The organism is Scytonema millei VB511283 (genome assembly GCF_000817735.3).
Classification (GTDB): Bacteria; Cyanobacteriota; Cyanobacteriia; order Cyanobacteriales; family Chroococcidiopsidaceae; genus Chroococcidiopsis; species Chroococcidiopsis millei_B.
In genome coordinates, this window is record NZ_JTJC03000006.1 from 298,501 (window position 1) to 352,380 (window position 53,880).

Annotated in this window: 53 protein-coding genes (1 of these 53 only partly in view); 32 read left to right on the forward strand and 21 right to left on the reverse strand. The window is 45.1% G+C overall.

Going from position 1 to position 53,880, the window contains the following annotated elements:
• Together QH73_RS20980 and QH73_RS20985 are read right to left on the reverse strand one after the other, a co-directional pair.
• Window positions 1–206, reverse strand: the beginning of a protein-coding gene (locus QH73_RS20980) for an iron-sulfur binding domain-containing protein (protein ID WP_039713934.1). Its footprint begins 496 nt before the window's first position; the window shows 206 of its 702 coding nt (coding positions 1–206); its start codon is at window positions 204–206; its stop codon lies off the left edge, out of view.
• A 294-nt stretch (window positions 207–500) separates the two neighbouring features.
• On the reverse strand, window positions 501–1,448 hold the full coding sequence (locus QH73_RS20985) for a helix-turn-helix domain-containing protein (protein WP_039713933.1): 948 nt from the start codon (window positions 1,446–1,448) through the stop codon (window positions 501–503).
• Between the two features lie 359 nt (window positions 1,449–1,807).
• Here QH73_RS20985 and coaD point away from each other — a divergent pair, with 359 nt between their 5' ends.
• The 3 genes from coaD to QH73_RS21000 are packed head-to-tail and all read left to right on the forward strand — an operon-like array spanning window position 1,808 to window position 3,161.
• Window positions 1,808–2,296, forward strand: a complete 489-nt coding sequence (coaD, locus tag QH73_RS20990; RefSeq protein WP_039713932.1) for a pantetheine-phosphate adenylyltransferase — start codon at window positions 1,808–1,810, stop codon at window positions 2,294–2,296.
• A complete protein-coding gene (locus QH73_RS20995; RefSeq protein ID WP_039713931.1) occupies window positions 2,269–2,919 on the forward strand; it encodes an ATP synthase subunit B family protein in 651 nt (216 codons plus the stop codon). The genes coaD and QH73_RS20995 overlap by 28 nt, the downstream gene beginning before the upstream one ends.
• Complete coding sequence (locus QH73_RS21000) at window positions 2,916–3,161, forward strand: hypothetical protein (protein WP_132867437.1); 246 nt, start codon at window positions 2,916–2,918, stop codon at window positions 3,159–3,161. Before QH73_RS20995 ends, QH73_RS21000 begins: the two co-directional genes overlap by 4 nt.
• Here QH73_RS21000 and QH73_RS21005 read toward each other — a convergent pair.
• The 3 genes from QH73_RS21005 to QH73_RS21015 all read right to left on the reverse strand — a co-directional run bounded on the left by QH73_RS21005 (window position 3,129) and on the right by QH73_RS21015 (window position 6,415).
• Window positions 3,129–4,202, reverse strand: coding sequence for an AI-2E family transporter (locus tag QH73_RS21005; RefSeq protein WP_039713930.1), 1,074 nt, complete (start codon window positions 4,200–4,202; stop codon window positions 3,129–3,131). The two genes, QH73_RS21000 and QH73_RS21005, sit on opposite strands and share 33 nt — an antisense overlap.
• Window positions 4,187–5,725 (reverse strand): cysteine--tRNA ligase, encoded by a 1,539-nt coding sequence (gene cysS, locus QH73_RS21010; protein WP_039713929.1) that lies wholly within the window; start codon window positions 5,723–5,725, stop codon window positions 4,187–4,189. The genes QH73_RS21005 and cysS overlap by 16 nt, the downstream gene beginning before the upstream one ends.
• 117 nt (window positions 5,726–5,842) lie before the next feature.
• Window positions 5,843–6,415 carry a Uma2 family endonuclease gene (locus QH73_RS21015; protein WP_039714623.1) on the reverse strand — a complete coding sequence of 191 codons (573 nt, stop codon included), beginning with the start codon at window positions 6,413–6,415 and terminating at the stop codon, window positions 5,843–5,845.
• Between the two features lie 305 nt (window positions 6,416–6,720).
• Here QH73_RS21015 and QH73_RS21020 point away from each other — a divergent pair, with 305 nt between their 5' ends.
• Together QH73_RS21020 and QH73_RS21025 are read left to right on the forward strand one after the other, a co-directional pair.
• A complete protein-coding gene (locus tag QH73_RS21020; RefSeq protein ID WP_039713928.1) occupies window positions 6,721–6,993 on the forward strand; it encodes a type II toxin-antitoxin system TacA family antitoxin in 273 nt (90 codons plus the stop codon).
• Window positions 6,984–7,502: a GNAT family N-acetyltransferase gene (locus tag QH73_RS21025; protein WP_039713927.1), complete on the forward strand. Its 519-nt coding sequence runs from the start codon at window positions 6,984–6,986 to the stop codon at window positions 7,500–7,502. The genes QH73_RS21020 and QH73_RS21025 overlap by 10 nt, the downstream gene beginning before the upstream one ends.
• Before the next feature lie 10 nt (window positions 7,503–7,512).
• On the opposite strand, the gene QH73_RS21030 is transcribed toward QH73_RS21025, so the two are convergent.
• A complete protein-coding gene (locus QH73_RS21030) occupies window positions 7,513–8,895 on the reverse strand; it encodes a GTP-binding protein (RefSeq protein ID WP_039713926.1) in 1,383 nt (460 codons plus the stop codon).
• 321 nt (window positions 8,896–9,216) lie between these two features.
• Here QH73_RS21030 and QH73_RS21035 point away from each other — a divergent pair, with 321 nt between their 5' ends.
• The 9 genes from QH73_RS21035 to hypE all read left to right on the forward strand — a co-directional run bounded on the left by QH73_RS21035 (window position 9,217) and on the right by hypE (window position 21,814).
• The gene (locus tag QH73_RS21035; RefSeq protein WP_015156335.1) at window positions 9,217–9,438 is read left to right on the forward strand and encodes a DUF4327 family protein; all 222 of its coding nucleotides are present in this window, start codon (window positions 9,217–9,219) and stop codon (window positions 9,436–9,438) included.
• A 291-nt stretch (window positions 9,439–9,729) separates the two neighbouring features.
• A complete protein-coding gene (locus QH73_RS21040; RefSeq protein ID WP_039713924.1) occupies window positions 9,730–10,761 on the forward strand; it encodes an Acg family FMN-binding oxidoreductase in 1,032 nt (343 codons plus the stop codon).
• 6 nt (window positions 10,762–10,767) lie between these two features.
• The gene (gene hypF / locus QH73_RS21045) at window positions 10,768–13,239 is read left to right on the forward strand and encodes a carbamoyltransferase HypF (RefSeq protein ID WP_039713923.1); all 2,472 of its coding nucleotides are present in this window, start codon (window positions 10,768–10,770) and stop codon (window positions 13,237–13,239) included.
• 5 nt (window positions 13,240–13,244) lie between these two features.
• Window positions 13,245–13,475, forward strand: a complete 231-nt coding sequence (locus QH73_RS21050) for a HypC/HybG/HupF family hydrogenase formation chaperone (protein WP_039713922.1) — start codon at window positions 13,245–13,247, stop codon at window positions 13,473–13,475.
• 118 nt (window positions 13,476–13,593) lie between these two features.
• Entirely contained in the window at window positions 13,594–17,313 is a 3,720-nt protein-coding gene (gene nifJ, locus QH73_RS21055) for a pyruvate:ferredoxin (flavodoxin) oxidoreductase (protein ID WP_039713921.1), read from the forward strand.
• Window positions 17,314–17,358: 45 nt separating this feature from the next.
• Complete coding sequence (locus QH73_RS21060; RefSeq protein ID WP_039713920.1) at window positions 17,359–18,390, forward strand: dihydroorotate dehydrogenase-like protein; 1,032 nt, start codon at window positions 17,359–17,361, stop codon at window positions 18,388–18,390.
• Between the two features lie 118 nt (window positions 18,391–18,508).
• Window positions 18,509–19,579, forward strand: coding sequence for an ATP-dependent 6-phosphofructokinase (locus tag QH73_RS21065; protein WP_039713919.1), 1,071 nt, complete (start codon window positions 18,509–18,511; stop codon window positions 19,577–19,579).
• A 2-nt stretch (window positions 19,580–19,581) separates the two neighbouring features.
• The gene (gene hypD / locus QH73_RS21070; protein WP_039713918.1) at window positions 19,582–20,715 is read left to right on the forward strand and encodes a hydrogenase formation protein HypD; all 1,134 of its coding nucleotides are present in this window, start codon (window positions 19,582–19,584) and stop codon (window positions 20,713–20,715) included.
• Between the two features lie 43 nt (window positions 20,716–20,758).
• Window positions 20,759–21,814 carry a hydrogenase expression/formation protein HypE gene (gene hypE / locus QH73_RS21075; protein WP_039713917.1) on the forward strand — a complete coding sequence of 352 codons (1,056 nt, stop codon included), beginning with the start codon at window positions 20,759–20,761 and terminating at the stop codon, window positions 21,812–21,814.
• 11 nt (window positions 21,815–21,825) lie between these two features.
• Here the strand turns inward: hypE and QH73_RS21080 are convergent, their stop codons facing one another.
• From QH73_RS21080 to rpaB, 3 genes are all read right to left on the reverse strand, one after another.
• Window positions 21,826–22,341 (reverse strand): DUF456 domain-containing protein, encoded by a 516-nt coding sequence (locus tag QH73_RS21080; RefSeq protein WP_039713916.1) that lies wholly within the window; start codon window positions 22,339–22,341, stop codon window positions 21,826–21,828.
• A gap of 101 nt (window positions 22,342–22,442) precedes the next feature.
• Window positions 22,443–23,105, reverse strand: a complete 663-nt coding sequence (locus QH73_RS21085; protein WP_039713915.1) for a cofactor assembly of complex C subunit B — start codon at window positions 23,103–23,105, stop codon at window positions 22,443–22,445.
• 142 nt (window positions 23,106–23,247) lie between these two features.
• A complete protein-coding gene (gene rpaB / locus QH73_RS21090; protein WP_015156346.1) occupies window positions 23,248–23,976 on the reverse strand; it encodes a response regulator transcription factor RpaB in 729 nt (242 codons plus the stop codon).
• A gap of 187 nt (window positions 23,977–24,163) precedes the next feature.
• Between rpaB and radA the strand changes: the two genes are divergently transcribed.
• The 3 genes from radA to QH73_RS21100 all read left to right on the forward strand — a co-directional run bounded on the left by radA (window position 24,164) and on the right by QH73_RS21100 (window position 26,409).
• Complete coding sequence (radA, locus tag QH73_RS21095) at window positions 24,164–25,684, forward strand: DNA repair protein RadA (protein ID WP_039713914.1); 1,521 nt, start codon at window positions 24,164–24,166, stop codon at window positions 25,682–25,684.
• A gap of 178 nt (window positions 25,685–25,862) precedes the next feature.
• Window positions 25,863–26,042: a hypothetical protein gene (locus tag QH73_RS28400; RefSeq protein WP_132867438.1), complete on the forward strand. Its 180-nt coding sequence runs from the start codon at window positions 25,863–25,865 to the stop codon at window positions 26,040–26,042.
• Window positions 26,043–26,145: 103 nt separating this feature from the next.
• A complete protein-coding gene (locus tag QH73_RS21100) occupies window positions 26,146–26,409 on the forward strand; it encodes a DUF7219 family protein (RefSeq protein WP_039713913.1) in 264 nt (87 codons plus the stop codon).
• Window positions 26,410–26,447: 38 nt separating this feature from the next.
• On the opposite strand, the gene QH73_RS21105 is transcribed toward QH73_RS21100, so the two are convergent.
• The 3 genes from QH73_RS21105 to QH73_RS21115 form a co-directional block, all read right to left on the reverse strand.
• The gene (locus tag QH73_RS21105; RefSeq protein ID WP_039713912.1) at window positions 26,448–27,587 is read right to left on the reverse strand and encodes a glycosyltransferase family 4 protein; all 1,140 of its coding nucleotides are present in this window, start codon (window positions 27,585–27,587) and stop codon (window positions 26,448–26,450) included.
• A gap of 84 nt (window positions 27,588–27,671) precedes the next feature.
• Entirely contained in the window at window positions 27,672–27,863 is a 192-nt protein-coding gene (locus tag QH73_RS21110) for a DUF4291 family protein (RefSeq protein WP_039713911.1), read from the reverse strand.
• Window positions 27,864–27,954: 91 nt separating this feature from the next.
• On the reverse strand, window positions 27,955–29,106 hold the full coding sequence (locus tag QH73_RS21115; RefSeq protein WP_039713910.1) for a UDP-sulfoquinovose synthase: 1,152 nt from the start codon (window positions 29,104–29,106) through the stop codon (window positions 27,955–27,957).
• A 264-nt stretch (window positions 29,107–29,370) separates the two neighbouring features.
• Between QH73_RS21115 and QH73_RS21120 the strand changes: the two genes are divergently transcribed.
• From QH73_RS21120 to QH73_RS21155, 8 genes are all read left to right on the forward strand, one after another.
• Window positions 29,371–29,706: a slr0373 family blue light stress response protein gene (locus tag QH73_RS21120; RefSeq protein ID WP_039713909.1), complete on the forward strand. Its 336-nt coding sequence runs from the start codon at window positions 29,371–29,373 to the stop codon at window positions 29,704–29,706.
• A gap of 81 nt (window positions 29,707–29,787) precedes the next feature.
• Window positions 29,788–31,296: a stress-responsive protein Ycf46 gene (gene ycf46 / locus QH73_RS21125; RefSeq protein ID WP_015156353.1), complete on the forward strand. Its 1,509-nt coding sequence runs from the start codon at window positions 29,788–29,790 to the stop codon at window positions 31,294–31,296.
• Between the two features lie 149 nt (window positions 31,297–31,445).
• On the forward strand, window positions 31,446–31,799 hold the full coding sequence (locus QH73_RS21130) for a DUF1257 domain-containing protein (RefSeq protein ID WP_015156354.1): 354 nt from the start codon (window positions 31,446–31,448) through the stop codon (window positions 31,797–31,799).
• Window positions 31,800–32,619: 820 nt separating this feature from the next.
• Window positions 32,620–33,513, forward strand: coding sequence for a coiled-coil domain-containing protein (locus tag QH73_RS21135; protein ID WP_039713908.1), 894 nt, complete (start codon window positions 32,620–32,622; stop codon window positions 33,511–33,513).
• Window positions 33,514–33,559: 46 nt separating this feature from the next.
• The gene (locus QH73_RS21140) at window positions 33,560–34,555 is read left to right on the forward strand and encodes a CorA family divalent cation transporter (protein WP_015156356.1); all 996 of its coding nucleotides are present in this window, start codon (window positions 33,560–33,562) and stop codon (window positions 34,553–34,555) included.
• A gap of 58 nt (window positions 34,556–34,613) precedes the next feature.
• Complete coding sequence (locus QH73_RS21145) at window positions 34,614–35,552, forward strand: coiled-coil domain-containing protein (protein WP_039713907.1); 939 nt, start codon at window positions 34,614–34,616, stop codon at window positions 35,550–35,552.
• Window positions 35,553–35,675: 123 nt separating this feature from the next.
• A complete protein-coding gene (locus tag QH73_RS21150) occupies window positions 35,676–36,581 on the forward strand; it encodes a coiled-coil domain-containing protein (protein WP_052289822.1) in 906 nt (301 codons plus the stop codon).
• A 213-nt stretch (window positions 36,582–36,794) separates the two neighbouring features.
• Window positions 36,795–37,970, forward strand: coding sequence for a HetZ-related protein 2 (locus QH73_RS21155; RefSeq protein ID WP_039713905.1), 1,176 nt, complete (start codon window positions 36,795–36,797; stop codon window positions 37,968–37,970).
• Window positions 37,971–38,330: 360 nt separating this feature from the next.
• Here the strand turns inward: QH73_RS21155 and QH73_RS21160 are convergent, their stop codons facing one another.
• The 3 genes from QH73_RS21160 to QH73_RS21170 all read right to left on the reverse strand — a co-directional run bounded on the left by QH73_RS21160 (window position 38,331) and on the right by QH73_RS21170 (window position 40,343).
• Window positions 38,331–39,611: an aspartate aminotransferase family protein gene (locus tag QH73_RS21160; protein ID WP_039713904.1), complete on the reverse strand. Its 1,281-nt coding sequence runs from the start codon at window positions 39,609–39,611 to the stop codon at window positions 38,331–38,333.
• 65 nt (window positions 39,612–39,676) lie between these two features.
• Complete coding sequence (locus QH73_RS21165; protein WP_039713903.1) at window positions 39,677–40,096, reverse strand: hypothetical protein; 420 nt, start codon at window positions 40,094–40,096, stop codon at window positions 39,677–39,679.
• 73 nt (window positions 40,097–40,169) lie between these two features.
• Window positions 40,170–40,343, reverse strand: coding sequence for a hypothetical protein (locus QH73_RS21170; RefSeq protein WP_165587754.1), 174 nt, complete (start codon window positions 40,341–40,343; stop codon window positions 40,170–40,172).
• Window positions 40,344–40,389: 46 nt separating this feature from the next.
• Between QH73_RS21170 and QH73_RS21175 the strand changes: the two genes are divergently transcribed.
• Window positions 40,390–41,187 (forward strand): class I SAM-dependent methyltransferase, encoded by a 798-nt coding sequence (locus tag QH73_RS21175; protein WP_039713902.1) that lies wholly within the window; start codon window positions 40,390–40,392, stop codon window positions 41,185–41,187.
• A gap of 127 nt (window positions 41,188–41,314) precedes the next feature.
• On the opposite strand, the gene QH73_RS21180 is transcribed toward QH73_RS21175, so the two are convergent.
• Both QH73_RS21180 and QH73_RS21185 read right to left on the reverse strand, forming a co-directional pair.
• Entirely contained in the window at window positions 41,315–41,650 is a 336-nt protein-coding gene (locus QH73_RS21180) for an antibiotic biosynthesis monooxygenase family protein (protein ID WP_015156365.1), read from the reverse strand.
• Between the two features lie 354 nt (window positions 41,651–42,004).
• The gene (locus QH73_RS21185; protein WP_039713901.1) at window positions 42,005–42,601 is read right to left on the reverse strand and encodes a hypothetical protein; all 597 of its coding nucleotides are present in this window, start codon (window positions 42,599–42,601) and stop codon (window positions 42,005–42,007) included.
• Between the two features lie 560 nt (window positions 42,602–43,161).
• On the opposite strand from QH73_RS21185, the gene QH73_RS21190 reads away from it, so the two are divergent.
• Window positions 43,162–44,340: a serine/threonine-protein kinase gene (locus tag QH73_RS21190; RefSeq protein ID WP_052289821.1), complete on the forward strand. Its 1,179-nt coding sequence runs from the start codon at window positions 43,162–43,164 to the stop codon at window positions 44,338–44,340.
• 184 nt (window positions 44,341–44,524) lie between these two features.
• Here QH73_RS21190 and QH73_RS21195 read toward each other — a convergent pair whose 3' ends face one another.
• Entirely contained in the window at window positions 44,525–44,863 is a 339-nt protein-coding gene (locus QH73_RS21195) for a cupin domain-containing protein (protein ID WP_039713900.1), read from the reverse strand.
• Between the two features lie 61 nt (window positions 44,864–44,924).
• Window positions 44,925–45,701: an SAM-dependent methyltransferase gene (locus QH73_RS21200; protein WP_039713899.1), complete on the reverse strand. Its 777-nt coding sequence runs from the start codon at window positions 45,699–45,701 to the stop codon at window positions 44,925–44,927.
• A gap of 480 nt (window positions 45,702–46,181) precedes the next feature.
• Between QH73_RS21200 and QH73_RS21205 the strand changes: the two genes are divergently transcribed.
• Window positions 46,182–46,325, forward strand: a complete 144-nt coding sequence (locus QH73_RS21205) for a hypothetical protein (protein WP_158265984.1) — start codon at window positions 46,182–46,184, stop codon at window positions 46,323–46,325.
• 162 nt (window positions 46,326–46,487) lie between these two features.
• Window positions 46,488–46,943: a nitrate reductase associated protein gene (locus tag QH73_RS21210; protein WP_039713898.1), complete on the forward strand. Its 456-nt coding sequence runs from the start codon at window positions 46,488–46,490 to the stop codon at window positions 46,941–46,943.
• 82 nt (window positions 46,944–47,025) lie between these two features.
• On the opposite strand, the gene QH73_RS21215 is transcribed toward QH73_RS21210, so the two are convergent.
• The gene (locus QH73_RS21215) at window positions 47,026–47,250 is read right to left on the reverse strand and encodes a hypothetical protein (protein ID WP_132867439.1); all 225 of its coding nucleotides are present in this window, start codon (window positions 47,248–47,250) and stop codon (window positions 47,026–47,028) included.
• A gap of 254 nt (window positions 47,251–47,504) precedes the next feature.
• A complete protein-coding gene (locus QH73_RS21220; protein ID WP_132867441.1) occupies window positions 47,505–48,617 on the reverse strand; it encodes a CobW family GTP-binding protein in 1,113 nt (370 codons plus the stop codon).
• Between the two features lie 379 nt (window positions 48,618–48,996).
• On the opposite strand from QH73_RS21220, the gene QH73_RS21225 reads away from it, so the two are divergent.
• From QH73_RS21225 to QH73_RS21235, 3 genes are all read left to right on the forward strand, one after another.
• Window positions 48,997–49,746 carry an SDR family oxidoreductase gene (locus QH73_RS21225; protein WP_039713895.1) on the forward strand — a complete coding sequence of 250 codons (750 nt, stop codon included), beginning with the start codon at window positions 48,997–48,999 and terminating at the stop codon, window positions 49,744–49,746.
• Between the two features lie 231 nt (window positions 49,747–49,977).
• A complete protein-coding gene (locus QH73_RS21230) occupies window positions 49,978–51,426 on the forward strand; it encodes a WD40 domain-containing protein (RefSeq protein WP_052289820.1) in 1,449 nt (482 codons plus the stop codon).
• Between the two features lie 275 nt (window positions 51,427–51,701).
• Complete coding sequence (locus QH73_RS21235; RefSeq protein ID WP_052289819.1) at window positions 51,702–53,771, forward strand: protein kinase domain-containing protein; 2,070 nt, start codon at window positions 51,702–51,704, stop codon at window positions 53,769–53,771.
• Window positions 53,772–53,880: the final 109 nt, after the last annotated feature.

Sequence of the window (53,880 nt, forward strand, 5' to 3'; positions counted from 1 at the left end):
TAAATTGGAGCAACTGTATTAGCACCAGTTTTTTGCAGCAAAAACTCAGCGATGAAAATAGCATAAGGATTTGTCGTACTGCGCCAAGGAAATTCTCGCAGATTGAGAGTAGCCCAACTAGTTAACTGACGACGAAACCACTTAATTTTGTTTGCAGCCAGAAGCGATGTAAAATTTTCCTGAGATTGAGCGATCGCGCTTGTCACAACACCAGATTCCTCTCTTTCAAAAAATACTTAAACTTTGTGCCATCATTCCAATTGAGAAACAATCTTGCGCAACAAGCAGCTTACCAAAAATTAAACTAGGGTGCGAAAATCCAAAACTACACTTTGCGTCTTTGCACGCCAGTTGCTACAACGGAGGGAACCTCACGCCAGTCGCCTCAACGGGGGAAACCCCCGCACGGCGCTGGCTCCGCAACGCACTGGCTCGCCTTTGCGTGACACAATAAGCAACTCTGTAAATAGAGACACGACATAGAGCGCCTCTACAAACATCTAATTAGACGACAAAGAATAGACTCGTCCATCAAATAGCAAACGTGTGATACCTTTAGACTGAAGTTGAGAACGAGTTTTTTGCAACATCCGACTATCGGGAACTTTAATCACGCGATCGCGTTTGCTAGAAAATCGCCGCGCTACCCGATGGTTATCAAATATCGGTAGAGTTTTTTGTTGGACTTCTTGCACGGGAATTTGTCCCAAATCGCCAAAATCCCTCAACGGTCGCGTAATTAATTCTGCCATGCGATCGATCACGATATAACATGTTCTCGGCAGCATTGCTTCTGACAACGGTAACACCCTGACGAAGCTTTCGACGGGCAATCGCCTTCTAATAACTGGTGTTGTCTCTTCCTCGAAATCGTCGTCTTCGTCTAGATCTTCTAAATCTTCTAAGTCTTCTAGATCGTCATCCTCATCATCTTCGTCTTCATCTTCATCGAGCAATTCTTCTCCTACCATAATTGCTGCAATCTGGCTAGCCTCTGCGCTTACCTCCTCGCGCACTTCTTCTTCTACAGGTAGGGAAGGGTTACTAAGTAATTCTAATTGTTCCGCTAGCGGCTCGATTTCTGCTCCAGTCTTCGCTGTCGAACGCCGTTTTTTCACAGGTTTGGGGGTAGGGGCTTCAACAACTGGTTCGGGTTCAGATATTGTTTTTAGTATGGGTGCTTCTAGGGTGGGTGAGGGTACTTCTACCACAGGGGAAGCGATCGCTGTTACCTCTTCTCTCTCTGCTCCCCCAGGAGTCCGAGCCGCCCGTTTGGCTGCAATAAGCGTTTCATACTCATCTTCTGGCAAAGTCACTTTCAAGAAGCGACTAATCGTAGAGTTGCTCACCCCATAGCGATCTGCTAGCGTTGATGTTGTCTCTCCTGTATTGCGATACAAATCTAAAATTTCTGTTCTGTCAGCTTCCGTTAATTTTTTGACCGTCATACTCCAGTTTCCCCTCAGCCCGCTTCTCATTACTAGAATTGGCGATTGCGGCTCGATATTCGCTCTTGTCTCTACAGCACCAATGGCAAAAGTGGTTTTAGGTTAAGCCCGATCGAGCGCCTACCAATTCCAGCCAGAACACTGCTGCATTCAATTTTAGCGGTACTTTGATTCTCATTGGGCATTGGTCATTGGTCATTTGTTGACGGTTGACGGTTGACGGTTGTTGGTTGTTGGTTGGTGGTTGGTGGTTGGTAGTTATTGGTTGATGGTTGTCGCTCCTCTACTCCTCTGCTCCCTGCTCCCTGCTCCCTGATAACTGATTTATAATTTTCCAGTAACTCTGAGGCTGTTGACTAGTGCTAGCCATTTATCCTGGTAGCTTCGATCCAATTACCTTGGGACATCTCGACATTATCGAACGCGGCTGTCAGCTATTCGATCGCTTAGTCGTTGCCGTGTTGCGCAATCCGAATAAAACACCTATGTTCACCGTGCAGGAACGGCTAGAACAAATTCGCCTTACCACTCGTCATTTACCTAATCTGGAAGTTGATAGCTTTGACGGACTAACCGTCAATTACGCTCAAATGCGACAAGCTAAAGCTCTCATCCGTGGTTTACGGGCAATTTCAGACTTTGAGGCTGAATTACAGATGGCTCACATCAATAAAACGCTATCATCTGAAATTGAAACTGTTTTTTTGGCGACATCAAATGAGTACAGTTTTTTAAGTAGTAGTGTGGTGAAAGAGATCGCTAAATTTGGCGGTCCCATCGACCATCTAGTCCCACCGCACATTGCTCGGGATGTTTACCGATGCCAAGCCAAAACTCACCCAATCTAGAGCCTGAAGAGAATAGAGGCTTTCCGCCGCTAGCAGATGCTGCCGATCTAGGTAGCGGAGAAATTCAGCAGGAATTGGCTCGGCTAGAAGAAATCATTCTTTCTAGTCCCCATATTCTTCTGACGCGCAGAACGCTAGTAGATGAGGATCAGTTGCTCGATCGAATCGAACTCATTCGATCGCTTCTACCAGATGTGATACAACAAGCACAAGCGATCGTCGCGCAAAGACAGGAAATTCTCTTGCAGGCAGAACAAGAAGCCGATGAAATTATTCAGACGGCACAGTCACAGGCAGCCCAGATTATCGATCGGACGACTATAGTACAACAAGCTGACCTTTCAGCTAGGCAACTCCAGCAGCAAGTTCAACAAGAGTGCTTATTAGCGCAAGCAGAAAATTTGCAACAAATCGATCGCCTGCGTCAAGAAGCGGAACGGCAAATTGAGCGGATGCGACAAGAGGCAATTATGGAGGCAGAGGATATTCTACGCGGTGCGGATGATTATGCCGATGCTGTGCTTAATAGTTTGGAGCAGCAACTTACCGAAGCACTCCGCATCATCTACAACGGACGACGGCAGTTGCAACCAGATGAAACACAGCAGCGGAAATCCGCTTGAATCAGTTATCAGTTATCAGTTATCAGTCATCAGTTATCAGTCATCAGGGAGCAGTTAATTCCGACTGCCGACTTACGACTTCAGTTATCAGTTATCAGTTATCAGTCATCAGGGAGCAGTTAATTCCGACTGCCGACTTACGACTTCAGTTATCAGTTATCAGTTATCAGGGAGCAGTTAATTCCGACTTACGACTTACGACTTACGACTTACGGCTTACTTATTGCTTTGCCTTCAGCTAATAATTTCGGTCGTAAATATAGGTTTTCTAATAGTACTGATGCTCCAGCAATCCAGGGTGGTACGATGACAGCTCCTAGAATCCCGAGAACTTGGGTTCCTCCCAAAACAGCTAGTAGTTGATAGAGTGGATGGACTTGGACGGAGGAGCCAACAAGTAGGGGATCGAGAACGTAGGTTTCTAGGTTCTGGACGATGATAAATAACAATAATACCCACAAAAACGTCCAGCCACCTTGGGAAATGGCAACGACTAAAGCCGGAATTACACCTAAGATGGGTCCGAGAAAAGGAATTAAATTAGTAAAGCCAGCGATCGCTCCTAAAGCTAGGGCAAATTCTGATAAACCTAAAATTCCCAAACCGATTGTAATGGCAACGGATAAAATTGCTGAAACCAAGACTCGACCTTGAATGTATCCTCCCATACGGCGGGCGATTGGTTCGACTTGCTCGGCGAGGCGATCGTTCCACGGTTGGGGAAATAAATTGACTAAACCTGAAATTAAATTTTCCCTCCCAGCAACCATATAGCCTGAAAGCAAAAACGCCAGAATTAAGTTAAATATTCCGCCTAAAATTCCGGTAGTGATGTCGTAGGAACTGACTAATAATTGTTGACCGGAGCGAATTATCCACCCAGTTAATGCTTGCAGGTCAAAAAACTGCTCGATCTCCGATTCAGTAATTCCCAATTTGAGCGCGAATTGTTCTACCAATTCAAAAAGATTGTCGATATAAAGCGGCAGTATTCTCACCAAAGTTTCGATCTGAGCGATCAGGGTAGGACCGACGAGTAAACCGACTCCAGTTAAGCCAGCCACTAAAGTGAGATATACGCTAATGACTGCCAGCCAGCGGGGAAACCGCCATTTTTCTGCTATGGTGACAATAGGCGCGATCGCGGCTGCTAAGACAACAGCAATCATCAAAGTTACTAATAAGCCCCGGAGTTGCCACAACAAAATTGCCAAAAAGATAGTGGCAACGAGGAGTAGCAAGTTAGATACAGACAACAAAGGACGATTTAATTGCGATGCCATCGCGTACCATCACGGCTATCAATTACAGCGATTCCGCGAGCCTGGAGTTCGTCGCGAATGCGGTCTGATTCGGCAAAATTCTTTGCTTTTCTAGCAGCTTGCCTTTGTTCCAGCATAGCTTCAATTTCTGTATCGCTTAAACCATCGTTAGTTGTAGTGTCAGGCTCTATTTCGGCAGTAAATCCTAAAACCTCGGCTAAAGTTACCAAGGTGTACCACTGACGTTGTAATTCCTCTGGTGAGGTTTCTGTCTTGCCTTGGTGTACCAATAGATTACCTTCCCGCGCCAATTCTTTTGCTAAAGGTTGCAACACAGCTAATCCATTCGGAAAATTAAAGTCATCATTGACTGCTGCTTTAAATCTTTGTACGACTTCAGGGAGCAGGGAGTCGGGAGTCGGGAGTCGGGAGTCGGGAGAGTTGCTAGTGGCTAGTGGCTGGTGGCTAGAATTGCTTCCTTGTCCTCCTTGTTCCCCTTGTCCCCCCGTTTCCTGACTCCATCCCAGTTGCTTGCCATATTGATGTCCAAACAGCAATCCTTCTCTGAGGGTGTGCCAGCCGTTGGTAGCAGCCGCGATCGCTTCGTCGGTAAAATCAATTGGTTTGCGATAGTGTGCTTGTAGGACGAATAACCTAACTGCCATCGGATCGGTGGGGCGATCGAGTAACTCGCGAATCGTGATAAAGTTGCCCAAGGATTTAGACATCTTTTCCCCGTTTACCTTCACCATGCCATTGTGCATCCAGTAGTGAGAGAGGGATTTGCCTGTTACGGCTTCACTTTGAGCAATTTCATTTTCATGGTGGGGGAAAATTAAATCTGCTCCCCCTGCATGGATATCGATCGTATCACCCAGGCGATCGCGTACCATTGCCGAACATTCAATGTGCCACCCTGGACGACCTGCACCCCAAGGTGATTCCCACGCTGGTTCCCCTGGTTTAGCGGCTTTCCACAGAGCAAAATCAAATGGTTCTTGCTTTTTTCTTCCTTCTGGGTCTTCTGCGTCTACACGCCCGCTAGCGCCTGCTTGCAAGTCTTCTAATCTGCGTCCCGACAACTTACCATATTCGGGAAACTGTTTGACAGCGTAGTAGACATCGCCATCGGCGGGATAGGCATAGCCTTTTTGTTCTAATTCAAAAATCAGCCGTTGGATGCCATTCATTGTATGCGTAGCGCGGGGATAGGCATCTGCTTCTTTGACATTTAGCCGCGTCATATCCTCAAAATATGCCTGGATATAGCGTTCGGCTACGGCTTCCATTGAGGAATTTTCTTGACGGGCGCGGTTGAGAATTTTATCGTCAATATCAGTAAAATTCTGAATGTACGTGACTTCGTATCCGAGAAATTGCAGGTAGCGCCGCACGACATCCCAGATAATACAAGCGCGTGCATGACCCAAATGGCAATAGTCGTATACTGTTACGCCACAGTAATACATTTTGACTTTGCCTGGTTCGACAGTCTCAAATGGTTCTTGACGACGAGTGAGAGTGTTGTAGATTGTCAGGGTCATAACAGGGCAACTATGTTTTTAGCGATCGCACGCGAAGCGCGATCGTCACTAAATCTCATGTTAAACCCTCAAGAGTCATTCAGATTCTGGTTTAGGTATCCCGGTTTACCCGTGTGTTTACAAAATACCTTGTAAATCCAAAACGAACCCAGGCAGTATATCTTCTCCTGATAAGGTCGTGGGAGATGACAACACTTCTACTTCACGTTCTTGGCGATAAATCTCAACATACTGCTGTTTGGGCTCGAGCAGCCAACCTAAGCGCACCCCATTTTCTATATACTCTCGCATCTTGGCTTGTACGTCTTCGAGCATATCGCTAGCCGACATCAATTCCACCACAAAATCGGGAGCTATGGGTAAAAACTTGTCTGGATCTGGGTTTATTGCCTCAATTCTTTCTTGTCTCACCCATGCAGCATCGGGGGAACGGATAGCCCGATTAGGTAGGATAAAACCTGTAGAGGAGTCAAAGGCAATGCCTGTATTGTCGCATTCTGCCCAGATTTCCAGTCTTGTCGATAGTTTAATATTACGGTTTCCAGTTCCCCATGCTGTAGGTGGCATAATTACTATTTTTCCTTTCGCAGTGCGCTCAAACTTGAGATCTCGGTTGTGTTGACAAAGCATGAAAAATTGCTCGTCGGTCAAGTCGATGACTGAATGTAAGTCTAGGGCGATGGTATTCATATACGCACTCTGGACAATAATCTCTTGCAAAATTCTAAATTGCGATCGCATAGATCTGAGGGCGGGTTTGCCAATCGTTTTTGACTCCGATAAAGATTCCGGGTGAAACCCGCCCCTACGAAACATTTATCTGTGTTTATCCACGTTTGATTAATGCAAATCTTATCTCATTTCTAAATGCAACTCATGCAAAATCGTAATTGGCTTGATTTGTCTCGGCACTATTGTTTTGTGTTGACATTGTATATACAAATTTTGTATATTGAAAGCAGTAAGCAAAAATAGTACTAACCCACACTTAAACAATGCCTCGCGAGACCCGTGACGTAACTATCAACATTCGGGCAAAACAGAGTCAGCGAGATCTGATCGATCTAGTTGCAGAAATACAAGGCAAAAGCCGATCCGACTTTATGCTAGAAGCCGCCTACCGAGAGGCTGAAGCTGTGTTACTTGACCGAAAACTTTTTGCTGTAGACGAAGAAACATTTAACCAATTTCTCGCTCGACTTGACGCACCTCCAGAGCAAAACGAGAAGTTACGCGCTTTACTTGAGACAAAAGCACCTTGGGAATAAATCGAAGTCAGGAAAAGCCACGCCCTCCTGAGCCACTTTCTGCAATACACGAACTACAAGATTTCAATTCAGGCAATGCGACACTGGACGATTGGATAAAGCGCCGCGCCTTAAAAAACGAGCAAGGTGGTGCTTCAAGAACTTACGTTGTCTGCATCGGTCAAAGAGTCATTGCCTACTATTGTCTCGCTGCTGGCTCTGTAGTAAACGCAAGTGCGCCGAATCGAGTGCGGCGGAATATGCCCGATCCGATTCCTGTAGCAATTATAGGAAGACTGGCTGTAGATCGCGAGTGGCAGCAAAGAAGAATAGGAAAAGCGTTAGCCCGCGATGCCATTCTTCGCACGTTACAGGCAGCAGAAATTATCGGCATCCGTGCAATTCTCGTCCACGCTATTTCAGAACAAGCTCAACATTTTTATGAAAAGTGCGGTTTTATAGCTTCACCTATTGCATCAATGACTTTAATGGTAACAATTGACGATGCTCGTGCTGCGCTTGGTGAATGACAATAGATATTTAACTCAAATGTTGCCCCAACTCTAACCGCAAGCGATACAAAATTGTATTTGGCTCGACTTGAGATAAAATTTCTTGAATGACTGTACTCGCACCGAATTGTCCCCAACTACAACCTTTTTCTAGATACACTTGGGCAGCTTTTCCCACAGCATACGTACCATAACCAGCAATTCCCCCTTGCGCGATCGCAGTTCCTGCAAATGCAGTTATATTAAACGGATTCTCCCCAGAGGCGATCGCAGTCGCACTTTTACCTAAGCCTAATAGCATTCCGCTACCTAATTCGCTCAACAATAAACCACCAGAACTAAACAAAATTGTTCTCAACAACTTTGTGGCTTCAAACCCCGTCATTGGCAAATTATATAATTTAGCCAAAGCACGAATTAGGGCGAGATCGGCAACAAATCCGCCTAAAACGTCAAGTACAGCGATAGGGTTGAGTCCAACAGCTAAAGCTTTGTATTTGGTATATTGCCAAATTAAATCTTCCGCCGCTTCATTAAGACGATCTAGAGTTTTACATGCGATCGCGGCTTCTGCGTCTTTTACTTGTAGTAAAGCATTTAATGCCAGTAGCGATCGCCCCTCACGATTGAGTACGTGCAAAATCTTTTGCTGTAACTCCGCAACTTGGGGTGTTGGCGTTTCCCACTCGTAAGCAACTTGTCCGTCGGGATATTCTACCCGCACTTCTTCGGCTGCTGGTTCCGCCGCCACCATGACGATTTCATCGCTAGATAGCAGTTGCTGTAAGCGTCTTGCAGTTGGACTACCAGCCCCTAATTGTTGGAGATTTTTATAAATTGCTTCCCTATCGGTTTCGGGATATAAATCGATTTTATTGAATACTAAAATTAGCGGTTTCTGTGCTTGTCGTAGTTCGCAAAGTGCTTGATATTCAGTACGGGTAATATCACCAGCTACAACAAATAAAATTAAGTCAGCTTGACGCGCTACGTCCTTCGCCATTTGCGCTCTAGCTTGACCTTCAATTTCATCTAATCCTGGCGTATCGATTAATTCAATTTGTACTTTTCCACCTGGATTCCAACGCACGGAACGGGGATATTGAGTCACACCGTGTAGGGGACCCGTGGGTAAAATTTTCTGCCCGACTAAGGCATTGAGAACCGCTGATTTACCTCGACTCACCAATCCAAAAGCAGCGATACAAATGACATTCGTTTCTAACTTATTCAGCGTGGAAGTTAGGACTTCCAAATCTGGTTTAACCAACCCAGCTAATTCAAGCTTTGCAGGCTTTGGATTGGGTTTACGCAGATGTCCGTACCAAGATAGCGCTTGGCGGATACTGGCACGAGCGCGGTTGAGGTGAGATTCTTGGAGATCGATTCGCCTAGCTTGAGATTGTGTCAAGGTTGAGAGACTGCGGCAGGGTACAGATTTACTCTAGTGCGATCGCAGTTGGAATGGCAAATCCAGCGACTGCACAAGGCGGATTTTATCTGTGTGGTTCTGCATGAATCCTCAAACAATCTGGGAGAACGTTGAGTTACTCACAATTTCCTCAAATTTGCTTGCTAAGTTGAACCTAGAACCAAACAAGACGTGGTTTAAACCAACCTGATGCTATGGCAATTCCCAAGGGTTCTTACATCTCGGGTGCTAGCTGTTGACTGTTGACTGCTGACGGTTAACGGTTAACAGTTAACTATTACTGGGTAGAAGGTAATTTGTATGAAAACATCAGTTAAGTACGACATCAATGCTATCAAAGACGAAGCGCGTCAACTCGTTGATAAAGGACTTGTTGACCGTCACCAGCCAATTTATGCTTTGTGCAAATACATTCCAGGTCGTGAGTGGGTTTGTGTGGAAATTGAGCTAGAGGAAAATGATTTTTTGCTGAGAGATCGAATTATCGATCTATTAGGTCGTGAAGACTGGCAAGAAGACTAAAAAATTCAAAAGTTAAAAGTTAAAAGTTAAAAGCTAAGACTTGGTTGCGATTAATAGTTTTAGTATTGACTTGAAAAAAATTCAAAAGTTAAAAGTTAAAAGTTAAAAGCTAAGACTTGGTTGCGATTAATAGTTTTGGTATTAGCTTGAAAATAGCTTAAATAGTTTTTTTGATATAGTTTAGAAACGAGTCAAATCTAAAATCGACGCTGTAAGCTGCAATAACTTAATATTGCTGAAAAAACATTCGAAATTACCGAGCAAAATTATAAATGCTGCGAGGCGATCGCCATGTCTACAATATCCAATTTCTGGAACATTGAAGAAGCTGAATTTCCCCAAACTGGTACACCTACAGAGCAGCTCAAGTTTCTTTTAAATTATGCATTGCTAGCTCCTTCTGGGCATAATACTCAGCCTTGGAATTTTAAAGTTCAAGATGAAGCGATCGCGCTCTATGCTGACCGGACTCGCGCTTTGCCTGTTGTCGATCCTCAAGACCGAGAATTAATTATCAGCTGCGGTACGGCATTATTTAATCTTCGGATTGCTCTACGTCACTTTGGTTATACGGGCAAAATCTTAACTTTTCCAGAACCCAGCCATCCAGACTTGTTAGCGGCGATTCAATTAGGCAAACCCACACAGGCTAGCGCTGACGAGCAAATGCTGTTTGAGGCAATTCCCCAAAGACACACGAATCGAAGGGATTATGAAAACTGGGATGTACCCAAATCGATGCTGACATGGCTGCAAGTGGATGCTGCCAGCGAAGGCGCTTGGTTGCAAGTTGTGAAAGGAGATCTAACCCGTCAGGCGATCGCCGAATTAGTGGTACGAGGCGATCGCTTGCAAATGGCAAATCCCGACTTTCGGCGCGAATTAGCAGCTTGGATTCATCCAGGTAGCAGCCCCAGCCACGATGGTATACCTGGATATGCTTATGGCGTGAATCAGTACCTAGATTTTGCTACACCGATCTTTGCTTGGGCAATGCGTACCCTCGATCTCGGAGATGCAGTGGCTCATCATAGCCGCCAACTCGCGATCCAGTCTCCGGCAATTTTAGTGCTGGGTACAGAGCAAGATACTCCGAGAGATTGGCTGGCAGCGGGGCAAGCACTAGAGCGGGTATTGCTGCGAAGTCAAGCAGTCGGATTATCAGCATCCTTTTTAAATCAGCCGATTGAAGAGCCAACTTTGCGATCGCAACTAAGCAAATTAATCTACGCATCAGGCTATCCACAAATTCTGTTGCGTCTGGGTTTTGGTTCTGAAGTAAAACCAACAGCAAGGCGAGGAGTGGATGAAGTTTTGCTATAAAACAAAATGCTAAGCCTAAAACAACGTTTACACGTAACTATTCGAGGTGCTGTACAAGGGGTAGGTTTCCGTCCGTTTATCTACCGATTGGCAACAGAATTAGGACTTGTAGGATGGGTGAATAATTCCGCTCAAGGGGTTTTTGTTGATGTAGAAGGCACGCAAGCGCAATTGCAGAATTTTTTATTACGCATCGAGCAACAAAAGCCACCCCAGTCAATCGTTCAAAGTCTAGAATCGAAATTTCTCGCTCCCGTAGGCTACCAACAGTTCGAGATTCGCACCAGTACGGGTGGTGAGAAATCAGCAACAATATTACCCGACCTTGCCACTTGCTCGGATTGTCTGCGCGAAATTTTCAACAAAAGCGATCGCCGCTACGGTTATCCCTTCACCAACTGTACTAACTGCGGTCCCCGCTTTAGCATGATTGAAGCTTTGCCCTACGATCGCGCCAATACGACGATGAAACAGTTTCAGATGTGCGCTCGCTGTCAGTCCGAGTATGAAAATCCACTAGATCGCCGCTTTCACGCCCAACCTAACGCCTGTCCTGAATGCGGACCCCAACTTGAGTTATGGGATCGAGACGGTCGCGTTTTAGCATTGCGCGATCGAGCATTGCTTCAAGCTGCCGCATCAATTCGTCAAGGTCAGATCGTTGCTATCAAAGGTTTGGGCGGGTTTCACCTTGTCGTAGATGCACGGAACGAAGCAGCCGTACGACGACTGCGCGATCGCAAGCAGCGAGAAGCAAAACCCTTAGCCCTGATGTATCCATCCCTAGAATCGATTCAAGTAAGCTGTCAAGTTTCAGAGTTGGAAGCCAGCCTATTGCGATCGCCTCAAGCTCCAATTGTCCTGCTGCAACGCAAGCTAGAAGTTGACAGCGCGATGGTCGCGCAGCGAACCGCCTTCGGCATCGCCCCCTCAGTTGCTCCTGGCAATCCTTATTTAGGCGTGATGTTGCCCTACACTCCTCTACATCACCTACTCATGGCTGAGTTGGGTTTCCCAATAGTTGCTACCAGTGGCAATTTAACAGATGAACCTATTTGTATTGATGAAAAAGAAGCACTGCAACGCCTGAGTAGCATTGCTGAGGTTTTCCTCGTCCACAACCGACCGATCGCCCGACCGATAGACGATTCTGTCGTGCGCGTAATGATGGGACGAGAAATGGTTTTACGCCGCGCCCGTGGTTATGCACCTTTACCGATTCAGGTGACGGGGATAGGGGAAGCAGGGGAGCAGAGGAGCAGAGGAGCAGAGGAGCAGAGGGAGTTGGGGAAGCTGGGGGAGAAAAAACAACTGTCAGCTGTCTTCACGCAGTGTAGCGCCAGCGTCAACTGTCAACTGTCAACCGTCAACCAACAACTCACCCCCGACTCCCTTCTCGCAGTAGGGGCGCAGCTCAAAAATACGATCGCTCTTTCTGTAAATGAGCAAGTTTTTGTCAGTCAGCATATCGGAGATTTAGCAACAGTTCCAGCAGTGAATGCTTTTGAAAAAGCGATCGCGGATTTTCAACAACTTTATCAGGTCAAACCAGCAGCGATCGCCTGCGATCTTCATCCCGATTATTCTTCTACTCAATTTGCTCAAAACTCAGGTTTACCAGTTATTCCAGTGCAGCACCACTACGCACACGTTCTCTCATGCATGGCGGAAAACGATTTAATTGAGACGGATAACAAACCCGTTTTAGGTATTGCTTGGGACGGTACTGGTTACGGACTAGACGGCACAATTTGGGGTGGAGAATTTCTGCTGGCTACAGAAACATCATTTGAGCGAGTCGCTCATTTACGGACTTTTCGACTGCCTGGGGGAGAAAAGGCAATTAAAGAACCAAGACGAGTCGCAATTGGTTTGCTCTATGGAATTTTTGGAGAAGAATTGTTTGAGATGCAGCACTTAGCACCAGTGCAAGCTTTTAGCGATCGCGAGTTGGGAATTTTACAGACAATGCTGCAAAGAAATCTCAATACTCCAGTGACTTCTAGCATGGGACGGCTATTTGATGCGATCGCTTCAATTCTAGGATTGCGGCAACAAACTCAGTTTGAAGGACAAGCAGCAATGGAACTGGAGTTTGCGATCGCCGGATTCGATCCTGACGAGCGCTATAGCTTTGAGATTTTAGCAACGTCATCACCTGCGATCGTCGATCTGCTGCCGATGGTGCGAGAAATCTTAGCAGATATAAGATGTGGTTTACCACTCGGAAAAATATCAGCTAAGTTGCACAATACGCTCGTTGAGATCGTAGTTGCCGTAGCAAAATCTGTGGGTGAAGAAAACATTGTGCTTACAGGCGGTTGTTTTCAAAATAAGTATTTAACTGAAAGAGCCATTAAAAGATTGCAAGCAGAAAATTTTCGTCCTTATTGGCATCAGCGCGTCCCACCTAATGATGGGGGAATCGCGCTAGGACAAATTGTGGCAGCAACTTTTCGCTTGAGCAACAGGAAGTAACGGTCATGTGTTTAGCAGTTCCAGGGAAAATTATCAGTATTGATTATGACCAAGAACCATTAATGCGGACTGGAAAAGTTAGCTTTGGTGGAGTTATTAAAGAAGTTAGTCTTGCCTATGTTCCTGAAGCAAAAGTAGATGACTATGTAATCGTCCATGTAGGTTTTGCTCTTAGTATTCTCGATCCAGAAGAAGCAGAAAGTACGTTGAATTATTTACAAGAAATGCAAATTTGAGCGATCGAAGGTTCCCTTTCTATTCTCCTCACAGGTTCCTCAAATTTTCCTTCTAACTTCAAGGTAGAGCCAAAACAGTCACTTGGTAATACTTTAGAAGCTTGCAAAGGTTGAAAAAATGAAAACAAAAACATTTGCAACCCTAGATGGTAATGAGGCAGTTGCTCAAGTTGCCTATCGCTTGAATGAAGTCATTACCATTTACCCTATCACTCCCTCCTCGCCAATGGCTGAATGGGCTGATGCTTGGACAGCAGAAGGCAGAGCGAATATTTGGGGTAATGTTCCCGCCGTAGTCCAAATGCAGAGTGAAGGAGGCGTTGCTGGGGCGCTTCACGGTGCTTTACAGACAGGTTCCTTGACAACGACTTTCACTGCATCACAGGGATTATTGTTGATGCTGCCAAATATGTACAAAATTGCGGGAGAATTAACACCGACAGTTTTTCACGTCGCAGCGCGATCGCTTGCCGCTCAAGCTTTATCCATTTTCGGCGATCATAGCGATGTGATGGCAGCACGGACAACGGGTTTTGCAATGTTGTGCGCTGCATCAGTCCAAGAAGCACACGATTTCGCCCTCATCGCCACAAGAGCAACATTAGAATTGCGAATTCCTTTCCTACATTTCTTCGATGGCTTCCGCACCTCCCACGAAATTGCCAAAGTGGAACTGTTGGCAGAAGACGACATGCGATCGCTCATTCCCGACGAGCTAGTCTTTGCCCATCGCGATCGCGCTTTAACTCCCGATCGCCCAGTGATTCGCGGTACAGCCCAAAATCCCGACGTTTACTTTCAAGCTAGGGAAACTGTCAATCCTTACTATCTAGCTTGTCCCGACATTACCCAAAAGGTGATGGATGAATTTGCCCAACTGACGGGCAGACAATATCAACTATTTGAATACCACGGCGATCCAGCAGCAGAGAGAGTCATTGTCTTAATGGGTTCTGGTTGCGAAGCCGTCCACGAAACTGTAGATTACCTCAATGCTAGCGGTGAAAAAGTAGGAGTCGTCAAAGTCCGACTCTATCGCCCCTTTGATGCCAAAAGATTTGTAAAAGCATTACCTGCAACAGTCAAAGCGATCGCAGTTTTAGACCGCACCAAAGAACCAGGCGCAGCAGGTGAGGCGTTGTATCTCGACGTTGTTACCGCTGTGTGCGAGTATGCACAGGAGCAGAGGGGCAGGGCAGACAAGGGAGACAAGGGAGACAAGGAAGCAATTCTAGCCACTAGTCACCAGCCACTAGCCACTTCCCCGACTCCCCAAATCATCGGTGGACGCTACGGCTTATCATCCAAAGAATTTACTCCAGCGATGATTCAAGCAGTTTTCGATAATTTGGCAGCAATCGAACCAAAAAATCACTTTACTATCGGCATCAATGATGATGTGACTCACACTAGCTTGTTATACGATCCTGAGTTTTCGATTGAATCAGATCGTGTAGTACGAGCTATTTTTTATGGATTGGGTGCAGATGGAACTGTAGGAGCTAATAAGAATTCCATTAAAATTATCGGCGAACAAACAGACAACTACGCTCAAGGCTATTTTGTTTACGATTCCAAAAAATCGGGTTCTGTCACAGTTTCTCATTTACGATTTGGACAGCAGCCAATTCGCTCCACGTATTTAGTCAATCGGGCTAACTTTGTTGCTTGTCATCAGTGGGAGTTTATCGAGAAATTTCCATTACTCAAAGAGATCGTCCCTGGTGGTACTTTCTTACTTAATAGTCCCTATCCCGCAGATGAAATTTGGAATTATTTACCGCGATCGCTCCAAACTCAAATTATTCAAAAACATCTGAAATTTTATGTCATTAATGGCTACCAAGTTGCCCGCAACGCAGGGATGGGTGGAAGAATTAACACCGTTATGCAAGTTTGCTTCTTTGCTCTTTCTGGCGTGCTACCAAAAGATGAAGCGATCGCCCAAATTAAGCGATCTATCCGCAAAACCTACGGCAAGAAAGGCGATGAAATTGTCCAGATGAATATCCATGCAGTGCATGAAACCCTAGCACATTTATATGAAGTTGATTATGGAGCGATGGTAAGAAGCAATCAAGAAAACCAACTACCAACTACTAACTACCAACTACCGATTACCAATTCAGCCCCAGCTTTTGTTCGGGATGTTCTAGGAAAAATCATTGCCCGAGAAGGAGACAATTTACCCGTCAGTGCCATGCCCGTAGACGGAACTTATCCCAGTGGAACATCGAAGTGGGAAAAACGCAACATTGCCCAAGAAATCCCAGTTTGGGATTCAGATGTATGCGTCCAGTGCGGTAAGTGCGTGATGGTATGTCCCCACAGCGTGATTCGCAGTAAAGTTTACGAACCGCAGCAATTAGAAACTGCTCCAGCCACTTTTAAGAATAGCAATGCTAGAGAGCATGATTGGCAAGGTCTGAAATTCACAATTCAAGTTGCACCGGAAGACTGTACGGGCTGTGGCATCTGCGTCGATGTTTGCCCAGCCAAGAACAAGTCGCAACCAAAACTGAAAGCAATTAATATGCAGCCGCAGCAACCGTTGCGGGAACAAGAACGGGAGAATTGGGATTTCTTTTTAAATATTCCCAATCCCGATCGCACCCACTTGAAACTGCATAAAATTAACCAGCAGCAAATGCAAGAGCCGTTATTTGAATTTTCTGGTGCTTGTGCGGGTTGTGGAGAAACGCCCTATTTAAAACTCGTGAGTCAATTATTTGGCGATCGCGCCGTCATTGCCAACGCCACTGGCTGTTCTTCCATTTACGGTGGTAACTTACCCACTACACCTTGGACACATAACGCCGAGGGGCGGGGTCCTGCTTGGTCAAACTCCTTATTTGAAGATAATGCCGAATTTGGTTTAGGCTTTCGCGTTGCGATCGATAAACACGCAGAAATTGCTACTGAATTACTCCGCCAGCTAGCACCAGCCGTAGGTGAAGAATTAGCGACAAGTATCCTAAATGCTCCACAAAACGATGAAGCAGATATCTACGAACAACGCCAAAGAGTAGCTTTACTCAAGCAGAAATTGGACGAATTATTAAAGAATCAGGGAGCAGAGGAGCAAAGGGGCAGGGGAGCAGAGGAGCAGAGGGGCAACTACCAACTACCAACTACCAACTACCAAAATCTCAAATCCTTAGCTAACTACCTAGTGAAAAAAAGCGTCTGGATTATTGGCGGCGACGGTTGGGCTTATGATATTGGCTTTGGCGGACTCGATCACGTCCTAGCGAGCGGACGTAATGTGAATATCCTCGTTCTCGATACAGAGGTTTATTCCAACACTGGTGGGCAAATGTCTAAAGCTACCCCCAAGGGAGCAGTGGCTAAATTCGCTGCTGGTGGTAAGCCCGCACCCAAAAAAGACTTGGGTTTAATCGCCATGACTTACGGTAATGTCTACGTGGCAAGTGTAGCAATGGGCGCACGGGACGAGCATACCCTTAGAGCCTTTTTAGAAGCTGAAGCTTACGAAGGTCCATCGTTGATTATCGCCTACAGTCATTGCATCGCCCACGGCATCAACATGGCAACAGCGATGCAAAATCAAAAGGCTGCGGTAGATTCAGGGCGTTGGCTGCTGTATCGTTTTCACCCAGATCGGATTCAGCAGGGAGAAAACCCGCTCCAACTTGATTCCCACGCTCCGAAACTCCCAGTAGAGCAATATATGTATCTGGAAAACCGCTTCAAGATGCTGACCAAGAGCAAGCCAGAAGCAGCTAAACAGTTACTAGCAGAGGCACAGCAAGATGTCAATACTCGTTGGCGCTTGTATCAATATCTAGCCGCGCGATCGCCTGAAACTATTCATTAAATCTCAAGTTCTTTTCCTAACTTCAAGGTTTTAGGAGGGAGACAAATGGACTTAACTACAACTTACATGGGGTTGCAATTGCGATCGCCCCTCGTCCCTTCAGCCTCACCCCTTTCTGAAGACATCGACAATATTAAGCGAATGGAAGATGCGGGCGCGGCGGCTGTGGTGATGCATTCCCTATTTGAAGAACAATTACGCCAAGAGCGCTACGAACTGCACCACCACCTGACGCATGGGACTGAAAGCTATCCTGAAGCCTTGACCTATTTTCCAGAACCTCACAGCTTTCGAGTCGGCTCGGAAGAATATCTAAATCACATCCAAAGGGCAAAGGAAAAGGTAAATATTCCTCTCATCGCTAGTCTCAACGGTTCATCTGTTGGCGGTTGGACTAACTATGCCAGACAAATCCAGCAAGCAGGAGCAGACGGACTGGAATTGAATGTGTATTACGTCCCTACAGACATGGACTTGACAGGCGAACAAATCGAGCAAACCTACATCGAGATTTTGCGATCGGTGAAAGCCGCTGTGACAATTCCCGTAGCGATCAAACTCAGCCCCTATTTTACCAACATGGCGAATATGGCTCGACGTTTGGACAACGCAGGAGCGAATGCTCTCGTTTTATTCAATCGCTTCTATCAGCCAGACATCAACCTCAAAACCCTAGAGGTTGAACCAAACGTGCTGTTAAGTACTCCGCAGTCCATGCGTTTACCGATGCGTTGGATTGCAATTCTCTACGATCGCATCAATGCTAGTTTGGCTGCAACCAGTGGCATTCACAAAGGGCAGGATGCCATCAAATTACTAATGGCAGGGGCAAACATCACGATGCTTTGTTCGGTGTTACTACGGCACGGCATCGACCAGATCCGCGCGATCGAGCAGGAAATGCGTGAATGGATGGTAGAACACGAGTATGAATCCGTGCGGCAACTACAAGGAAGCATGAGTCAGAAAAATTGCCCCGACAAGAGTGCCTTTGAACGCGCCCAATACATGCGATCGCTCCAAACCTACAAACCAGAATGGGAGCGAGTTTTCGACACATCTCATTATTTTGGATAAAGTCAAAAGTCAAAAGTCAAAAGTCAAAACTAATAACAACTATCCATCAATTACTACAAATGACAAATGACAAATAACAAATGACAACCAACTACCAACTACCAATGACCAAAACCCTATGCAAAAACGAATTGGTATTTTGACCAGTGGTGGTGACTGCCCTGGGTTGAATTGTGCGATTCGGGCTGTTGTCAGCCATGCTAAGTTACAACATGATTGGGAAGTGCTGGGGATTCCTTACGCCACTCAAGGGTTGTTGGAGCGTAAGGCGACGTTACTGAATTTGCATGGTTTAGATTTACGCGGTATCGATCCTTTACTCAGTATGGGTGGCACGATTTTAGGATCGATCAACAAAGGAGACACGTTAGCTCATGCGAGTGAAATTATTGCTAGTTATCGGGCGTTGGCGTTAGATGCCTTAATTGCGATCGGTGGCGATGGTAGTCTCGCCATTCTCCACCAACTCGCTTGTCAAGGAAACTGGAATCTCATCGCGATTCCCAAGACAATCGATAACGATGTGGCACTTACGGAACGAGCAATTGGGTTTGATACGGCTGTCAATACGATTGTTGATGCTTTGAATCGCTTGACTTTTACCGCTGCTAGTCACGATCGCGTCATGGTTGTGGAAGTTATGGGACGCACAGCAGGGCATTTAGCACTTCATGCTGGAATTGCAGGCGGGGCAGATTGTATTTTAATTCCCGAAATTCCCTATTCTATTGGGGGAGTTTGCCATCAAATTAGTCAACTGCGCGATCGCTGGGGGCGCAAATTTGCGATCGTTGTTGTTGCTGAAGGTGCTAAAACTGCCAACGATAGTTCTATTGCAGAAACACAAAATCTTGCGTCTCTGGAGTGCGGCATGGGACAGTATATTGCCAATCAAATTAAGCTTTACAACCTTGCCGATCGCCTTGACGTTCGGGTTTCAATTTTAGGACATATCCAGCGCGGTGGTATACCATCAGCTTTAGACCGCTTGACAGCAACAGCTTTTGGTAAGGCAGCAGTAGATTTAATTGCGCGGGAACAATACGGTCAAATGGTGGCTTGGCAAAATGGACGAGTTGTAGATATTCCAATCGCCAATGTTGTCACTCGAAGTCCTTTGCCTGTAGCACCCGATAACTATCTCGTACAAACCGCTCGCTGTATGGGGATTTATGTGGGGGATGGATAACAATGAAGTTCGTTAACGAATACCGAGATGCTGATGCTGCCGATCGATACGCACGGGCGATCGCTGCCATTACTACTCAACCTTGGACGATTATGGAGATCTGCGGTGGTCAGACCCATTCTATTGTCAAATTTGGCATAGATGAACTGTTACCCCCAGAAATTACCTTAATTCACGGTCCTGGTTGTCCCGTCTGCGTCACGCCTGTGGAATTAGTAGACAAGGCGATCGCGATCGCAACGCAACCCGAAGTTATTTTCTGTTCGTTTGGAGATATGTTGCGAGTTCCAGGGAGCAGGGGAGTAGAGGAGAGGGAGAAAGATTTGCTGGCGGTTAAGGCAACGGGAGGAGATATTCGCATTGTCTATTCTCCGCTCGATGCGCTCAAAATCGCTCAAACTCATCCACACAAACAAGTCGTTTTCTTCGCTGTGGGGTTTGAAACGACTGCACCCGCTACAGCGATGGCGGTTTACCAAGCTGCGCGACAGGAAGTTAAAAATTTCTCCTTACTGGTTTCTCACGTATTAGTTCCGCCAGCAATGGAGGCGATTCTTGCCTCACCTCACAATCGAGTCCAAGGATTTTTAGCTGCTGGTCATGTCTGCACGGTGATGGGATACACCCAGTACGAACCGCTCGTACAGAAATATTGCGTTCCAATTGTCGTCACGGGTTTTGAACCGCTAGACATCCTCCAAGGGGTGTATATGTGCGTTCAGCAGTTAGAATCGGGGCGATCGCAACTGGAGAATCAGTACGCTCGTTCGGTGCGGCGCAATGGGAATGAAACTGCTCAACAATTGATGCAGGAAGTATTTAAAATCGTATCGAGGCAATGGCGCGGGATTGGTGAAATTCCTCAAAGTGGGTTGGGTTTACGCGATAAATATGCCCAATTTGATGCCCAAAAGCGTTTTGATATTTCTAACTACGCGATAAGCGAAGCATTGCTCTTTCAGAGCATCACGGAATCTACCGAATGTATGAGCGGACAGATCTTGCAAGGCATCAAAAAACCTCACGAATGCCCTGCTTTTGGCGATCGCTGTACGCCAGAACACCCTCTAGGTGCGCCGATGGTTTCCTCAGAAGGGGCTTGTGCGGCATATTATCGTTATCGGCAGTGGATGTAAGAAGGTAGAGGGGTAGAGGAGCAGAGGAGCAGAAGAGTTATAAGTGAGCGAACCTAAAGACTTTATCGTGTCTTGTCCGATTCCAATTGACAAATACCCTCGCGTTCTACTGGCGCATGGGGGTGGTGGAAGGTTGATGCATCAATTAATCGAGCAGATGTTTTTGGCAACATTTAGCCATAGCGATCGCCCGCCACATGATGCTGCCGAAATTCACCTCACAAGTCACAGAATTGCTTTTACAACTGATTCCTATGTAGTTCAACCCCTATTCTTTCCAGGCGGTGATATCGGAATGCTGGCAGTTAACGGCACTGTCAACGATCTGGCAATGAGCGGAGCGCGTCCGCTGTATTTAAGTGCTGGGTTTATTTTGGAAGAAGGACTATCAATGGAAACGCTTTGGCGGGTGGTGCGATCGATGCAACAAGCAGCCCAAACAGCCAACGTGCAGATCGTGACTGGCGATACAAAGGTTGTGGATCGAGGCAAGGGAGACGGCATTTTCATCAATACAGCTGGTGTAGGAATTATCGAGCATGACCAGGCAATTACTCCCCAATCAATTCAGCCTGGGGATGTGTTGCTGCTTAATGGCGATCTCGGTCGTCACGGCATTGCGATTATGACCCAGAGAGAAGGTTTAGCTTTTGAAACTACCATCGAGAGCGATGCAGCACCGCTAGCAAGTCTAATTTTGGAACTGCTAAAAGCTGGAATCAAAATTCATTGTTTGCGCGATCTGACCCGTGGTGGTTTATCGAGCGCCCTGAATGAAATTGCCCAAGCTGCCTGCGTCAAAATTGAAATTAATGAAAATGCCATCCCCATAAGTGAAGAAGTGCAAGGAGCGTGTGAAATCCTCGGTTTCGATCCGCTGTATGTTGCAAACGAAGGAAGATTCGTTGCTTTTGTGCCACCAGAATTTGCTCAAAAAGCAATAGAAATTATGCGATCGCATCCTTTAGGAAAATCCGCTCAAATTATTGGCAGTGTTACCGAACGCAAAACATCCGGTCTTGTCACGATGAAGAGTAAAATTGGCGCTCAACGCATTGTCGATATGTTAAGCGGAGAACAACTACCACGAATTTGCTAATCCGAATTTGCTCATCCCATCACTTGTGGTAGCGTGGCATAGAGAAAAAAGCCCACTGCCACGATCGCCAATAACCCCTGAATTAAATTTCCCACCAGAGAACCGACTACAATTCCGACTCCAGCTTTCAAAGCTCGTTTCAAATTGCGCTGATAAATATACTCGCCGATAATTGCTCCTAACAAAGGTCCGAGCAAAATTCCTAACAAGGGACCACCAAACGGCAAAGCAGGCAATAAACCAAAAATCCCCAACAGCAAACCAACAACCGCACCAATCTGTCCCCATTTACTGGCTCCAGCGCGTTTCGCTCCCCAGAAGGTAGCCAGCAGATCGATGCCGACGCTAAGCGCTAACACCACCACCGTCACAATTAGAGGTACGGCAATGCTACCAAAAGAACCTTGCACCACACCCCAAATTGCGATCGCCACCAAAATCAAACTCGTTCCAGGAATCCCTGGAACCACTGCCCCAATCACACCGACAACCATAAGGGCAACTAATAACCAATAGAGAGTTAGCATAATTTTTCATTTGTCATTTGTCATTTGTCATTCGTCATTCGTCATTTGTCATTAGTAACTCGTTAATTTTGACTTTTAACTTTTGACTTTTTCCCTACTCCCTACTCCCTGCTCCCTGCTCCCTGCTCCCTAAAAAGGGTAACGTCTAACTTGTCAGCAATACCAGCGATCCAGGTTTCGTCTTGCTTGGTATAGCTGCGAGGAGCATTTGCACCCAAGATCAGTACGCCTTGCTGACCGATGGGTTGACAAATGACTCCTTGGGTGTTGTCCGGCAAGTAGTCAAATTCAAATCGTCCTGGGTAAACGCTCAAAGCAACCAAGTAAACTGGTTTGTGTTTTTCCAGCACCCGTTGGACGATCGCCCCTGGAGTCACTTCGACTTTCTCTGGTAAAATGCCGCGCCGCAGCAAAACTTTTCCTTGATAAAACACGATGAGCGATCGCGTGACGGTATTTGTCAATAACAGATAAGATGCCCATGCTAGTTCTGTCTTAACTGTTTCGGGCAAGTCTGGAGCCAACTCGAACTTTTGCTCGCCCACGAGTTCTACGGCATCCGGCAGGCGCGGTGCGACTTGCTGCCAAAGCAATCCAGTCAAAATTAACACCGCACTGACAATTGCCCCCAAAACATCCGACCGTGCCTGAGTCACCGTCAGTTCCGGTGTCAGCAACCGATTGACCAACAGCAACACAGCACCTAATCCTCCTACCACGAGGGGTATTAGCCGTATAACTCGATTTGGATCTGGTTTAGCCATGTTGGAATGAGTAGTGAGTGGTGAGGAGTGAGGAGTGAGGAGTGAAGAAAGAAGGGTGTGGGGTCTACAATTTTGCTCTCTTCCTTGTCCCCCTTGTCTCCTTGTCCCCTTGTCCTCAAAATTAGCCACTATCCACCAACATTCACTCCTCTCCTGGTTCGATAATCCGTTGGAATAGATAACCCGTACCTCTAGCGGTAAGGATTAATTCTGGGTTACTAGGGTCGTCTTCTAGCTTCGCCCGCAGTCGCGAGATATGCACGTCAACTACGCGAGTGTCTACATGTCGTTCGGGCGTATAGCCCCAAACTTCCTGCAAGATTTCCGATCGCGAAAAGGCTTCCCCCGAACGGCTGACTAACAGCTCTAGCAAGCTAAATTCCATTCCAGTTAATCGAATCCGCTCGTCTCCTTTGTAAACCTGTCGCTTGTTCGTGTCAATTTTGATACTTCCTACTTGGATCACGCCAGAGCTAGGAATTCCCGAAGCACCTGTTTTATCTACCCGTCGCAATACCGAGCGAATGCGTGCTTCCAGTTCTTTCGGGGAAAATGGCTTGACTACGTAATCATCCGCACCTAATTCCAGTCCGGTGATCCGATCGGCGACATCGCCCAGGGCTGTTAGCATAATAATTGGTACATCTGATTCCTTGCGTAGCTCTTGACACACGCCGTAGCCATCTAACTTCGGCATCATCACGTCCAAGACAACCAAATCTGGATCGGCTTTGCGAAATGTATCCAAAGCTTCCTCGCCGTCTGCTGCTGTCACGACATCGTAACCAATCATCGACAGCCGCGTTTCTAAGATCCGCCGAATGCTGGCTTCGTCGTCCACGACTAGGATTTTTTCTTTATGACTTTCCAAATTTACCAACGCTCCTTGAAACCAAACATTTTTGAATTTTAATTTTTAGTACTATTACATGAAGATCTTATCCCATTCAATCCATGTAAATTAGCCGAAATTCTCGCACTCACTTACTTTCAAGGTTTTTTAATATTTGCGGTTTTGCCAACAAAATTTAACTTAACGCAACAAAAGCACTAAACGAATGCCCAAACCCCGTACCTATTTCGTTTGCAATGAATGTGGCGCAGAGTCGCCTCAGTGGTTTGGTAAGTGTCCTGCCTGCGGGACTTACAATTCCTTAGAAGAACAAATTACGAGTACAACTCTCGGGACGCTACCAACTCGTGGGGTTAGCTGGCAGCAAACGCCGCAAAGCAATGGTAAATCGATCGCTAAAGCCGCAAAACCCCGCGCTTCTCTAACTTTCGATCAAATTAGCGATCGCCAAGTGAGCCGCTGGTGTTCTGGCTATGACGAACTCGACCGAGTACTCGGTGGTGGTATTGTACCAGGTTCTATGGTTTTGATCGGCGGCGATCCGGGGATTGGCAAATCGACTTTGTTACTACAGGTTTCTAACCAACTCGCCCAAAACTATCGCATTCTCTACGTTTGCGGTGAAGAGTCGGGACAGCAAGTGAAGTTACGCGCTTCTCGTTTGGGTGTATCTAAATTTCAAAACTCTATAGAGGAATCAGATCCCCAGCTTCAAAACCAAGCGCCTAACGGTCATTTAGTTAACAATGGTAGTGCAAGAGCCGATTTATACGTTTTGCCAGAAACGGATCTCGAAGAAATACTGAGGGAAGTCGATTCGCTTAAACCCAATGTAGCTGTAATCGACAGTATCCAAACCGTCTATTTTCCCGCCTTGACTTCCGCCCCTGGTTCGGTGGCGCAGGTGCGAGAATGTACCTCAGCCCTGATGCAAGTGGCAAAACGGGAAGATATTACGATGTTAATTGTGGGACACGTTACCAAAGAAGGTGCGATCGCGGGTCCCAAAGTTTTAGAACATTTGGTAGATACAGTACTTTATTTTGAAGGCGATCGCTTCGCCTCCCATCGGTTGTTACGCACAGTCAAGAATCGCTTTGGCGCTACTCATGAAATTGGCATCTTTGAAATGATCGATCGCGGGTTGCGGGAAGTCGCCAACCCCTCAGAATTATTTCTCGGTAGCCGCGACGATCCTTCACCAGGGACGGCAATTGTAGTTGCTTGCGAAGGCACGCGCCCGATTGTGGTAGAGTTACAAGCCTTGGTCAGTCCCACCAGCTATGCTTCACCCCGTCGTTCTACCACGGGGATAGACTACAGCCGTTTACTGCAAATTTTGGCAGTGTTAGAAAAACGAGTTGGCATTCCTTTGTCTAAACTGGATGCCTATGTCGCCTCTGCTGGTGGCTTAAGCGTGGAAGAACCAGCCGTAGATCTGGGAGTCGCGATCGCCGTAGTCGCTTCTTTTCGCGATCGCATTGTCGATCAGCGCACTGTCTTAATTGGGGAAGTCGGATTAGGCGGACAAGTACGCCCCGTCTCTCAAATGGAACTGCGTCTGAAAGAAGCTGCTAAACTAGGATTTAAGCGAGCAATTGTACCCAAAGGGCAACCCTATCCTGACGTAGATTTGGAAATTATTCCTGTCGCCAAGGTACTCGATGCGATTATCGCTGCAATTCCGCCGCAATCGTTCCCAGATTTAGACTTAGAAGAGGAATAGTATTCGGGTGCGATCGCTCGATCCCCCCTAACCCTCTTATAACGATCGTCCGATCCCCCCTAACCCCCCTTAAAAAGGGGGGAACAAATACCTGAATTTTAAGTTTTTGGATTTTCCTCAAAGAGGAAATTAATGCCCCCTTTTTAAGGGGTTGGGGAATCGAAATCTGAAACTTCCAGTGCGTCACTCCCGCTACTATCGTCGATCGCGATCCAACGTTGAACTTGTGGTAGATCGCAAAGTCGGGTTGAATGTGAAAAAATATAAACTAGCGATCGATACGCTCTCGCGCGCTCGATCGAGCGATCGCCACATAACCAAACCCTTAGCGTGGTTCGGTCAAAACTCCAAAGATTAATAGAACCGCAAACCAAGTTTCCGTAATATTGCTGTAGTTGACGCTCGGTTTTCGTGATACACAGAATGAGTTATGTAAATTTCTATGGAGAGTTCTTGTCATTATGGTAAATAGTTCTGACTTTCTGCATCCTCACAGCCGTTACTATGGCAAAGTACAGCCTGAAAATCTAGTCTTTAACGCCAATCTCCAAGAATTTGCCCAGCATGTCAGTTACATCTGTAACTTAGAAACGGCTGGCAAAATTCCCCCAGATGAAGCATACAAAAAAATTCGCGACCTGTGGAAACAACTCAAACGCTCGAAAAAAGAGTTAGGAATTGGTGAAAACCCATTTCAAAATGACGACGAGCAAAAAGATAGCTAACTTCTGTAGAGACGCGAAATATCGCGTCTCTACTGTTACTAACCCACTAAGACATTCTCTGCTAAACGCTTTGACTCTACCATCTGATAATATCCTTGCAACTGACGAGTAGCCGCCGCCCATCCCCAGCGTTCAGCCTCCAAACGGGCATTTTGACGAATAGTTTCCCGTTCCTGTTTTTGCTCTAACAGATGTAAAGTTGCTGCGATCGCCCCTTGTTCGTCTTTGGGGTCAAATAAATAACCATTGACTCCAGATGTGACAATATCGACAATTCCGCCTGAATTTGCCGCAACTACAGGACAACCAGCCGCCATTGCCTCAAGTAAAACTAGTCCCAGCGTCTCAGTCCGCGAAGGAAACAGAAACGCATCCGCCGACGCAAACGCCGCACCAAGATCTCTACCCGTGAGATAGCCGACAAAGTGAGTATTCGTTCCTGCAAAATGCTTTTCTAGCGCCGAACGATGCGGACCATCTCCTACCAAAGCTAGGCGCGCCTCTGGAATTGCCTCTAATATGGGTTTAATCCGTTCGATTTCTTTTTCCGCTGACAGACGACCGACGTAGAGTAACAAGGGACTATCGGGATGACCTTGAGATAGCCGCGATCGCATTTGTTCGCAAGCTAAATCGGGATGAAATAACTCCGTATCGACTCCCCGCTGCCACAAGTCTACTCGTTGGATTCCGTGGCTAGATAGTTCTTCTACCATTGCCGTTGAAGTACACAAATTTAATTCTGCTTGATTGTGAGCGGTTTTGAGCAATTCCCACAGCAAGCCTTCCAACATTCCCAACCCGTAATGCTGTAAATACTGCGGTAAATGAGTGTGATACGAGGCAACAAGAGGAATTTTTAGCACTTTGGCATAAAATAACCCCGATAGTCCTAGCACTGCGGGGTTAACCACATGAACGATATCAGGTTGAAATCTCTCCAGTTCGTGACCGATCGCGGGGCGTGGTAATGCCATTTTTAACTCTGGATACAATGGCAAAGGAAAGCCGGAAACACCGTAGACTTTCGCCCCTTTATACTCTGTAATCCCCCCTTCAGGAGCAACGACTAAAACTCGATCGCCGTTACGTTGTAAGTGTTCGACCGTGTGACGCAACCGCGTGACAATACCGTCAACCTTGGGTAGGAAGGTTTCTGTAAATAAAGCAATTTTCATACTTATTGAGGGGCGTTTAGGCTGGGGAGAGTTACCAGCAAGTATTTTCCGATAATCTCAATTTCTTAGCAATGTTGGGATCGCTCACAAGATAGACAGTTGCTCGAATTTAAATTCTCCGCCAAAATAGCCATGTTCGGCAGCAAAGCGACCGATCGCTGGGCGATAAGCTTGGTATACCACAATGGATCGGTCGTCAGATTGCGCCACAATATGATTTCCCGACTTGGGCAATCGGTCGATCTGCGATCTGTAAAGTTCTGTCACCAGTGACATTGAAATAATCCATCATCCCTCAACTACGTATTATGAGGGACAAGCGTATTCACCAGCCAACTACCAACTACCAACTACCAACTACCAATGACTATCTTCTCCAAGTAACTTTAGGCAGAATATGCTTTTTATCAACGCGATCTTGGTACTTGACCGCAAAATTCAGCAGAGAATCAAGCAATGCTTCTGAGAGGAAATGCGGTTGCAAGCCGAGACTCAGTAAACTCGTATTTTTGGCGTTGAAATAGTGTTCTTCTCGCTCAATCCTGGGATTATCGAGATTGTTGACTTCGACTTTCAATCCCAGCGCGTTACCAGCTTTTTGCACCATTGCTGCCAAGTCGCCGACGCTAAATAGTTCGGTAAATTGGTTAAAGACACGGAATTCACCAGAATTAGCAGGATTTGCGATCGCTAATTCGACGCAGCGCACCGTATCCCGAATATCTAAAAAGCCACGGGTCTGCCCGCCCTTACCATATACTGTCAGCGGATGTCCGATCGCTGCTTGAATGCAGAAACGGTTCAGTGCCGTACCAAACACCCCATCGTAGTCGAGACGGTTGATGAGCATCTCGTCCATGCCTGTTTCTTCTGTCAGGACTCCATATACTACACCCTGATTCAAATCTGTGGCACGCAAGCCCCAAATCTTACAGGCAAAGTGAATATTGTGACTGTCGTGGACTTTGCTCAGGTGGTACATACTACCTGGCTGCTTTGGATAGGGTAAGGTATCCTTGCGCCCGTTGTGTTCGATCGTAATGTATCCCTCTTCAATGTCGATGTTAGGCGTACCGTATTCGCCCATCGTCCCCAGCTTGACCAAGTGACAATCGGGGAAACTATCGCGCATGGCATAGAGTATATTCAGCGTCCCAACGACATTATTCACCTGCGTCAGTACGGCGTGTTCGCGATCGATCATGGAAAAAGGTGCGGAACGCTGTTCGCCAAAGTGGACGATCGCTTCCGGTTCAAATTGGTGCAGCGTTTTGCTCAAAAAATCGTAGTTGGTAATATCGCCGACAAACAAATCGATCTTTTTGCCTGTGAGGTCTTGCCACCTTTGAATCCGATGCTGAATCGTTGCGATCGGTGTCAGGGTATCTACTCCAAGTTCGAGATCCCAGTGCCTCCGTACCATGCTGTCTAGAATCCCAACCTCGTAACCTCGATTGGATAAGTAGAGCGCGGTTGCCCAACCGCAATAGCCATCACCACCAATAACCAATACTTTCATCGTCTGTGCGTGTTACTCGCTGATATTCGCTAAATCTACCAGGTTTGTGTCCCCCTTTTGCGTCCTAAATTAGGAGTATATTTTCTGTACAATTGCCTAACCAATAAAAGCCTCTTGCCTCTTGCCTCTTACCTTCTATTTGAATTTTCGGATTTTTATTACAAAATGTTACATTTATGCCGTCAAAACGCTACGCTGTCTTGACACTATGCGAGTAAACCGATAACGTGATATACATACCCGGGTAAGACGATTGAAAAAAATATGCAAGCTAAGCAAAAAGTTACGCTGTATTTAACGCCTGAACTGCATCGGCGGCTCAAAATCAGAGCCGCGATCGACTCGGAACCAATGTCAGAACTTGCTGCCCGTGCGCTCGCCTTTTATTTATCTCACCAAGAGTTGATAGATGAAGCAGAGTCATACGGCAACACGCACAGAGTTTATGCATGTCCTGAATGTGCAACGACGGTGGCATTGAACGAAGGCGAACTAGTATCCCTCAAGGATCAGCCGGGGATCATAGAGCAGTCCAAGCCAGCAAGAGTTGCTGCTGAAGCAACACTACAAGAAGGGCAACTAGCCCTCGCCAGCCACTAATTTCATTGACGCTGATTCATCAAAGCTGAATCCGAAGCGCTGTCCGTACTATCTTTAGGGTCAAAAGTAAGGTCAAAGGCAATGAAAGAAGAGCTAAATATTCTCATACAAGCTCAATACCCGCTGATATACCTTGTGACCTCTGAGGAAGAGCGGGCTGAACAAGCAATAGCAACGATCGCCCAGTTAAGACCGCAGCGCCGAATATTCATCTGGACGGTGACGCACGGAATCGTAGAACACGGTCAGCCACGCCACGTCACGCAGCATAATACCGTATCTCCAGAAGCAGCGATCGAGTGGGTGATCCGCCAACGAGAGCCGAGCATATTCATATTTAAGGATTTACACCCTTTTATTGACGCACCAGTAACGACGAGATGGCTGCGAGATGCGATCGCCAGCTTTAAAGGCACGCAGAAAACGATCGTTCTGATGTCACCGATGCAGCAGGTTCCAATTGAGTTAGAGAAAGAAGTTGTCGTACTAGACTTCCCGCTCCCCGATTTGGCAGAATTGAACCAAGTATTAGAGCGGCAGTTAGAGCAGAATCGCGGACGGCGGCTGACAACCGATGCCAGAGAGAAATTATTAAAAGCAGCTTTGGGCTTAACGCGAGATGAGTCAGAAAAAGTCTACCGCAAGGCTCAGGTAACAGCCGGACAGCTATCAGAAAATGAAGTAGAAGTCGTCTTATCCGAGAAAAAGCAATTAATCCGGCGCAACGGCATTTTAGAATACATTGAAGAGGATGCCACAATCGATGCCGTTGGTGGTTTAGAAGAGCTGAAACGCTGGCTCAAACAACGTTCTAATGCTTTTACAGAAAGAGCGAGAGAATACGGTCTGCCTCAGCCGAAGGGAATGCTGATTTTAGGGGTACCTGGGTGTGGTAAATCTTTGATCGCCAAAACGACATCTCGCTTGTGGGGTCTGCCCCTACTTAGGCTAGACATGGGGCGAGTATATGATGGTTCGATGGTAGGGCGTTCTGAAGCTAACCTACGCAATGCCCTCAAAACCGCAGAATCAATTTCGCCGACAATCCTATTTATTGACGAGTTAGATAAAGCCTTTGCAGGTACGGCAGGCTCGGCTGACTCTGACGGTGGTACGTCTAGCCGCATCTTCGGCTCTTTCCTGACCTGGATGCAAGAGAAAACTTCTCCCGTATTCGTGATGGCAACAGCTAACCGCGTGGAAAGATTACCAGGGGAGTTTTTACGTAAAGGGAGATTCGACGAAATCTTCTTTGTGGATCTGCCAACCGCGGAAGAACGCAAAGATATATTTAGCATTCACCTGCTCAAGCGCAAACGGGATCTGTCCCGCTTCGACCTCGATCAATTAGCAAAAATTGCCGATGGGTTCTCTGGTGCAGAGATCGAGCAAGCCTTAATCGCTGCGATGTACGATGCTTTTGCTCAAGATCGAGAGTTTACCCAACTAGATATTATTGCTGCAATTAAAGCCACGCTACCCCTCTCTCGGACAATGACCGAGCAAGTAACGGCTCTAAGAGAATGGGCGAGACAGCGTGCTAGACCAGCAGCATCCTCCGTGGCTGAGTATCAGCGCATGGAGTTTTAAAAAGCTTTCTCCTACGTTCACAGGGGGAAAGGCTAGCCGCCCAGCTAGCAGATTACCTAAGCCGCATATCCCATCCCAAGACTGCGGCGACATTAACTTAAGCTAAACCGTTGTCGTTTATCGTTACTATCCTTCAGGAGGAATCCCAAATGTCTCACTTTAGCACTCTGCGTACAAAAATCACCGATGCAGAAATCCTCAAGACTTCTCTGCGCGACTTAGGAATTAATGTTAAGACCGAAGCTGATGTCCGTGGTTACAACGGTCAGCGCGTTCGCTCTGACATCGTAGCAGTTCTAGAAGGCGAATACGATCTGGGTTGGTCTCGCAACAGCGATGGTTCTTTCGATCTAATCGCTGACCTGTGGGGTGTTGCTAAGAAGCACAACCAAACCGAGTTAATCAACTCCATCAACCAAAAGTATGCAGTAAATAAGACTTTGGCAGAAGTCAAGCAGCGCGGTCTGCAAAATGCCAATGTCAAATTGGTCGTGCAAAAATAAGTTCTCTGCGCGTTCCCAAGCTTGCGGGTTAACCAGATTTAGAAGGGGTTAACCCCTTTTTTTTGCCCTTGGTCATTTGTCATTAGTCATTTGTGAAATGCGCTCTTGTTGAAAGCACTCTACGTCAGGGTGGGTATTGCCCACCACAGGCGTGAATTCCACTCCTCAAATGAGACTGTTATTGACTAGTCAATAATTACTAATAAACAATACCAATAGAATTAATATCATTCAGGATATAACGTTTCCCATGCAGGTGAAATACATTCGTAGGGGCGCACAGCCGTGCGCCTCTACGAATTTTTAATTTTTATTTTTGATTGATTCATTGAGCCATAGCTGAGCTATGGCTATGCTGAAATCAAATCTTAAATTATTGTTGCTGGCTGTACTATCTATAATATTTTCGTATTTTAATAGTATTTTGAAGCTTAAATTTCAGTATATCTACTGAGTCTTATAAATGTCAGGAAAATCGTATATATCATAACTGAATACAATCAAATACAACCGATACAACCGAATAAATCAGTAAGGCAATGAACGATCGCATTGAGAGAAAATTTTTAGACTCATGCGACAGTTTTTGTATGGGTATCTAGATTTCACTCAAGGTGCAGCAACTCTCAACGAGTTTTTTGCTTAATTACGGAATCTGCTGTAACAGATGTGGATCGCTATAAAGCGTTATCACAGACACACCTATCAACATTTGCTACTGGCGAACAGCGATCGCGATCGCTGTAAAATCTTAGTGCTGAAAATTACATAAACAAATCGCTCGATCGAAAATTCACGTCAACTCAAGGCTTGAGCAAAAATGGCAGACAACATTAACGACTTATTAGATCAGTGCGAACAAAGATCGCAAGTGCTGACTCAATCGGCAGAACAAGCTAACGAGCAAGTCACTCAAATTTTAGAATTTGCCACCAATTTAGCAGCTAATCTCGCTTCCATCGCTGAGGAAGCATTTACTAAGTTTGATGCTCTCAGTGACGAACTAGAAGCTGCCGAACAAAACTTAGAGAGCGAAATGGAAGCGGCTAAGCAGGGCTTCAGCAATTTACAGCAAAAGGTAGGCGAATTGCAATCTCAAACAGAAGCAAAGATCGAGCAGATTGGCGAACAACTAGAACAGTTAAAGAACCGGAAGGAAGAAATGCTTTCGGAAGTGGAGCAGGAAACCGAAACAACCAAATCGGGTTTTGAGGAGCTATCGAAGCTCGTGGAGGAAGTCGAGCAAGAAGCAGAGAAGCATTTAGAAAAAGCAAAAGAGCAGATCGAGCAGTTTCACGGCAAAGTTGAGGATGCAGAAAGTCGTTTTGGCGATCGCAAATCCTCTGTTTTAGAAGACTTTGCAGCTTTGACAGAAGAACTACAAAATCAGCTCGAATCGCTAACAAATGACTTCTCCGACGTAGCTAACGAGAAAAAAGACAAACTCAATGCAGTTGAGAGTAGCTTGGATTCAACTTCTCAGGACATATTATCAGCATTGACGCAAAAGTTTGTCGAAGAAGTTATGAGTGAACTAACGAGTTCATCTGAAAAAATTACCGAAGCCACATCACATTTGCAAGACGCAGGAGATGAGGTAAACGATGCATTAGACGGCAAAATAGGTGAAATTTTGGACAAGGTTGGTGAAGTCACTGATATTGTCGAAAAAATCGAACCAGTACTAGATATGGTTGATAAAATCTTAGGCTAATCGATAACTTTTATTTTTGCTAAATTCAAAATAAGGATAATACAGCATGGCACAAGTTCTAGATTTTGGGCGTGATGTTGATGAAGCTAGTGAGAAGCTGAACGAATTATTAGGTATTCTCGAAACTGCTTGTACGCAAATGGAAGAAGTGTGTACCGATCTAGAATCTGAAACTGAAACTTTAGATGAATCTGCCGAGAGCGTTAGTACAAATATTGAAACTTTAGCAGAATCTTTGCAGACAGCTTTAGAAGAGTTTAGCAGTAATGAAGAAGAAACGAGAGCCGAACTCGATGCTTTGCAACAAGCAATGACAGACATTGAAGGAAAATTAGATGAAGTTGCTCAATCTGTAGAAGCAGCTCAGGCTAATTTTGAATCAGAGATTAATGAGAGTAAATCAGAGCTAGAATCAAGCTTGGAAGAATTAAAAGAAGCATTTAAGAGTTTAGAAGATACAATTTCTAATACTGAAAACTCTGTAGGCGAAGGTCAAACAGAAGCTCAGGAGAAATTTGACGATTTAACTGAGGCGATCGAAGAACTTCAGGAACAGATTGAAGCATTCCAAAGTGAGTTGGAATCAAAATTTGAAGAAGTAGCAAACGAAATTAGCGATACTCAAAATTCTAATCTTGAAAAAGCTTTTAGCGAATACAGCGATAAACTCACGGGAGAGCAGTTAGACAAAATCACCTCTGGTTTTGAGGAATTAGAAAATAATTTCAGCGAATCTTTTGGAGATTTTAACGAACAAGTTACTGAATTTGCTGACGAACTCAAAGAACGATTGACCGAAATTCTAGAAAATACTAGCGAACATGTAGAAGATAACCTCAAGAACGAGCTACAAGAATCTTTTGAGAATGCGATTCAGGAAGTTGTAGAAGGAATGATTGAAGAAGTAGCGGAAAACATCATGATGATGACAACAGGTTCGTCTGTAACAGGTGCGCTGAGTCCTATCTTACCAGCGTTAGCTGCTGCCAAGGTTGCTACCGGAGCGATTAAAGCAGTTTTGGATTGTGTCGATATATTCTAAATATTTTAACGCTGTTTTCAACTCATCGATCGCGTCTCAACTATTGGAAGTCTAAAATATGAACGAGCAATTAGGACAAACCCTGACATCGTTATCTCAAATGGCGAGTGTATTTCCTGAAAAACTAGATAGTTTAGTACAACTATCATCGGAAGTCCAAGCAGAAGCCGATCGCCTGGTTAGCAATATTGAAGAAAAGCAAGAGCAGATTGCAGAAATTCTCGAACAAATTCAAACTGCACTAACCGAATTAAAAGAGGAAGCTACAGAGCATCAATCTCAACTTGAAAGTGAAATTGTCGAACTTGAAAGTGGAGTTGAATCTTTAACAGAATTTATCTCTGAAGCTCAAGGACAGCTCAGTAGCGAAATTGAAACGACTCAAAGCAAAATTTCAGAACTCAAAGAACATTTGGATGAAAGTAGTTCTACAACTGAAAAGACGGGTGAAGAAACTCAAAACACGCTAACACAAGCTCAAGAAAAAATTCAATCCGGTCAAGACAAATTAACTTCTGCTGTAGAAGCAACCAGTAAAGAAGTAGAAGCTTTCCAAGAAAAGCTTGACGAATTAAAATCTGCTCTTAGCGAACAGATCGAGCAACTTAGTGAAGATATGGAGAAGTCACAAGGAGAAGTTGGCGAAAAAATTCAAGCTATGGCAGATACTTTTATTGATTTACATCAAGACTTTACTTCCAAGTTAAATCAATTAAGTAGCCAAACTGTCAAAGGCGAAACGGACGATCTGTTAAATCAAGCTCAAGAAAAAATTCAAGCAGAACTGAAAGAATTAATTACAGAAGCCGTTAAAAACGTGACGGATTCCGTAGAAGAGATGAGTCAGAAAATTTCGGGTTCTAGTGAAGATGCTTCCATTGCTCGTAAAGCCTTGGAACCATTATTCGACCAGCTTGATGAATTTATCGATCCGCTTAAAGATGGAGTTGAAGCCGTGAAAGATGTAGCCGAAAGCCTTGGAATAGATTTTGGCTGATGAGAAAAAACCTGAGCGAATAGAAATCGCAACTACACAAACAAAGTCCGCCTGCGCGGACTTACATAGAGGTAATTTATCAAAATAGAATTCTTTTCATAAGAACTATAATCGAGGTAAATCGTGGCTGATTTTGAAACAACTGCAACAGAAACAGTAACTAAACTGACAGAATTATTAGGTGAAGCCGAGCAAGCACAGTCAGAATTAACAGGCTTGCGAGAACAAATTGCCCAGGTTTCCGAACAAATGGATAGTCACTGGCAGACATTAAGCGATCGCGCTCAATCTTTATTAGAACGAATTAATAGCGCTAAGGAAGATTTGAGTGAAGAAGCTGAATCGCTCAGTCAAGAAGTCACTCAGCTCAAGGAAAATGTAGAAACTTGGCAGAATGAAACTAATGAAGAAAACGAAGCTACCAAAACAGAAATCAGTTCGCTTGGTGAAGACTTAGACTCGACTAAATCCGAGCTAGAATCGAATTTAGAGGCAGTAGAAGAAGTTTTTAAATCTCTTCAAGAAAAACTAGAGGAAGTTGCCACAGAGTTAGAGGAACAGTTTTCAGAGCAGGAAGACTTTCTCCAAAACGATGTATCCGATCGCCTAGAGAGTCACCAATCTGATTTAGAAGAACGAGCTTCAGAGTTTGAATCGCACATTAAAGATGAATCTGCTCCAGCAATTGCCGAATTAGTCAGCGAATTTGCAACTCAGGTTGAGGATGTAATAGAGCAACTAACTGAGAAAACCAAAGATTTGCAAGAATCGACATCAGATACAACTGAAGATGCAATCTCTAAATATAAAGAAACTCAAGAAGAAGTCTTTGATAAGCTGATGGATACGGCAAAAGATCTAGAAAAAATGATGGATAAACTGAGCGGCTTTGTTGATAAAAGTGGTGATACAGCTGAGACTGCTAAAGATACCATGACTGATGGCGTAGAAGCTACTAATGTAGGTTTAAATGCAGCTCTGGGAATAATTGAAGATACTTATGAGATATTAAAGAAGTTTATTCCTTAGAAAAAATTCAAGTGTAGGGTGGGCAATGTCAACCCTGCCAAGGTAAGATTTTTCTTTGTCTAATAAACGAGCCGTAGAAACGCCGCTTTTGGATAAGCCAAGGATGGTATTTCGCAAAATACGTTTTGTTCGCATGTAAACGACTCCAACCCCTGCATAAATTTTCCAATCGCTCGCTATTTAAGAAGATAGTTCAACACACGGCAGGGTGATATGCAAACTATACAAGTAAACGTGGCGGAGCGCGATCGCCATCTAGCTACAGCGACGGAAATTTCCCAAGAATGGCGTTTGCGTCTCACTCAAGAATGTCCGACGCAAAGCGATACTGCCCGAGAAAGCATAGTCCGTTGGCTGATTGGCGAAGATACAGAACGCTATCAAACGTGCAATTCTCTTCAGTTATCCATAGCACAGCAAGCTATGGAATACCGCTTTCGCATCCTCAAACAGCGATATTTAGGGGTTTCACCTCAGCAGGCATATCACCGCTTGACAATACGTTTGTGCAGTTTAGTACTACTGCGAAATAAAATTCACGCCCTCGTTGCCTTGGGTGGCGATCGCCGTCGGGCAGTCGTTGATGTTTTGCAAGAAATTATCCAAGATTTATTGCAGCGCGATCGCTATTTGCAACAACAAACAGCTTGGATTGCGGCGTGTACTGACGATATGAGACTGCGAACTGCCTTGCTATTAACTACTGTAGAAGAATATTGTTTGCGCCCGATTCACAATCGACCTTTAATCGTGCATCGCTTTGTCAATTTTCTTCGCCGGACGCAGATGGGAGGAGTCACACAAGTTCCAGAACGCAGAATTCTCAAACTACTGTCTGACGAATTCCTTTCTGATGATAGCGATCGCACTTGGAGCACGATCGACGTGCGATCGGTCAGCGTGTATCAAGACAGCCAGACCCAAGCAGAACAGCACGCAGCAAGACATCTCGTGCAATCGGAATTTAGCAACTATTTAACTCACAATTTGGGAGAAACTGCCGCGCAATGGTTAGAACTATACTTGCAAGGTAGGTCTCAAGAAGCGATCGCCCAACAGTTAAATTTGTCAGTCAAAGAAGTCTATCGACTGCGAGAAAAAATTGTCTACCATGCCGTGAAAGTATTTGGATTAAAACATCATCCAGAACTAGTGAGTCATTGGCTGGGAACGAGTTTAGAAGAACACAGTTTCGGTTTGACACCTAAACAATGGCAGGAATTTTGGGAGCAACTAACCCCGAGGCAGCGCCAGGTTGTAGAGTTAAGAAAATCTGGCAAAAATTTAGATGCGATCGCCTACACTCTCAACCGCAAGTTAAATCAAATTACTAGCGAATGGAATAAACTTTGCTTAGTAGCCCAAGTCGTGCGAAGTGGGATGAACTAAAATACCAATTTTTTTAGATAATCAAGTTTTCGAGGCAATAACTTTTTACTTACTCGATTCCTCAACAGTTTCAATCGCTGCTAAACAAAACTGAGAAACAGCCATAATCGCAAACACAGAACCAAAATAGATAGCAGTGAGAAATTCAACCGTGTTATCAAAAGGAATGAAGGCAGTCATGGCGATGGTCACCTTTAAGAGGGAGCAGGGAGTAGGGAGCAGGGAGCCGGGAGTTGATAAAACGTAACTTGTAACTTGCGACTTGATAATTGCTCCATACTCTCTCGAAACAGTACACCACCCTTTCGTGCAGCAGTCAAGCAAAAATTTTGCTTTTTTTCTACTGTCTGGCAACTGCTTCTATACGTTTACAGTAGCGATCGCGCGTTCGACAATTTGTAAGGCTGCGTCCACTTCTGCGGCTGTCACAATCAAGGGTGGCACGAAGCGAAGCACTTTTGGTCCTGCCGGAACGAGTAACAAACCTTCAGCGATCGCCGCTTGAACTACATCAGCTGCCGTAATTTCGCTTTCGGCAGCTAACTCCATCCCATTAATTAAACCCCAACCGCGCACATCAGTGATGAGCGCCGGATATTTGGCTGCCAGCGCCCGCAAGCCCGTTCTGAGCTGTTCGCCCCGTGCCAAGACGTTTTCTAATAAATTCTCTTTGGCGAGCGTTTCGCACACCGTTAAGGCGACAGCACAGGCAAATGGGTTGCCGCCAAATGTACTGGCGTGATCTCCTGGTGCAAATACATCGCAGTGTTGTTTGCACATCATCGTCCCGATCGGGATACCACCACCTAAACCTTTAGCAGAAGTGAAAATATCTGGTTCGATGCCTAAGTGTTCGTAGCCCCACAATTTCCCCGAACGTCCCATCCCCGCTTGCACTTCGTCGAGAATCAGTAAAATTCCGGTTTCGTCGCAAATTCGACGAATGGCTTGGAAGTAAGCCACATCCCCAGGGCGCACGCCGCCTTCCCCTTGTAGGGGTTCAAGTAAAATCGCACTTACAGCCCGATCGCCTTCATCCAGTTCGGAAATTGCCGCTTCAATCGCTTGAATGTCGTTGTAGGGAACGTAGTCAAACCCTGGGACTAATGGAGCAAAGTTTTTTTGATATTTCGGCTGTCCGGTGGCGGTAATCGTCGCTAGCGTCCGTCCGTGGAAGCTGGCGTTGGCGGTGAGAATAACTGGATGCTCGATCTTCTGTACGGTATGGGCGTATTTGCGGGCGAGTTTAATCGCGGCTTCATTGGCTTCCGCACCGGAATTGCAGAAAAAGGCTTTCTCGGCACATGAATGCTGAATCAACCATTGGGCTAGTTGCCCTTGTACGGGGACGTAAAACAGATTGGAGACGTGGTGTAGCGTCTGGATTTGGCGCGTCACTGTTTCCACCATCGCTGGATGGGCATGTCCCAGGGTGCAGGTGGCAATTCCGGCGACAAAATCGAGATACTCTTTGCCTGTGGTATCCCAAACCCGACAACCCGCACCCCGTTCTAAGGCAATCGGGAAACGGGCATATGTGTCCATGACTGCTTCGTTGAAGCGATCGAAGTCGTATGCACCAGTTTGTTGCGGATTGGATTCTACGACTAATGTGGGCTGAGAAACAGTGTCTAAGCTCATGGATGGTTCCTTAATTGTGGTTGGTAGAATTCTAGGGACGTTATATGTCAGCCTCTATAAAATATTCAATTACCTACTTGTAAGATCTCTTCTAAAATTAACTTTTCAGCAGTAGAGTTACCCGCACTCAGCTTTACTTTAGCGCGATCGCAAGCATTTAACTTACCATTTGGCTCGAACTGAAAATCTTGCTCCCGTACAAACCCTTGCGCTTGGAGTTTTTTCAGGGCAAACTGGGTTGCCCACTCTACCAAATCTAGTTCGGGTTCGAGATATTGAGGATGACGCAAAAGCCAACGACAAGCATCGGGATCGGTATCGGCAAGCTGATAAAGTGCCGTAGCCAAGATCTCCTCGACACATTTAGGGCTAGGTAAAGCGGTAAAAAAGTCTTTAAGCGAGCTAATTAGCGTGGGTGTTTGAGTTTTAAACACATCTACGGCTAATTCAACATGTGGCTTACAGGTACTATTAGATATACACATAATGGCTGCCTTCCACTTCACTCACCCATCGGCAGACAAGACAACACAGAGTGGTTGACAGTGCGTTGACAGTTTACCGTTGACCAGCGATCGGCGATCGATCCCCAGTTAAGTTGTCTGACTTTAAATCTGAAGTTAAAAGAAAAATGTGAATAATTTGTGAACCGTAGTAGCGCCATTTTTGGCGATCGTATATAAACTTAAGGCGAGGGGCGAGAGAATTCAGAATTCGGAATTCACTGGTCACTGATAACTGCTCCCTCAGCTCTCCTATCCCTTATCGGTAGCAAAACATGAACGAACAGTCCTATTCCTACGAGGCACTTCAAAACCAAAAAAAGTTTTATGATTCTCGGTTTCAGGCAGGTTATATGCAGGATTTCTCAGGATTATTTGAGTCCTGTAGATTTTATGCAATGAAAGATATATTGAAGCAAATAAAATCGAGTGGTTTCAATCCAGCAACAATTTTAGATTATGGTTGTGGCGAAGGACGATACCTCAATTTGTTAAAAGATTACTTTCCTACATCTGCTCTCCACGGCTGTGATATATCAGACGAAGCATTAACAATTGCTAAAAATATATATTCATCAGCTCAATATACTCCCATGAGTGATGAAACAGTTAATTTACCTGACAATTCTTTCGATCTCATCATCTCCATAGAAGTTCTAGAACATGTAGGTGATGTTGCTCAGTCTATAACAGAGATCGGTCGATTACTCAAACCGCAAGGGATGACAATATTATCCACGCCTTGCGCCAATAAATTTTCTTTTGAATGGTGGCAAAATCGCTTGACGGGAGGCTTGCAGCCATCATTTGATGGTTATGGCAGATTTAAAACCGATGAACCAGGACATCTACGCCGACTTTGCGATCGCCACCTGAAATCTTTATGTTCTGATGTCGGAATAGATATTTATAAAATCTATCATCGCGCCCATTTATTTGAAACCCTTGCCCCTAAAGGTAGACTATTTAAGCGCATACCTCAAGCTTGCGTTGGTTTTGGCATGTTAGATTGGTATCTATTTAAAAACTTCCCCAACGGTTCAACGATGATTGCTTTAGGAAAGAAAAGATAGCGCTCTTGTTGACAGTTATCAGTTATCAGTTATCAGTTATCAGTGGTAATTGGTAATTGGTTGACGGTTGATTCTTTTCCCCCTCAGCTCCCTCAGCTCCCTCAGCTCTCTTGTCCCCCTTCCCCTCTCAGCTCTCTTCCGCTGCCTGGGGTTGAATTTGACAAACCACTTCATAAAGAGTAGTTGTAGGAGCGCGATCGAATAAAGGGGACATCTTTTTTAGTATGCTCCTGTAGTTTTCCTCATGCTCATTAGCTTCCATCTCATCTACACTTTCCCAGAAAATCACAGAAACGCCTCGATCTGTACCTGGTTCTTGCAGGAGATATGCACCTTTAAACCCATGTCTATAAGTTGAAACTGCCTGTTCGTAAATTCTTCTTGCTTCTTCAAACTTGCCCGGTTTGAATTCTCCAACTGTAACTTGAGTATATTGCCGTTTGAGAAAATCTTGAAAATCCATCGTTTATCACCTCAATGATTTATTTGTTATTAGTCATTAGTCATTTGTCATCAGTAAGTGGTTTATGACTTACGACTTACGACTTACGACTTACGACTTATTGTTTGACTTCTTGTGGATTCACATCCATTTTGAATTTTGATAAATGTAGATTTAATCATTAAAAATGATTTTATAGTCTTTTGCTCTCACAATTGACTAAAACTATAGATTTTGTTGCGATGTGGCGATCGCAGCTTGGGGGCTAGAAATGCAGCAAACGTTACGACCTGTGTGAGATGCCCGATTGCCGCACTCTACCCTCTGCTATTGTGCCATAGCGATCGAACCTAAAATCTAAATCAGGCAGTTCTACTAAATTAAACCTTGAGCAACGAATAAAACTGCAAACAGACTAGATACTATGGCAAGAAATCTAAACACTGGGGCAACTTCTTCTATATGGCGATTTGGTTTGAGAAAGAAACTTTGTACGAAGCGCGATCGCTGTACTGAAATAGAGACGGACAAGACAAACAAAAAGGGTAAACTTAAAGTAGGAACTGATAAATTTAGATAGGAATAATTAGCACAAATTAATAAAAAAATATTCCATAACACAAGCGCTGAAACGACAACTTGCCAGTAAATAGGACTACCGTTTCGACGAGGAAATTCCTCAACACGGGCTGCTGGTAAAAAACCAGCTTGTTTAATGTAATCAAAAAAGCTCTGAGTACTTTGAGTCAAAAAAACAATATTGGCAGGATATTCAGCAACGGTGTGTCTAATTCTAACTCCACCCCACGTTTTTTCTAAAGAAACAATTTGCTGCGGGTAAAATTTATAGTTAGCCAGCAAAAAAACATTGAGTTTTAGTTGGTTATAATCTGCTGACAAATTCGCTAAAGGTTGAGGCAGTTTCATCTCTCCAACAGAAACACCTCCAATCAAATTTGCTGAATGCGGCATTTGAAATTTATCCCACTAATTGTTCAATTGACATGCGATTTCATGAATCTAGTTGTATTCTTCCCCTTCAAAACAGTAACTATATCAATACGTAGGTCGAGGTAACACAAAGTTACATAAGCTATTCTTATAAATTGCTTTCATTTTCTCGCTACAGTCGCTCTATGAGATCTCATGGCAAAGTCACAAGCCTCATTCTGCCTAGCAAGGGAGCAATCGGCGCTCAGTTAAGGAAATGTTCAAATTCCTGCAAGAAATTGCAGCAAACAGAGCATAAGGCAGGAATTGCACTTTCAATCGCTCTTATTGCCTGCAACCCTGCTCTATAATCTATGAAGATAGTGTAAAACTTGAATGAGTCTCGTTACAGTCCGCCAACCAAGCTAAATGAAACCGTGCAGCATATACAGACAACTATAACTGGATAACAGATTATTAGAAATAGATCGAGTTAACTTTACAAATTGTACGAATGCGATCGATTGAGCAACCAATAGTGGGCTGCCGTCCATAAAAATTTGGATCGAGAAATTTGGGTCAAAAACTTTCGGTCAACTACAATGTTAGGCAAGTTACTAGAGGGACGTTATCAAGTCATGCAAGTTCTGAGTGCAGGGGGTTTTTGTCAGACCTACCTCGCTCAAGACACCCATATTTCTAATCGCCCTACATGCGTAGTCAAGCATCTCAAACCTGCCAATAGTTCTCCCAATGCCCTACAAACGTTGAGATGGTTGTTTACAGGCGAAGCCCAAGCTTTAGAAAAACTAGGATGTCACAATCAAATTCCTCGGCTGCTAGACCACTTTGAGGAAAACCAAGAATTTTATCTCATTCAAGAATTTGTACAAGGGCATACCTTAAGTGCAGAACTACAACCAGGTAAGCCTTGGAGTGAAAGCCAAGTGTTTTACATGTTGCAAGAAGTACTGCAAATCTTGGAGTTTATTCACTCGCACGGCTTAATTCATCGCGATATCAAGCCGAATAACTTGCTCAGGCGCAAGCACGATCGCCGTCTGGTGCTAATTGATTTTGGCTCGGTTAAACAAGCATGGACGCAGGTTGTGACGCTGCAAGGGCAGAAGATCAATACGTTTTCCATTGGCTTACCAGCAACAATTACAATCGGCACTCCTGGCTACATGCCTACGGAACAAGAACGAGGCAAGCCGCGCCCTAACAGTGATATCTATGCTTTGGGGATAGTGGCAATTCAAGCTTTAACAGGCATTCATCCGACTCAGCTAGATACCGATCCAGATACCTGTGAAATTCTTTGGCGACACTATCGTAAAATCAGCCCCGAACTAGCGCAAACTATAGATAACATGGTGCGCTACGGCTTTAAAGATCGCTACCAATCTGCAACCGAAGTCTTAGCAGCCCTAGAACCTTTGGCAAATCGGTATCAACCCGTGCTGCATTATGGTTTTCACGAATTACAAGGGACTCAGGTTCAGATACCCACAGTAGCGCAAGATTCGCACTCTTTACTGGGTGAAGAAGAAACTGTTTCTTATAGCTGGGGCGATCGCCCACAATTACAAATACCAGCTAAAACTGGCAAAGCTACAGCTGCAATTTTAGCCAAAAGATCGACTTCCTTACTCGATTTAGGAATTGGCGCGATCGCTTTAGCGACTTTACTCGTAGGTATCTATTTCGCCTCCCACTCCCCCACACCAGCCTTCAAACCAGAAAAGTATCCTGTATCAATTCCCTTGAAAAGTAGCTAGTACAAGAAGTCAAAAGTCAAAAGTCAAAAGTCAAAAGTCAAAAGTCAAAACCTAAAATTTAAAAATTCGTAGGGGCGGGTTTAGCGAGAATCCCTCATCATGAACGAAGATCGTTTGCCAAAACCCGCCCGTACACAAGTTAAAAAGCTGTGACTTAGTGGTGATTTGTTTTTGCCATGCTGCGCTACTCATCTTTCTCTGACAAGGTTAGTAAAAAAGCTAAGTTTTCCTCGGCTTTTAAAGCGTGGGGAGCATTTGCAGGCATGAAGACGAATACTCCTGGTTCTAGAACGATGTCTTGTCCTTCTAGGATGAGAATTCCCTTCCCCTCCAACACGTTGACGGTAGCGTTGCGTGTAGATGTATGTTCGGAGATTTCAGTTCCAGCCGCGAGACAAAACAGAGTGCATTGACAGCAACTATCTTTAATCAATACTTTACTCAATACCCCAGCTTGGGGATATTCAATATTTGTCCGTAGCTGCGTGGATGAAGATCGTAAAGGTAATAGGGTGGTACTCATGGATTCCTCGGTTAAAAGTTAAAAGTCAAAATGCTCAAAGCTATTGTTGACAAGTATGAGCTTAAGAGCGAACGGCAGACAAAATGATGTAACCTAAGTCCTGCCGATACGTTTGGAAAACTTGGCGCATTGTTAAAACTCGCTGCCGAATTTGCGATCGCGTCAGTATATTCCACAAAATGCGGATTGTATTGAAAATACCTTCGTCTGCAAGCATTTGCTGCGGTTTGAGCAATCCCATTTCTCCGGTTTGATGTTGCTGTACTGTTAATCCAGCCGCTTCACAAGCTGCAATCCAATTAGATTCGGATAAGGGCGTAGAATTGACTCGGATCGCTTGTGCTAAAGCGCGGTGAATCTCTGCTTCTCGATTTTGTGCTAAAAGTTCGTGAGACAAAAACTTCCCACCAGGCTTGAGGCGATCGCGAATTCCTGCCAGAATTTTCGCTTTTCCTGGCGGAGATTGCATAGTCAGGATCGCTTCTGCCAATACATAATCAAACTTTTCTGTCAAGCGATCGAGATGAAAGATATCGCCTTCAATAATTTCAACTCGATCGCTCAAACCTGCTGCAACAACATTAGCACGGGCGCGAACCACAGAATCGGGATTTTTCTCAATTCCCACAACCCGCACGCCATAGCGCCGAGCAATTGCGATCGCGCTTAAACCAAAACTCGCTGCTAATTCTAAAACCGTTTCCCCAGGTTGAAAATTCGCCCATTGAAATAGTTGCTCTGTCGCCAAACGTCCGCCGGGACGGAGATATTTTTTGCCTGCTGCTGCTAAAACTTCATGTCCGGGGGCAGTTTCGTAGTTAAGGGTAGCGTGGGTCATACATTTGACCTCTAAGTTAATTCTTGGCTACCTTTACTGTGACAAAATAGCTTTGAGTTATTTATGAGCTAGCTCAGTTGTCAGTTATCAGTTATCAGTCAAGTGTGGTGAGTGGTGCGTGAATCGCTTCTGATTTGGAGACTTCTGACTTCTGACTGGTTTCTTCATCAGGTCAGATGAAACAATTAATTTTTGTAAAAGCGATCGCCATTATCTCCTTACTCGCATGGACGGAGATCGTTATCTGCGGTCGCTTTATTGCTTATACTTGAGCTTTTCAGGCAATTTAGTCAAACTGTCAATTCTTTTTGCTCAAGTTAAGTACAAATTCATGCTTGAGTAAAAGTAGCACTTTCCTGTATATTCTAAAAGCTAATCAGTTTGATGCATTTTCCACATCATAACTGTTTATTATTTATGACTAATTTTGTATAGATATTACTAACCACAAAATTTCTCAACCTGTTACTCAGAGGCACAATGGATAAAAAAGCACAACATCAAAAAACTCAACCCGTGACAAATAACGCGATCGCCGATAGCAAAGATTTTAATTTCGATCTTTGGGCGAATGCAGTCAGAAAACAAATGCTTTCTGTACTACAAGAAAAGACACAACATTAACAGTTATCAGTGACCAGTGAGCAACGCGGTAGTGGCTAGCAACCTAATCCCGAATTTCGCATTCGCGATTGCAAGTTGTCGGAGATGGGTTGCTGATGTTTTACGCTGGAAGTATGGACGATGCTTTATACTTAATGCCCTTCTCACATCGCGAATCATGATATGACACGATTTTTTCAATTTGAAGCTGATTTTGTAGACTCCCTACGCTGTATTCCCATGCAGGTACGTTACAAGTTAGATACTTGTGGAATTAAACTGAAATTACCTGAATGGAACCAATTCAGTCAAGAAGATCGGCAAGCACTGATCGATCGCCCCTGTACTACGCCAGCAGAAATTCAAGCATATCGTCAGTGGTTACAAGACTTAGTTTTTCAATATACTGGTAAGCCAGCCAGCGAACTACCAGTAGAAGACAACCCCGATTGGATGAATGCAGCAACTGTTCCTGCTAGCATTGGGGAGAAAGCTGGCGAATTTGGCGTGACGCTCAGCTCAGAGCAATGGGCAAATTTACCACCCATCGAAAGATTTGTGTTAATCAAACTCAGCCGTTCGAGCCACGAAAACCGAAATTTTCTACCCGCACTCAAAGAATTTCACCTAATCAATTAGAGTACCCTCTCTACTCAGTCGATCGCTTTCTACAGACATTACACGTAACTTCTCTATAGCGATCGCTGATAACTGATAACTGTTAACTGTTAACTGTCTCTACCAGTTGACACGCCTGTACTCTTTCCCGCGAGACAATCTGCAATTCGTGGGGATAGCGGGGACGCGGATCTTTCTCTAACCAAATGGGGGGAACCATAGTTAGATCGTAAGCCGCGATCGTATCAATTACGCCGGGGCGAGACTTCAGCTCGACTGCGAGTCCTGGCAAATATTCAAAAGCTTCTTCCCAATCGATTTGTGGCACGGTTATAAGTAAAACTGTATTTATTGATACGATTTTACAATGACTTGGCGGATAAATAAATATATCTGTAGCTAGAAATACATTTTTTTACATTTGTGGAGATGCGATCGCAATATTTCCTAACATCAATAGCTGTTTTCAGTTATGTGGGATACAAACTGTGTAGGGGCGCACAGCTGTACGCCCCTACGGATGTAATGCAAAGGATTTCCCGCAAAAGCGCTAAATCAGCTCTGCATCTTGGCGCTATATTTTCATCCTTTGCCAAACCCCTGACCACGACTGGTAGAAGGCAGACAAATGCAGTTTTGTAGTTGTTGAAGCAAAGCCTCTCGATCTAGATTTTGTCCGATCAGTACCAGTTGATTCTTTTTGGGTTTGCCGTTCCATTCCTCATCTTCTAGGGTAAAGCGCTTACCGCAGAGGTGAAAAATATGGCGTTTTGGACTTTCCTCAAACCACATAATCCCCTTAGCGCGGAAGATATTTTCAGGAAGTTGGTTGTCTAGAAAATACTGAAACTTTCTAATTGCCAGTGGCTTATCGCTTTGGAAAGATATTGAGGTAAAACCATCGTTCTCTAAGTGATCGGAGTGATGATGGTGATGGTCGTGATGGTCGTGATGGTCGTGATGGTCGTGATGGTCGCAGTCTGAATGGTCGTGATGGTCGTGATGGTCGTGATGGTCGTGACCGGCGGGAGTATCGAAATACTTATCAGACTCGAACAGACCGACGCTAAGAATCAATGGGAGAGGAACTTGCGATCGCGTTGTCCGCAAAATTCTCGCTCCGTCTTTAATATCCCGAATCTTGACTTCTAGAAGATCGAGGTCTGCTTCCTCGACTAAATCTGCCTTGTTAAGAATGATGACATCCCCATAGGCAATTTGACTGTAGGCAGCTTGAGAGTTAAACAGATCTAAACTGTAATTTGCCGCATCTACGACCGTGATGATTGAATCTAGGCGTGTCATGTCGCGTAACTCCGTGCCTAGAAAAGTCAGCGCCACAGGGAGAGGATCGGCGACTCCTGTTGTTTCCACGACAAGATAATCAACCTTCTCTGGACGTTCCAATACTTTGTAAACGGCTTCTACCAAATCGTTATTAATCGTGCAGCAGATACAACCGTTACTCAGCTCCACCATGTCATCGCCAGTTGTGACGATCAACTCGTTATCAATCCCAATTTCGCCGAATTCATTCACTAAAACGGCTGTTTTGAGACCTTGCTGGTTAGTCAGGATGTGATTGAGCAGAGTTGTTTTACCGCTACCGAGAAAGCCTGTAATGATGGTGACTGGTAGCCCCTGTTTCGGTGCATCCATTGCGGGAGATTGGTCAGAACCTACTGCTGATTGCATAGCGCTGCTGATTTAAATCTTGAAAGTCTTATCTTACAATCTGCTAGGGCAAGAAGTATGACTTACACTCTTGCCCCATCTTTATTCATTATGTCGCGTTCGATGAATTCAGGAGGCGCTTAGCAAAATTCACGATCGATAATATAGCAACATAATTACGAGCATCTTGTCCTGCTTGCTTTTGCAGATAACGATTTTGCGCCAAGACTGGCAAGAGCAGACGCGATAAGATTTCTATCCGATGACAAATACAATGATTTCCCTAGTCTTTTTTCTGGGTTTTCTGCTTTTACTTCCTGTGAGACAATCGTGCGAGTATTTAGTGCAACTTGACCATTAGTACTGCATATAAATCCATCACTAATAGGAGTAGCCGATCGTGGTAAACAGCGAATCTAACGGTAAGGTAGCTTTGATTACTGGTGCAAATAAAGGACTAGGACTAGAGATGAGTCGCCAGCTCGGACAACGCGGCTTGACAGTTTTAGTCGCAGCCCGTAGCTTACAAGCAGCCGAAGCAGCAGCTACTACACTACAAAAAGAAGGATTGAAGGCTGAGGCGATCGCCCTGGATGTGAATAACAGCAACGAAATTCAGTCCGCCGTACAGGAGATTGGCGATCGCTTTGGTAAGCTTGACGTTTTAATTAATAATGCCGGTGTCATGTTAGATGGCGAATGGTCGATCAGTAATGCTAGTTCTGTGCCGATCGATACCATCCGTAAAACTTTTGAGACAAACTTTTTTGCCCTAGTCGAACTGACTCAGAAACTACTGCCTTTGATTTTAAATAGCCCTAGCGGTCGAATTGTCAACATGGCTAGCATTGAGGGATCGCTGACACTTCATGCCGATCCGAACTCACCAATCTATGATGCTAAACCATTTGCTTATGATGCTTCTAAAGCAGCCGTCAATTCATTTACAGTGCATTTAGCCCACGAGTTACGGCACACTTCGGTAAAAGTCAATAGCGCTCATCCAGGTTGGGTAAAAACAGAATTGGGTGGTGAAGGCGCAATGATGGATATTACAGAGGGAGCAAAAACAGGCGTAGAATTGGCAACATTACCCGATGATGGTTCGAGCGGTGGCTTTTTTCATCTGGGGCAACCCTTACCTTGGTAGCGATATCAGTTATCAGTTATCAGTTGTCAGTTATCAGTGACTAGTGGCTGGTGGCTAGTAGCGATCGCTTGCGACTTGCGACTTGATGACTTCTCCATAACCAATCCTCACGTAAAATTACGCTATCAATTTAGTATATTGTTCTACTAAGCGATCGCTCAGTCTGGGCAATTTTCTCTAGAATCTCAAACTGCTCTTCGATAACTGACAACTGACAACTGATAACTGACAATGCAATCTTCTGCTACACTGACGCTTTGCGAATCTTCCGAGCCAGCGGGGGCGCGAGAACAACCACGTTATTTTCTCTCTCCCAGCGAAGAAATTGTCATCGGGCGATCGCCTGATTGTCAAATTGCCCTCGATCCTAAGCGTTACACGACGGTTTCGCGCTATCACGCCAAGTTGCGTTGGCAAAAAAGTTCCGAGCCTGGTTGGGAAGTTTGCAACCTCAGTTCGACCAATGGCACGTATATTAACGGGAAGCAGATTGGCGCAGAATGGCGGAGCTTACAATCGGGCGATCGCATTACCCTAAGTTGGCAAGGTCCAGAGTTTCTATTTGAATATCAGGAGTTGCCTGCTACTGTACTGGTTAAAGCTCCTACGAGCGCCCAAAAGCCGCCAACGGCAGCTCACGCAAGTGTAGTTGTCCCTGTAGCAGAATCAGCAGTTGAGCCTGAACCAATCGTTGTTACACCAGAACCACCGCAATCTGAAGTAGTACAGCCGCCTGCTCCTGAAATCGAGCCAGTAAAGCCACCAATACCACAGCCTGAAGCGCTAGAACAACCTGCGGCGATCGCGCAATCAGAAGTAGCACCGGCGATCGCTCCAACCCCCGAACCAAGATCTGCTGTCATTTCTGCTGCAAGTCCTGCTATTCCAGCACTACCCGATACTGGTAAAAGCTTATGGAAGCTTGGTTTAAATCCAACAATTTTGACCTTAACCGGACATTCAGATTTGGTACGTACAGTTGCGTTTAGTCCTGACGGTCAAATTCTTGCTAGCGGTAGCGCTGATAAAACAATTAAATTGTGGCAACTCAATACTGGGCAAGTTATCAATACCTTTAACGGACATAAATCGGCGATTAATGCCGTTGCGTTTAGTCCTGACGGTCAGATGCTAGCAAGTGGTAGCGCCGATAAGACACTCAAACTCTGGAACCTCAGCACGGCTGAAGAAATCTCTACTTTTGTCGGTCATGGTTCGGCTGTAAATAGCGTTGCGTTTAGCTCTGATTGTCAGATGCTAGTGAGTGGCAGCGCGGATAAAACCGTGAGACTATGGGATCTCGGCACGGGTGCAGAAATCCACAAACTGGAAGGATACAAATTAGGGGTGAATGCGGTTGCTATTAGCCCTGACGGTCAAATTATCGCTAGTGGCGGTGCAGATAAGATTGTTAAACTGTGGCATATCGATACAGGTGAAGAATCTGCTTTGCCAGCTTTGCGGGCTGCGGTCAACGCGATCGCCTTTAGTCCTGATGGTAAACTACTGGCGATCGCGACTGAAGATAAATTACTCAAACTGTGGGATCTGAGTGCAGCAGAGGAAGTGTACGCTATCTGCGGCTATGCATGGCAAGTTGGGGCGATCGCGATTAGTCCGAACGGGCAATTCCTCGCTAGTGGCGATCGCGACAAGGCGATCGCGCTGTGGCAGTTATAGCAATTCTCGATTGCGGGCGCGATCTTTGTAGGGCGCACAGCTGCGCGCCCTACTTTTGGTGATTATACGGCGTAATTAGAAAGGTAAATATTTTTAGCAAAGCTTATGATTTCATCATACATAAATCTGTCATAGTTAGGTTTTAGAATTACTTGCCTGATTGCGGATTATCTTACTAACCAAATTTTTAACAAAAAGTAAATAAAAAACAGATAATATCCGAAATCATCTACTTTTCAATTGAATGCATCTTTAACTCGCAAAATATCAAATCAATGCTAGGTCAATTATTAGATGGGCGTTATCGAGTCCTGAAAGTCTTGGGTGCAGGTGGATTTAGCCAAACTTACATCGCTGAAGATACCCGTCGTCCTGGTAATCCTTGCTGTGTAGTCAAACATTTGAAGCCAGCAAATAGTAATACCAACTTTTTAGTAGCAGCTAGACGATTATTTGATAAAGAAGCCAAAATTTTAGAAAAGCTAGGAATTCACGACCAAATTCCCAGATTGCTAGCCTATTTCGAGCAAGACGAAGAATTTTATTTGGTGCAAGAGTTAATCGAAGGACATTTGCTGAGTGCAGAATTGTTCGGTGGTCGTCGTTGGCAAGAAGATCGAACGATCCATATGCTCTTAGACGTATTAGGGATTCTTAACTTCGTGCATCAGCAGGGAGCAATCCATCGCGATGTCAAACCAAATAACATAATTCGCCGCCAACAAGATAACAAATTAGTCCTTGTAGATTTTGGTATTGTTAAAGAGATTAACGTCCAACTGCTGACAGCTCAAAGCCAAGTTAGCGCCTCGATCGCCGTGGGTACTGTCGGATATATGCCACCGGAACAAGCACGAGGTAGACCGCAATTCAATAGCGATATCTACGCGCTGGGAGTCATTGCGATTCAGGCACTCACCGGACTCACGACGCAAGATTTAAGAGAAAATTTTCAGGGAGAAATTGACTGGCAAGGTCAGGCACAAGTTAGCGATCGCCTCGCAGCAATTATCAATAAAATGGTACGCTACGACTTTAGAGAGCGCTATCAGTCGGCAGCTGAAGTTATAGAGACATTGCGATCGCCATCATCAATCAACGCTGGTTATGCCACGACAGAGTTAGACCAACGCCCCAAATACTCGCAGACGCAACAAGCAAGTCAATACGCCGTCTTACCAGCGACAGCTCCGAGCAGTCAGTTTTCGGCTCCGTCAATTCCTCAGACTCCAGTTAACTTCACTCAGCCAGCAACGAACCAAAACATCACGACAAATCCACCCAGCACTCAACCTAGCAAGCGATCGGGTGGTTTAGCCAAGTTTGCGGCTAAACTCAAATCTCCTTTGGGAATGACTATGGGTGCTGCTGCTGTCGTTAGTGTCGCGGCTGCTTTCGGACTGGTCGTGATGAATAAAGAAAGCATCAAATCTGGCTTGGCACAAGTTGAAGTGTTCAAAAAAGCAAAACAATACGAAGAATGCATCAAGCACGGCGCAACTATTAACATTCCTAGCAGCAATACCATAGAAGATAAACAAGCACAAACAAATTTAACGAAATCGGTTAATGAGTGTCGTATCGCTCAAGCTAAAGCTTTAGCAGAGGAATTCAAAATTGCTGAGGCACTAGCGATCGTGTCTACAGTGCCAGCCGAGCAACCTTTGTTTGAAGAAGCTCAACTACTCACCAGTCAATGGTCTAAGAGAATTTTTCAAGAAGCGAAAGACGCTTATGAAAGAGATGGTGATTTTGAAAAAGCTGTTTTATTAACCAGAGCAATTCCGGCAAAAAGCTCTATTTTTAAAGACGTAAGACAAACAGTCGCCACTTGGGAAAGAGAATCAAAAACGAATCAAGACTACTTAAAACTAGCAGAACAAGCACTAAGCCAAAGTCGATGGCAGGATGCAGTTAACACAGCTAAAAAAATTCCATCCAGCACGCTATTTTGGAATACAAAACGTAACGAAATTGTCGAGCAAGCTAATTCTCGACTGGCGCAAAAACCAAATCCAACCAGTCCATCTCCCGCTGCTGCTAAACCAGCTCAAGTCCTGCCTCAACAGCCACAGCCAGTTATCAAAGCTGTAAATCCTCCCATACAGCAGAAGATTCCAGTATCTAGTAAAGCTGCTAAATCAACTCCTGAAGCATCAGTACCAGAGTTAAAACAAACTTCTACATTTGTCGAGCCACCTGCTTCAGATCCATGTCCCAACGGCGATCCAGCATTTGGATGCGTGGATGACAATAATAGCGCCACCGAGGAAGCACCTAATAGTGCGATCGAACAGGAACCAAACGGTAACAGCACAAGTGAGGATAATAGTCCAGGTTGGTAGCGTGTTTATTTAAGAGGGTGTTTGAAAAGTGGGTTGGGTAGTAAAAAAGCTCACTCGGTGTAAGCTGCGAATAACTAGTACACAGCACCGAGAGAGCGACATGAGTAAA

Coding starts and splice junctions, on each gene's coding strand:
- QH73_RS21160 (WP_039713904.1), bottom strand. CDS start 39,611: ATGAGCTTAGACACTGTTTCTCAGCCCACATTAGTCGTAGAATCCAAT.
- QH73_RS21220 (WP_132867441.1), bottom strand. CDS start 48,617: ATGCAATCAGCAGTAGGTTCTGACCAATCTCCCGCAATGGATGCACCG.
- ycf46 (WP_015156353.1), top strand. CDS start 29,788: ATGAAAGAAGAGCTAAATATTCTCATACAAGCTCAATACCCGCTGATA.
- QH73_RS21065 (WP_039713919.1), top strand. CDS start 18,509: ATGCAAAAACGAATTGGTATTTTGACCAGTGGTGGTGACTGCCCTGGG.
- QH73_RS21110 (WP_039713911.1), bottom strand. CDS start 27,863: ATGTCACTGGTGACAGAACTTTACAGATCGCAGATCGACCGATTGCCC.
- QH73_RS21180 (WP_015156365.1), bottom strand. CDS start 41,650: ATGGATTTTCAAGATTTTCTCAAACGGCAATATACTCAAGTTACAGTT.
- QH73_RS21230 (WP_052289820.1), top strand. CDS start 49,978: ATGCAATCTTCTGCTACACTGACGCTTTGCGAATCTTCCGAGCCAGCG.
- cysS (WP_039713929.1), bottom strand. CDS start 5,725: ATGACCCTGACAATCTACAACACTCTCACTCGTCGTCAAGAACCATTT.
- QH73_RS21165 (WP_039713903.1), bottom strand. CDS start 40,096: ATGTGTATATCTAATAGTACCTGTAAGCCACATGTTGAATTAGCCGTA.
- QH73_RS21130 (WP_015156354.1), top strand. CDS start 31,446: ATGTCTCACTTTAGCACTCTGCGTACAAAAATCACCGATGCAGAAATC.
- QH73_RS21020 (WP_039713928.1), top strand. CDS start 6,721: ATGCCTCGCGAGACCCGTGACGTAACTATCAACATTCGGGCAAAACAG.
- QH73_RS21210 (WP_039713898.1), top strand. CDS start 46,488: ATGACACGATTTTTTCAATTTGAAGCTGATTTTGTAGACTCCCTACGC.
- QH73_RS21235 (WP_052289819.1), top strand. CDS start 51,702: ATGCTAGGTCAATTATTAGATGGGCGTTATCGAGTCCTGAAAGTCTTG.
- QH73_RS21155 (WP_039713905.1), top strand. CDS start 36,795: ATGCAAACTATACAAGTAAACGTGGCGGAGCGCGATCGCCATCTAGCT.
- QH73_RS21100 (WP_039713913.1), top strand. CDS start 26,146: ATGGTAAATAGTTCTGACTTTCTGCATCCTCACAGCCGTTACTATGGC.
- QH73_RS21140 (WP_015156356.1), top strand. CDS start 33,560: ATGGCACAAGTTCTAGATTTTGGGCGTGATGTTGATGAAGCTAGTGAG.
- QH73_RS20995 (WP_039713931.1), top strand. CDS start 2,269: ATGCCAAGCCAAAACTCACCCAATCTAGAGCCTGAAGAGAATAGAGGC.
- QH73_RS21185 (WP_039713901.1), bottom strand. CDS start 42,601: ATGCCGCATTCAGCAAATTTGATTGGAGGTGTTTCTGTTGGAGAGATG.
- QH73_RS21050 (WP_039713922.1), top strand. CDS start 13,245: ATGTGTTTAGCAGTTCCAGGGAAAATTATCAGTATTGATTATGACCAA.
- QH73_RS21005 (WP_039713930.1), bottom strand. CDS start 4,202: ATGGCATCGCAATTAAATCGTCCTTTGTTGTCTGTATCTAACTTGCTA.
- QH73_RS21205 (WP_158265984.1), top strand. CDS start 46,182: ATGGATAAAAAAGCACAACATCAAAAAACTCAACCCGTGACAAATAAC.
- radA (WP_039713914.1), top strand. CDS start 24,164: ATGCCCAAACCCCGTACCTATTTCGTTTGCAATGAATGTGGCGCAGAG.
- hypF (WP_039713923.1), top strand. CDS start 10,768: ATGCTAAGCCTAAAACAACGTTTACACGTAACTATTCGAGGTGCTGTA.
- QH73_RS21080 (WP_039713916.1), bottom strand. CDS start 22,341: ATGCTAACTCTCTATTGGTTATTAGTTGCCCTTATGGTTGTCGGTGTG.
- QH73_RS21035 (WP_015156335.1), top strand. CDS start 9,217: ATGAAAACATCAGTTAAGTACGACATCAATGCTATCAAAGACGAAGCG.
- QH73_RS21120 (WP_039713909.1), top strand. CDS start 29,371: ATGCAAGCTAAGCAAAAAGTTACGCTGTATTTAACGCCTGAACTGCAT.
- QH73_RS21015 (WP_039714623.1), bottom strand. CDS start 6,415: ATGAATACCATCGCCCTAGACTTACATTCAGTCATCGACTTGACCGAC.
- QH73_RS21115 (WP_039713910.1), bottom strand. CDS start 29,106: ATGAAAGTATTGGTTATTGGTGGTGATGGCTATTGCGGTTGGGCAACC.
- nifJ (WP_039713921.1), top strand. CDS start 13,594: ATGAAAACAAAAACATTTGCAACCCTAGATGGTAATGAGGCAGTTGCT.
- QH73_RS21135 (WP_039713908.1), top strand. CDS start 32,620: ATGGCAGACAACATTAACGACTTATTAGATCAGTGCGAACAAAGATCG.
- QH73_RS21085 (WP_039713915.1), bottom strand. CDS start 23,105: ATGGCTAAACCAGATCCAAATCGAGTTATACGGCTAATACCCCTCGTG.
- QH73_RS21105 (WP_039713912.1), bottom strand. CDS start 27,587: ATGAAAATTGCTTTATTTACAGAAACCTTCCTACCCAAGGTTGACGGT.
- QH73_RS21060 (WP_039713920.1), top strand. CDS start 17,359: ATGGACTTAACTACAACTTACATGGGGTTGCAATTGCGATCGCCCCTC.
- QH73_RS21200 (WP_039713899.1), bottom strand. CDS start 45,701: ATGACCCACGCTACCCTTAACTACGAAACTGCCCCCGGACATGAAGTT.
- hypD (WP_039713918.1), top strand. CDS start 19,582: ATGAAGTTCGTTAACGAATACCGAGATGCTGATGCTGCCGATCGATAC.
- QH73_RS21145 (WP_039713907.1), top strand. CDS start 34,614: ATGAACGAGCAATTAGGACAAACCCTGACATCGTTATCTCAAATGGCG.
- QH73_RS21195 (WP_039713900.1), bottom strand. CDS start 44,863: ATGAGTACCACCCTATTACCTTTACGATCTTCATCCACGCAGCTACGG.
- QH73_RS21040 (WP_039713924.1), top strand. CDS start 9,730: ATGTCTACAATATCCAATTTCTGGAACATTGAAGAAGCTGAATTTCCC.
- QH73_RS21175 (WP_039713902.1), top strand. CDS start 40,390: ATGAACGAACAGTCCTATTCCTACGAGGCACTTCAAAACCAAAAAAAG.
- QH73_RS21190 (WP_052289821.1), top strand. CDS start 43,162: ATGTTAGGCAAGTTACTAGAGGGACGTTATCAAGTCATGCAAGTTCTG.
- QH73_RS20985 (WP_039713933.1), bottom strand. CDS start 1,448: ATGACGGTCAAAAAATTAACGGAAGCTGACAGAACAGAAATTTTAGAT.